General features: G+C 68.7%; 53 protein-coding genes (1 of these 53 only partly in view). 27 read left to right on the forward strand and 26 right to left on the reverse strand.

Annotated features, from left to right (window positions below; translation table 11 throughout):
* Positions 1–101 precede the first annotated feature (101 nt).
* On the forward strand, positions 102–1,028 hold the full coding sequence (locus FBZ89_RS12780; protein ID WP_145750340.1) for a cell envelope integrity EipB family protein: 927 nt from the start codon (positions 102–104) through the stop codon (positions 1,026–1,028).
* A gap of 42 nt (positions 1,029–1,070) precedes the next feature.
* Here FBZ89_RS12780 and FBZ89_RS12785 read toward each other — a convergent pair whose 3' ends face one another.
* Positions 1,071–1,562, reverse strand: coding sequence for a type II toxin-antitoxin system VapC family toxin (locus FBZ89_RS12785; RefSeq protein WP_145750341.1), 492 nt, complete (start codon positions 1,560–1,562; stop codon positions 1,071–1,073).
* A complete protein-coding gene (locus FBZ89_RS12790; protein WP_145750342.1) occupies positions 1,562–1,783 on the reverse strand; it encodes a type II toxin-antitoxin system Phd/YefM family antitoxin in 222 nt (73 codons plus the stop codon). Before FBZ89_RS12790 ends, FBZ89_RS12785 begins: the two co-directional genes overlap by 1 nt.
* 132 nt (positions 1,784–1,915) lie before the next feature.
* Here FBZ89_RS12790 and FBZ89_RS12795 point away from each other — a divergent pair, with 132 nt between their 5' ends.
* Both FBZ89_RS12795 and FBZ89_RS12800 read left to right on the forward strand, forming a co-directional pair.
* Positions 1,916–3,283, forward strand: a complete 1,368-nt coding sequence (locus FBZ89_RS12795) for a cation:proton antiporter (protein ID WP_145750343.1) — start codon at positions 1,916–1,918, stop codon at positions 3,281–3,283.
* A 21-nt stretch (positions 3,284–3,304) separates the two neighbouring features.
* Positions 3,305–4,864: a tryptophan halogenase family protein gene (locus tag FBZ89_RS12800; protein ID WP_145750344.1), complete on the forward strand. Its 1,560-nt coding sequence runs from the start codon at positions 3,305–3,307 to the stop codon at positions 4,862–4,864.
* Between the two features lie 16 nt (positions 4,865–4,880).
* Here FBZ89_RS12800 and scpC read toward each other — a convergent pair whose 3' ends face one another.
* A complete protein-coding gene (gene scpC / locus FBZ89_RS12805; RefSeq protein WP_145750345.1) occupies positions 4,881–6,398 on the reverse strand; it encodes a succinyl-CoA:acetate CoA-transferase ScpC in 1,518 nt (505 codons plus the stop codon).
* A gap of 316 nt (positions 6,399–6,714) precedes the next feature.
* Here scpC and FBZ89_RS12810 point away from each other — a divergent pair, with 316 nt between their 5' ends.
* The 4 genes from FBZ89_RS12810 to FBZ89_RS12825 all read left to right on the forward strand — a co-directional run bounded on the left by FBZ89_RS12810 (position 6,715) and on the right by FBZ89_RS12825 (position 9,840).
* Positions 6,715–7,071 carry a hypothetical protein gene (locus FBZ89_RS12810; protein WP_145750346.1) on the forward strand — a complete coding sequence of 119 codons (357 nt, stop codon included), beginning with the start codon at positions 6,715–6,717 and terminating at the stop codon, positions 7,069–7,071.
* Positions 7,072–7,291: 220 nt separating this feature from the next.
* The gene (locus tag FBZ89_RS12815) at positions 7,292–7,480 is read left to right on the forward strand and encodes a DUF1656 domain-containing protein (RefSeq protein WP_145750347.1); all 189 of its coding nucleotides are present in this window, start codon (positions 7,292–7,294) and stop codon (positions 7,478–7,480) included.
* 11 nt (positions 7,481–7,491) lie between these two features.
* Positions 7,492–8,412, forward strand: a complete 921-nt coding sequence (locus FBZ89_RS12820; RefSeq protein ID WP_145750348.1) for an efflux RND transporter periplasmic adaptor subunit — start codon at positions 7,492–7,494, stop codon at positions 8,410–8,412.
* A gap of 3 nt (positions 8,413–8,415) precedes the next feature.
* Positions 8,416–9,840 (forward strand): efflux transporter outer membrane subunit, encoded by a 1,425-nt coding sequence (locus FBZ89_RS12825; protein WP_145750349.1) that lies wholly within the window; start codon positions 8,416–8,418, stop codon positions 9,838–9,840.
* Here FBZ89_RS12825 and FBZ89_RS12830 read toward each other — a convergent pair.
* Positions 9,837–10,733, reverse strand: a complete 897-nt coding sequence (locus tag FBZ89_RS12830; protein WP_145750350.1) for a LysR family transcriptional regulator — start codon at positions 10,731–10,733, stop codon at positions 9,837–9,839. The two genes, FBZ89_RS12825 and FBZ89_RS12830, sit on opposite strands and share 4 nt — an antisense overlap.
* Positions 10,734–10,742: 9 nt before the next feature.
* A complete protein-coding gene (locus FBZ89_RS12835; RefSeq protein ID WP_186457330.1) occupies positions 10,743–11,651 on the reverse strand; it encodes a LysR substrate-binding domain-containing protein in 909 nt (302 codons plus the stop codon).
* Between the two features lie 149 nt (positions 11,652–11,800).
* Between FBZ89_RS12835 and FBZ89_RS12840 the strand changes: the two genes are divergently transcribed.
* The 3 genes from FBZ89_RS12840 to FBZ89_RS12850 all read left to right on the forward strand — a co-directional run bounded on the left by FBZ89_RS12840 (position 11,801) and on the right by FBZ89_RS12850 (position 15,951).
* Positions 11,801–13,774 (forward strand): FUSC family protein, encoded by a 1,974-nt coding sequence (locus FBZ89_RS12840; protein ID WP_186457331.1) that lies wholly within the window; start codon positions 11,801–11,803, stop codon positions 13,772–13,774.
* Positions 13,775–14,055: 281 nt separating this feature from the next.
* A complete protein-coding gene (locus tag FBZ89_RS12845) occupies positions 14,056–14,439 on the forward strand; it encodes a response regulator (RefSeq protein ID WP_145750353.1) in 384 nt (127 codons plus the stop codon).
* 63 nt (positions 14,440–14,502) lie between these two features.
* A complete protein-coding gene (locus tag FBZ89_RS12850; protein ID WP_145750354.1) occupies positions 14,503–15,951 on the forward strand; it encodes a PleD family two-component system response regulator in 1,449 nt (482 codons plus the stop codon).
* A gap of 130 nt (positions 15,952–16,081) precedes the next feature.
* Here FBZ89_RS12850 and FBZ89_RS12855 read toward each other — a convergent pair whose 3' ends face one another.
* Together FBZ89_RS12855 and rpmG are read right to left on the reverse strand one after the other, a co-directional pair.
* Positions 16,082–16,855 (reverse strand): glycosyltransferase family 25 protein, encoded by a 774-nt coding sequence (locus FBZ89_RS12855; protein WP_186457332.1) that lies wholly within the window; start codon positions 16,853–16,855, stop codon positions 16,082–16,084.
* Between the two features lie 183 nt (positions 16,856–17,038).
* A complete protein-coding gene (rpmG, locus tag FBZ89_RS12860) occupies positions 17,039–17,206 on the reverse strand; it encodes a 50S ribosomal protein L33 (protein WP_044562980.1) in 168 nt (55 codons plus the stop codon).
* A gap of 323 nt (positions 17,207–17,529) precedes the next feature.
* Between rpmG and FBZ89_RS12865 the strand changes: the two genes are divergently transcribed.
* Complete coding sequence (locus FBZ89_RS12865) at positions 17,530–17,721, forward strand: RebB family R body protein (protein ID WP_145750356.1); 192 nt, start codon at positions 17,530–17,532, stop codon at positions 17,719–17,721.
* A gap of 4 nt (positions 17,722–17,725) precedes the next feature.
* On the opposite strand, the gene FBZ89_RS12870 is transcribed toward FBZ89_RS12865, so the two are convergent.
* The 7 genes from FBZ89_RS12870 to FBZ89_RS12900 all read right to left on the reverse strand — a co-directional run bounded on the left by FBZ89_RS12870 (position 17,726) and on the right by FBZ89_RS12900 (position 27,563).
* On the reverse strand, positions 17,726–19,330 hold the full coding sequence (locus tag FBZ89_RS12870) for a S41 family peptidase (protein ID WP_145750357.1): 1,605 nt from the start codon (positions 19,328–19,330) through the stop codon (positions 17,726–17,728).
* A 25-nt stretch (positions 19,331–19,355) separates the two neighbouring features.
* On the reverse strand, positions 19,356–19,739 hold the full coding sequence (locus FBZ89_RS12875; protein ID WP_246172160.1) for a DUF983 domain-containing protein: 384 nt from the start codon (positions 19,737–19,739) through the stop codon (positions 19,356–19,358).
* Positions 19,740–19,956: 217 nt separating this feature from the next.
* The gene (locus FBZ89_RS12880; RefSeq protein WP_145750359.1) at positions 19,957–20,361 is read right to left on the reverse strand and encodes a VOC family protein; all 405 of its coding nucleotides are present in this window, start codon (positions 20,359–20,361) and stop codon (positions 19,957–19,959) included.
* A gap of 4 nt (positions 20,362–20,365) precedes the next feature.
* Positions 20,366–22,729, reverse strand: coding sequence for a ribonuclease R (rnr, locus tag FBZ89_RS12885; RefSeq protein ID WP_246172161.1), 2,364 nt, complete (start codon positions 22,727–22,729; stop codon positions 20,366–20,368).
* A gap of 61 nt (positions 22,730–22,790) precedes the next feature.
* Positions 22,791–25,496, reverse strand: coding sequence for a type I DNA topoisomerase (topA, locus tag FBZ89_RS12890; protein WP_145750360.1), 2,706 nt, complete (start codon positions 25,494–25,496; stop codon positions 22,791–22,793).
* Positions 25,497–25,566: 70 nt separating this feature from the next.
* Entirely contained in the window at positions 25,567–26,685 is a 1,119-nt protein-coding gene (gene dprA, locus FBZ89_RS12895) for a DNA-processing protein DprA (protein WP_246172162.1), read from the reverse strand.
* On the reverse strand, positions 26,682–27,563 hold the full coding sequence (locus tag FBZ89_RS12900; RefSeq protein ID WP_186457333.1) for a hypothetical protein: 882 nt from the start codon (positions 27,561–27,563) through the stop codon (positions 26,682–26,684). The genes dprA and FBZ89_RS12900 overlap by 4 nt, the downstream gene beginning before the upstream one ends.
* 221 nt (positions 27,564–27,784) lie before the next feature.
* On the opposite strand from FBZ89_RS12900, the gene FBZ89_RS12905 reads away from it, so the two are divergent.
* Complete coding sequence (locus FBZ89_RS12905; protein WP_145750362.1) at positions 27,785–28,258, forward strand: MarR family winged helix-turn-helix transcriptional regulator; 474 nt, start codon at positions 27,785–27,787, stop codon at positions 28,256–28,258.
* A complete protein-coding gene (locus FBZ89_RS12910) occupies positions 28,255–29,508 on the forward strand; it encodes an MFS transporter (RefSeq protein ID WP_145750363.1) in 1,254 nt (417 codons plus the stop codon). Before FBZ89_RS12905 ends, FBZ89_RS12910 begins: the two co-directional genes overlap by 4 nt.
* On the opposite strand, the gene FBZ89_RS31195 is transcribed toward FBZ89_RS12910, so the two are convergent.
* Positions 29,492–30,871 carry a sensor histidine kinase gene (locus FBZ89_RS31195; protein WP_211115210.1) on the reverse strand — a complete coding sequence of 460 codons (1,380 nt, stop codon included), beginning with the start codon at positions 30,869–30,871 and terminating at the stop codon, positions 29,492–29,494. The two genes, FBZ89_RS12910 and FBZ89_RS31195, sit on opposite strands and share 17 nt — an antisense overlap.
* Complete coding sequence (locus tag FBZ89_RS12920) at positions 30,861–32,294, reverse strand: sigma-54-dependent transcriptional regulator (protein ID WP_145750364.1); 1,434 nt, start codon at positions 32,292–32,294, stop codon at positions 30,861–30,863. Before FBZ89_RS12920 ends, FBZ89_RS31195 begins: the two co-directional genes overlap by 11 nt.
* 147 nt (positions 32,295–32,441) lie before the next feature.
* Between FBZ89_RS12920 and FBZ89_RS12925 the strand changes: the two genes are divergently transcribed.
* From FBZ89_RS12925 to FBZ89_RS12950, 6 genes are all read left to right on the forward strand, one after another.
* Positions 32,442–32,915, forward strand: coding sequence for an OsmC family protein (locus FBZ89_RS12925; RefSeq protein WP_145750365.1), 474 nt, complete (start codon positions 32,442–32,444; stop codon positions 32,913–32,915).
* 152 nt (positions 32,916–33,067) lie between these two features.
* Positions 33,068–34,024 (forward strand): ferritin-like domain-containing protein, encoded by a 957-nt coding sequence (locus FBZ89_RS12930; RefSeq protein ID WP_145750366.1) that lies wholly within the window; start codon positions 33,068–33,070, stop codon positions 34,022–34,024.
* 49 nt (positions 34,025–34,073) lie between these two features.
* Positions 34,074–36,176: a LodA/GoxA family CTQ-dependent oxidase gene (locus tag FBZ89_RS12935; protein ID WP_186457334.1), complete on the forward strand. Its 2,103-nt coding sequence runs from the start codon at positions 34,074–34,076 to the stop codon at positions 36,174–36,176.
* A 16-nt stretch (positions 36,177–36,192) separates the two neighbouring features.
* Positions 36,193–37,368 carry an FAD-dependent monooxygenase gene (locus FBZ89_RS12940; protein WP_186457335.1) on the forward strand — a complete coding sequence of 392 codons (1,176 nt, stop codon included), beginning with the start codon at positions 36,193–36,195 and terminating at the stop codon, positions 37,366–37,368.
* A 17-nt stretch (positions 37,369–37,385) separates the two neighbouring features.
* Entirely contained in the window at positions 37,386–37,955 is a 570-nt protein-coding gene (locus FBZ89_RS12945; RefSeq protein ID WP_145750368.1) for a hypothetical protein, read from the forward strand.
* Positions 37,956–38,035: 80 nt separating this feature from the next.
* A complete protein-coding gene (locus FBZ89_RS12950; protein WP_186457336.1) occupies positions 38,036–38,728 on the forward strand; it encodes a helix-turn-helix transcriptional regulator in 693 nt (230 codons plus the stop codon).
* A 13-nt stretch (positions 38,729–38,741) separates the two neighbouring features.
* Here FBZ89_RS12950 and FBZ89_RS12955 read toward each other — a convergent pair whose 3' ends face one another.
* Positions 38,742–39,140, reverse strand: coding sequence for a hypothetical protein (locus tag FBZ89_RS12955; RefSeq protein WP_145750370.1), 399 nt, complete (start codon positions 39,138–39,140; stop codon positions 38,742–38,744).
* 150 nt (positions 39,141–39,290) lie between these two features.
* Between FBZ89_RS12955 and FBZ89_RS12960 the strand changes: the two genes are divergently transcribed.
* The 4 genes from FBZ89_RS12960 (at position 39,291) to prfB (ending at position 43,690) form a co-directional block, all read left to right on the forward strand.
* The gene (locus FBZ89_RS12960; RefSeq protein WP_145750371.1) at positions 39,291–39,809 is read left to right on the forward strand and encodes an EVE domain-containing protein; all 519 of its coding nucleotides are present in this window, start codon (positions 39,291–39,293) and stop codon (positions 39,807–39,809) included.
* 115 nt (positions 39,810–39,924) lie between these two features.
* On the forward strand, positions 39,925–40,578 hold the full coding sequence (locus tag FBZ89_RS12965) for an OmpW/AlkL family protein (RefSeq protein ID WP_145750372.1): 654 nt from the start codon (positions 39,925–39,927) through the stop codon (positions 40,576–40,578).
* A gap of 300 nt (positions 40,579–40,878) precedes the next feature.
* Positions 40,879–42,375 (forward strand): methyl-accepting chemotaxis protein, encoded by a 1,497-nt coding sequence (locus FBZ89_RS12970; protein ID WP_246172163.1) that lies wholly within the window; start codon positions 40,879–40,881, stop codon positions 42,373–42,375.
* Between the two features lie 192 nt (positions 42,376–42,567).
* Positions 42,568–43,690 (forward strand): peptide chain release factor 2 gene (gene prfB / locus FBZ89_RS12975; protein ID WP_145750373.1). Its coding sequence is split into 2 segments (ribosomal slippage): positions 42,568–42,636 and positions 42,638–43,690, totalling 1,122 coding nucleotides; the frame shifts between segments, so codons are not numbered across the junction.
* A 133-nt stretch (positions 43,691–43,823) separates the two neighbouring features.
* Here the strand turns inward: prfB and FBZ89_RS12980 are convergent.
* Both FBZ89_RS12980 and FBZ89_RS12985 read right to left on the reverse strand, forming a co-directional pair.
* Entirely contained in the window at positions 43,824–44,426 is a 603-nt protein-coding gene (locus FBZ89_RS12980) for a class I SAM-dependent methyltransferase (RefSeq protein WP_145750374.1), read from the reverse strand.
* A 129-nt stretch (positions 44,427–44,555) separates the two neighbouring features.
* Positions 44,556–45,098 carry a GNAT family N-acetyltransferase gene (locus FBZ89_RS12985; protein WP_211115211.1) on the reverse strand — a complete coding sequence of 181 codons (543 nt, stop codon included), beginning with the start codon at positions 45,096–45,098 and terminating at the stop codon, positions 44,556–44,558.
* Between the two features lie 202 nt (positions 45,099–45,300).
* Between FBZ89_RS12985 and FBZ89_RS12990 the strand changes: the two genes are divergently transcribed.
* The gene (locus FBZ89_RS12990; protein WP_145750376.1) at positions 45,301–45,849 is read left to right on the forward strand and encodes a hypothetical protein; all 549 of its coding nucleotides are present in this window, start codon (positions 45,301–45,303) and stop codon (positions 45,847–45,849) included.
* Positions 45,850–46,105: 256 nt separating this feature from the next.
* Here the strand turns inward: FBZ89_RS12990 and FBZ89_RS12995 are convergent, their stop codons facing one another.
* Positions 46,106–47,938 (reverse strand): DUF885 domain-containing protein, encoded by a 1,833-nt coding sequence (locus tag FBZ89_RS12995; RefSeq protein WP_246172164.1) that lies wholly within the window; start codon positions 47,936–47,938, stop codon positions 46,106–46,108.
* A 171-nt stretch (positions 47,939–48,109) separates the two neighbouring features.
* On the reverse strand, positions 48,110–48,901 hold the full coding sequence (locus FBZ89_RS13000) for a ferritin-like domain-containing protein (protein ID WP_246172169.1): 792 nt from the start codon (positions 48,899–48,901) through the stop codon (positions 48,110–48,112).
* 267 nt (positions 48,902–49,168) lie between these two features.
* Here FBZ89_RS13000 and FBZ89_RS13005 point away from each other — a divergent pair, with 267 nt between their 5' ends.
* Positions 49,169–51,223 carry a TonB-dependent receptor plug domain-containing protein gene (locus FBZ89_RS13005; RefSeq protein WP_145750379.1) on the forward strand — a complete coding sequence of 685 codons (2,055 nt, stop codon included), beginning with the start codon at positions 49,169–49,171 and terminating at the stop codon, positions 51,221–51,223.
* 35 nt (positions 51,224–51,258) lie between these two features.
* On the opposite strand, the gene FBZ89_RS13010 is transcribed toward FBZ89_RS13005, so the two are convergent.
* Together FBZ89_RS13010 and FBZ89_RS13015 are read right to left on the reverse strand one after the other, a co-directional pair.
* On the reverse strand, positions 51,259–51,465 hold the full coding sequence (locus FBZ89_RS13010) for a hypothetical protein (protein WP_145750380.1): 207 nt from the start codon (positions 51,463–51,465) through the stop codon (positions 51,259–51,261).
* Positions 51,466–51,652: 187 nt separating this feature from the next.
* Positions 51,653–52,222 carry a flavin reductase family protein gene (locus FBZ89_RS13015; protein WP_145750381.1) on the reverse strand — a complete coding sequence of 190 codons (570 nt, stop codon included), beginning with the start codon at positions 52,220–52,222 and terminating at the stop codon, positions 51,653–51,655.
* Positions 52,223–52,373: 151 nt separating this feature from the next.
* Here FBZ89_RS13015 and FBZ89_RS13020 point away from each other — a divergent pair, with 151 nt between their 5' ends.
* Positions 52,374–53,291: a DMT family transporter gene (locus tag FBZ89_RS13020; protein WP_145750382.1), complete on the forward strand. Its 918-nt coding sequence runs from the start codon at positions 52,374–52,376 to the stop codon at positions 53,289–53,291.
* Here the strand turns inward: FBZ89_RS13020 and FBZ89_RS13025 are convergent.
* The 3 genes from FBZ89_RS13025 to FBZ89_RS13035 all read right to left on the reverse strand — a co-directional run bounded on the left by FBZ89_RS13025 (position 53,288) and on the right by FBZ89_RS13035 (position 55,801).
* Entirely contained in the window at positions 53,288–54,133 is an 846-nt protein-coding gene (locus FBZ89_RS13025) for a class I SAM-dependent methyltransferase (protein ID WP_145750383.1), read from the reverse strand. The genes FBZ89_RS13020 and FBZ89_RS13025 overlap by 4 nt on opposite strands.
* A gap of 88 nt (positions 54,134–54,221) precedes the next feature.
* Entirely contained in the window at positions 54,222–55,040 is an 819-nt protein-coding gene (locus FBZ89_RS13030) for a class I SAM-dependent methyltransferase (RefSeq protein WP_246172170.1), read from the reverse strand.
* Between the two features lie 251 nt (positions 55,041–55,291).
* Positions 55,292–55,801 carry a nuclear transport factor 2 family protein gene (locus FBZ89_RS13035; protein WP_088873562.1) on the reverse strand — a complete coding sequence of 170 codons (510 nt, stop codon included), beginning with the start codon at positions 55,799–55,801 and terminating at the stop codon, positions 55,292–55,294.
* A 270-nt stretch (positions 55,802–56,071) separates the two neighbouring features.
* Between FBZ89_RS13035 and FBZ89_RS13040 the strand changes: the two genes are divergently transcribed.
* A protein-coding gene (locus FBZ89_RS13040) for a DUF885 domain-containing protein (RefSeq protein ID WP_145750385.1) crosses the window boundary here: on the forward strand, positions 56,072–56,213 show its beginning. Its footprint extends 1,613 nt past the window's final position; only the first 142 of its 1,755 coding nucleotides appear in the window; it begins with the start codon at positions 56,072–56,074; its stop codon lies off the right edge, out of view.

Genomic DNA, 56,213 nt, shown 5'->3' on the forward strand with positions numbered 1-56,213 from the left:
GGCGCCCTGTGACGACAAGAAGCTTGGCGTCGGCCCCCGGGACACGGCATGCTGGGGGTTCGGGCCTGGCCCGGGTTGAGGTAGCGAGAGTGACGATAAGAATGCGCGCACGTCTGGTGAGCATGGGTTTGGCGTCCCTGGCCGTTCTGGCCCTGCCGGTGGCAATGGCCGTCGGCGCCACGCCCCCGTCGTCGGCGGCCCCCGCGGCGCCGCCCGCCGCTTCGCCCGCCGCCCCGCCCACGGTCGCCCCAACCTCCAACGGCGGCCCCATGGCCGGCACGGTCATGGCGGTGGGGGCGCAGATGTCTCCCCACCGCGCCGCCTATCGCCTGACGCTGGCCTCTTCGCGTGAGGGCAGCCGCGTCACCGGCGTGGTCGGCGCCATGAACTTCGCCTGGAACGACGTCTGCCGCGGCTGGACCACGGAACAGCGCTTCCAGATCCGCTTCCTCTATTCCGAGGCGGACGACCAGGAGATGACCACCAGCTACACGACGTGGGAGGCCAAGGACGGCAGCGTCTACCGCTTCAACGTCCGCAAGCAGGTCACCGGCCAGCCGGATGAGGAGATGAAGGGGGTGGCGACCCTGAACGGCGAGGATGGCGGCGTCGCCCATTTCGAGAAGCCCAAGCCGCAGGATGTCGAGCTGGCCCCCGGCACCGTCTTCCCCACCGCCCACACCCTGCTGCTCATCAACCAGGCCCGCCACGGCGACACGCCGGTCTACGTCCGCCCCGTGTTCGACGGGTCGGAGGCGGAGGAGGCGGGCCCCGTCTCGGCCGTTATCGGCAAGGCCAAGCCCCTGGCCAAGGACGCCATCGTCGTGGCCGCCCTGCACAAGGACAAGGCCTGGCCCGTGCACCTGGCCTTCTTCGCCAACGACGACCAGCAGGCGCTGCCCGACTACGACACCGCGATGATGCTGATGGACAACGGCATCGTGCAGTCCATGCTGATCGATTACGGCGACTTCAAGGTGCGGGCCGAACTGGTGGCGCTGGAACCCCTGCCCAAGCCCGCCTGCTGAGGCGCAGTGGCGTATTGGCAGTGGCGTATCGGCCGTGGCGTATCAAAAGCGCAGGAACAAGCTTTTCAGCCATACGGGGCTGGTCTTGGCCGCCTGGCGCCAGTCGGCGATGTCCTCCTGCGCCTCGCCGGCGGCGTAGCCCCAGGGGTTGAACACCTTTAGCCGGCCGGTGCGGTAGGCGGCGACGTTGGGCGTGACCACCGTCAGGCCGTGCACCAGGGCGGTGGCGGCCAGCAGGGCGTCGCGGTTGTTGGGCAGGGCGACGCCGACGCGCCGCAAGGCCACGGCCGCGTCCACGGGCAGGATGCGCCCCTCGAACGCCACCATCACCCGGTCGTCCAGCCAGGCGCGCAGCGCCGCGCCGGCGGCCTTGTCCGTCCGCTCCGCCTTGGCGACCGACTCCGCCAGCTCCATCAGGCTGAGGGCCGATAGGAACAGCTGCTGGCGGGGGACATCGGCGGCCCAGGCGCGCACGCCGGCGTCCGCCTTCGCCCCGCGCAGCTCCAGGATGACCGGGGTGTCCAGCAGGAACATCAGGCGATGTCCAGGCGGGTGGGGGCCAGGGGTACGTCCTCCGGCATGGCCAGCAGATCGACAATGCTCTGCCCGTCGCCGGTAAGCCGCAGGAAAGTCTCGAAATTCATCAGCACGTGGGTGGGGGTGCCGCGGTCGGTGATGAACACCGGCTCGCTCAATGCCGCGCGCTTGGCGCCGCCCACGTCCTGGTTGAAATCCCGGCTGCTCATTGTGGCCATGTTGCTACATTTCCCATGCCCAGAATGTTGCTACATTCCTACGTTTTTTATCCTTTGACAACGCCCGAAAGCCCGCCCTAACCCTGGTATCGGTAACAGGCACAAAAGCTAAGAACAGGGTGGAATCGCGTCATGGCTTCGGATCTTTTTTCCGCCGGCACGGTGCAAAACATCGTCGACACGGCGACCCACATGCTGTCGCCGCACGGCCCCAACGGGACCCTGACGCCGACGGATTTCAGCGTCCATTTCTTCCTGCAGATCACCGCCATCATCCTGGCCTGCCGCGTCGTCGGCTGGCTGGGGCAGAAGCTGCTGGCCCAACCGCAGGTGGTGGGTGAGATGATCGCCGGCGTGGTGCTGGGGCCGTCCCTGCTGGGCCTGCTGTTCCCAGGCTTCGCCGCCGAGCTGTTCCCCAAGGAAACCAAGAGCGTGCTGTATGTCGGCGCCCAGTTCGGCGTCGGCCTCTACATGTTCCTGGTGGGCACGACCTTCCGGGGCGACCATTTCCGCACCAACGGCAAGAGCGCCTTCGCCGTCTCCTTCTCCGGCATCGCGGCCCCCTTCCTGATCGCCGTGCTGATCACGCCCATGTTGCTCAAGGTGCCCGGCCTGTTCGCCGACGGTCTGCCGCAGGGCCAGGCCACCCTGTTCATGGGCGCCTGCATCGCCCTGACCGCCTTCCCCATGCTGGCCCGCATCATCAATGAGCGCGGCCTCAGCAACTCCGCCCTGGGCACCCTGTCCCTGACGGCCGGCGCCTTCGACGACGCCGCCTCCTGGTGCGTGCTGGCCATCGTGCTGGCCATCTTCGGTGCCGGCCCCGGCGTCGCCGTGCTGGCCATCGGCGGCGGCCTCAGCTTCGCCCTGCTGGTCATCCTGTTCGGCCGCCGCCTGCTGGCGCCCCTGGGCCGCGCGGTGGAAGCGCGGGGGGAGATGACGCACACCGTGCTGGCCATCACCCTGATGGTGTTCTGCCTGTCCGCCTTCGTCATGGACGCGGTGGGCATCCACGCCATCTTCGGCGGCTTCATCATCGGCACCGCCATGCCCCGCGGCAAGTTCGTGGAGGAGCTGAAGAAGAAGGTGGAGCCGCTGACCGTGGTCCTGCTGCTGCCCATGTTCTTCACCTACTCCGGCCTCAACACCCGCATGGACATGGTGAATTCCGCCTCGCTGCTGCTGATTGCCTTCGGCGTGCTGGTGGCCTCCATCGCCGCCAAGGGTGTGGCCTGCTACGCCGCCGCCCGGCTGTGCGGCGAGGACAACCGCACGGCGCTGGGCATCGGCGCCCTGATGAACTCGCGCGGGCTGATGGAACTGATCATCATCAACATCGGCCTGCAAAAGGGCATCATCGGCCCCACGCTGTTCTCTATGTTGGTGCTGATGGCCATCGTCACGACTATGATGGCGTCCCCGCTGTTCGAACTGGTCTACGGCCGCAAGGCCCGGCTGAGTGGCGAGCTGGGGGCCGTGCCGGAGCAAGCCCTGAGCTGAGTGGACGACCGAGCAGAGTTGATGACAGTCGAGCGAACCATCCTGATCGTCGGTGGCGGCACGGCCGGTTGGCTGGCCGCCGCCTACCTCGCCCGGTACCTGGGCGTGCGGGAAGGCGGGGCGATCGGCATCACCCTGCTGGAGGCGCCGGACATCGGCATCGTCGGGGTGGGGGAGGGGACCTTCCCCACCATCCGCGGCACCCTGAGGTTCCTGGGCCTGAACGAGGCCCAGTTCATGCGTGACACCTCCGCCACCTTCAAGCAGGGCATCCGCTTCGCCCGCTGGGTGGACGGGGGCGAGGGCGACAGCTTTTTTCATCCCTTCGAGGCGCCCTTCCCCACCGATGGTGCCGGCCTGGTGCCCTACTGGCTGCTGCAGGACGGCGACCGCCGCCCGCCCTTCGCCCAGGCCATGACCTTCCAGCAACAAGTGACCGATGCCCGGCGGGCGCCCAAGCGCGGGCCCGAGGGTGATTTCGAGGCGCCGCTGAACTACGCCTATCACTTCGACGCGGCCAAGGCCGCCCAGGCCCTGGCCGCCCGCGCGCGGGAGCTGGGCGTCCGGCACCTGCGGGGCACGGTGACGGATGTGGCGCTGGCGGCCGACGGCGCCATCGCCCACCTGGTCACGCGGGAATACGGGGCGATCGCCGCCGACTTCTATGTGGATTGCAGCGGCTTCCGGGCCGAGCTGATCGGCCGCGCCCTGGGCGTGGCGCAGAAATCGGTGAAGCCCATCCTGTTCACCGACCGCGCGCTGTCCTGCAAGGTGCCCTACGGGGCGGCGGACGGACCCTTGGAAAGCTGCACCCTGGCCACGGCGCACGCGGCGGGCTGGACCTGGGAGATCGGGCTGGAGGGCGCGCGCGGCGTGGGCTGCGTCTATTCCAGCGACCACATGTCGGACGACGAGGCCGAAGGGGTTCTGCGCGCCTATGTCGCCCCCCACCTGGGGCCTGGTGTCGAGCCGCCGGCCCCGCGCAAGACCGCCTTCGACGCCGGCTATCGCGAGACGCCTTGGGTCAAGAACTGCGTCGCCATCGGCCTGGCGGGCGGGTTCCTGGAGCCCTTGGAGTCCACCAGCGTGGTGCTGATCGAGGTGGCGGTGGGCATGCTGGCGGAGCTGTTCCCCCATGACGGCAACTGGGCCGCGCCGGCCGCCCGCTTCAACGAGCTGATGACCCGGCGCTTCGAGAACATCGTCAATTTCCTGAAGCTGCATTACTGCCTGAGCCGGCGGGAAGAGCCGTTCTGGCGCGACAACCGCGACCCCGCCACCATCCCGGCGGCCTTGCGCGACCTGCTGGCGCAGTGGCGCACCCGGCCACCCAGCCGCTTCGACTTCGCGCTGGATCTGGAGGCCTTCGCCTTCTTCAACTACCAGTACATCCTGTACGGCATGGGGTTCGCGACCGACCTGTCGGCGGCCCGCGCCGCCTTTCCCCAGGCGGAGGCGGCGCAGAAGACCTTCGCCCGCATCCGGGCCTATGGCGACCACGCCACCCGGGACTTGCCCGCCCACCGGGCGCTGATCCGGCGCATGAACCAGATCAGCGCGCTCGGCAAGGTCGGTACCTGAGGCCCGGCGCCGGACTTTACGCCGACAGGGCCTCCGGCGCGGCTTCCGCCAGCATGCTGCCGGTCTCGCGCGCGCGGATGTGCCAGCTGAACGCCTCTTCCAAAACGTGCGGGGTCTGGCCGCCCCGGGCCACGGCCCGGCGCACATAGTCGGCCATCTGCCCGTGATAGCTGGGGTGCAGGCAGTTCTCCATGATCGCCCGCGCCCGCTCCCGCGGGGCCAGGCCGCGCAGGTCGGCCAGGCCGCGCTCGGTGACGATCACGTCCACGTCATGCTCGGTATGATCGACATGGGTGACCATGGGCACGATGCTGGAGATGCGGCCGTCCTTGGCCAGCGACTTGGTGACGAAGACCGACAGCTGGGCATTGCGGGCGAAATCGCCCGAGCCGCCGATGCCGTTCATCATGTGCGTGCCGTTGACGTGGGTGGAGTTCACGTTGCCGTAGATGTCGCACTCGATGGCGGTGTTGATGGCGATCAGGCCCAGGCGGCGCACCACCTCGGGATGGTTGCTGACCTCCTGCGGGCGCAGGACGATGCGGTCGCGGTAGCCAGCGATGGCGGGCATGACGCGTGCCATGACCGGCGCCGTCAGCACGATGCTGGAGGCCGACGCGAAGGCCAGCTTACCCGCGTCGAACAGGTCGAAGGCGCTGTCCTGCAAGACCTCGCTGTACAGCTCCAGGTCGGTGAAGGGGCTGTCCTTCAGGCCGGCCAGCACGGCGTTGGCGATGGCGCCGATGCCGGCCTGCAACGGCGGCAGGTGCCGGGGCAGGCGGCCGGCCAGCACCTCCTGCTCCAGGAAGGTGATCAGGTGGCGCGAGATGGCGGCGGTGTCGGCATCGGCCGGCTGCAGGGTGGTGGCGCTGTCCGGCTGGTTGGTCACCACGATGGCGGCGATCTTGGCCGGGTCCACCGGGATGGCCGGCGTGCCCACGCGGTCCGACGCCTTGGTCAGTTCGATGGGCTCGCGCGCCGGGCGGCGCTTGGGGATGTAGATGTCGTGCAGGCCCTCCAGGTCCGCCGGCTGGGCCAGGTTGATCTCCACGATCACCTTGTCGGCCAGGATGGCGAAGCTGGCGGAATTGCCCACGCTGGTGGTGGGGACGATGGCGCCCGTCTCGGTGATGGCGGTGGCCTCGATGATGGCGCAGTCGAGATGCCCCAGCGCGCCGGACCGCAACTGTTCCACCATTTCCGACAGGTGCTGGTCGATGAACATGACCTCACCCCGGTTGATGGCCGCGCGCAGGCGGGCGTCGGCCTGGAAGGGCAGGCGGCGCTTCAGCATGCCGGCGTCGGCCAGCATGCCGTCCAGGTCATTGCCCAGCGAGGCGCCGGTCAGCAGGTTGATGTGCAGGGGGGCGGTTCGGCCGCGATTGATCAGGGCCAGGGGAACGGCCTTGGCATCGCCGGCGCGGGTGAAGCCGCTCATGCCCACCGTCATGCCGTCCTGGATCAGGGCCGCCGCCTGTTCCGCGCTCATGACGCGGTCGTGCAAGCTGCTCAGACGAATTCGCTCTCTAACCATGTTCTTGTCCGTTGTTCGTCACCGGCCGCCTGGGTGGCCAAGGACCCTTGGTCATTGCGGTCCCTGCGGCGTGCGGGCACCGAATATTTGGGGCCCTGCGCCACCGCCCCTCCAATAGTTTCTCAAGGGCGCGACGATCACGGATTCTGATCGTGGGCCTGGGTCCGGCCATATTTAATAGATATCGAAGATGCCATTTCGATATATTAGACGCACCGCAGCAGCCGGGCGCATAGTTCATCTCACCAACGACCGCGCCGACTGAAGGCGCTGTACCTGACAGGACGCGGCCCGGTTGATTGATGGAGATGCTTGAATGTTCGCCCCGCTGAAGAATTCGTCCCGCAAGGTTGCCGTTGCCGCCGCCGCCCTGTCCTTCCTGGCGCTGTCCGCGCCGCTGAGCGCGAACGCCGCGGGCACCGAGGTGGTGGTGACCCCGGCGGTCAGCCAGGCCTGCCAGGCCATGGGCCTGCACCCGGCCAATTCCGACTTCGCCGCCTGCGTCAACGTGCTGACCCATGTGAAGGGCGCGCATGCCCAGGTGTCGGCCCAGGTCGGCCGCGAGCAGCAGGCCTGCGCCGCTGCCGGCGCCACCCCCGGCTCCGCCGATTTCAACGCCTGTGTCGACAATCTTGACGCGGCGCTGACGGCGCAGGCCCTGTCGGCCAACTGACAGGGTCTCTGCGGGGCGGGGAGGGCCACATGGTCCAGGGGCGGTTGATCCGGTTCCGCCCCCCTCCGCCCCCTTCGTGACGGTGCCCGCCGGCCCCCCTCCCATCGGGTCGCCGGGCACCTCACGCTCAAGGAAAGGACGCGGCAAGGGGAGCACCCGGGCCGCGTCCTTTTCTTTTCCACGCTTTCTTTCCCATACTGGCAAAGAGGTTCTGTCCGTCATGGCCGAATTGGATGTCGCCGGCATCTTCATGGCCCCCATTGTCGGCTATGTCGCCGTCGCCCTGGTGCTTTTCCTGCTGCTGCGTGGTCTGCTGGCCCATCTGGGCTTCTGGCGCGCCGTCTGGCACCCCGCCCTGGTCGAGGCGGCCCTGTTCTCGATTCTCCTGTCCGGTCTGGTGCTGCTGTGAACGCCCGCCTCATGACCCTGGCGCGCGCCGTGGGGCGCGGGGCCGCCACCCTGGCCATGGTGGCGCTGGCCATCCTGCTGATCGGCGCCCTGTGGCAGCGCTACATGCTGGCGCCCTGGACGCGCGACGGCCGCGTGCGGGCGGAGGTGGTGGACGTGGCGCCGGAGGTGGCCGGCACCATCGTCGACATCCCCGTGCACGACAACCAGCTGGTTCATAAGGGCGACGTGCTGTTCGTCATCGATCCCGTGCGGTTCCGCATCGCCCAGGACCAGGCCCGCGCCGCCGTTGCCGCTGCGCGCGACGACCGGGCCCTGAAGCTCAGCGACGCGCAGCGCCGCCAGGGCCTGGCCGGCGTGGTGTCCGAGGCGGAGCAGGACCGTTTCCGCAGCACCGCCAGCGTGGCCACGGCCCAGCTGGACGCGGCGCAGGCGGCGCTTGACCTGGCCACCCTGAACCTGGAGCGTTCCGTCGTGCGGGCGCCGGTCAACGGCTACGTCACCAACCTGCGCCTGCGGGTGGGCGACTACGCCACGGTGGGCCAGCCCCGGGTGGCGGTCATCGACACCGACAGTTTCTGGGTGTCGGGGTATTTCGAGGAAACCAAGCTGGCGCGCATCCACGAGGGCGACGCAGCCCGCATGAAGCTCATGGGCTATGCCGCCCCCCTGGCCGGCCATGTCGAGACCATCGCGCGGGGCATCAACGACCGCAACAGCGCGCCCAACGCCTATGGCCTGCAGGACGTGAACCCGGTCTTCACCTGGGTGCGGCTGGCGCAGCGCATCCCCGTGCGCATCGGCATCGACACCGTGCCGCCCGGGGTGGTTCTCGCCGCCGGCATGACCTGCACCGTGTCGGTGGGGAATGAGGCGGCCCGCCCGGAAGGCGTCGTGGGCCGGGTGCTGGCCCGCCTGGAATCGAGGATCTGAGCCATGATCCGCCGTAAGGCCCTGGCCGCCCTGGTGCTGGGCGGCATGGTGTCCGCCTGTACCGTGGTCGGCCCCGACTATAAGCCCATTCCCCTGGATGGCCTGCCCCAAGGCTGGACGGAACACCTGCCGCCCGCGGCCGGCTTGGATGCCATGCGTGCCTGGTGGGACAGTTTCCAGGACCCCACCCTCAGCCGCCTGGTGCGGGCGGCCATCGCGGATAATGAGGACCTGAAGATCGCGCGCCAGCGCCTGGTGCAGGCCCGCGCCGCCCGTGTCATCGCCAAGTCCGCCGACCTGCCGGACGTGCGGCTGGGTATCGACCCGGCCCTGCAACGATCCAGCGAAAACGTGGATTGGCCGCCGGGCATCGGCAGCTATCACACCTGGCAGGCGGAGCTGGACGCGACGTGGGAGATCGACGTCTTCGGCGGCACCCGCCGGGCGGTGGAGGCGGCCGACGCCGACATCGCCGCGACGGAGGAGGGGCGGCGCGCCATCCTGGTCAGCCTGCTGGCGGAGGTGGCGACGGACTACGCCCGCCTGCGTGCCGCCCAGCTGCGCCTGACCATCGCCCGCGACAACATCGCGGTCGCGGCCAAGGCCCTGGACCTGGCGCAGCGCGCCTATCAGCGCGGCCTGGGCACCGTGCTGGACGTGGCGCAGGCCAGGACCCAGTTGGAGACGGTGCAGGCCGCGACCCCGCCGCTGGAGGCGGCGGTGGCGCGCATGAGCCACGCCATCGCCGTGCTGCTGGGCCGCTATCCGGGGGAGCTGGAGGCGGAATTGAGCCAGCCGGCGCCCCTGCTGTCCGTGCCGGACAGCCTGCCGGTGTCCCTGCCGTCCGAGGTGGTGGCCAACCGGCCGGACATCCGCCAGGCCGACCGGCGCTATGCGGCGGCCAACGCCCGCATCGGCGTCGCCACCGCCGCCAGCCTGCCCCACTTCGCCATTCCGCTGACCCTGCTGCCCCAGGCGGCGGACCTGGGCAAGCTGTTCAGCCTGGCCAGCCTGACCTATTCCCTGGGCGCCCAGGTGACGGGCCCCATCTACAACGGTGGCCGCGACGACGCCCGCATCACCCTGGCCAAGGCGGAGGCCGAGGCCGCGCGCATCAATTACGAGCGCACGGTGAAGGAGGCGCTGCGCGACGTGGAGGATGCGCTGGTGAACTACCAGACGGAAACCCGGCGGCAGCAGACGCTGGTTGCCGCCCGCAGCGACGCGGCCCAGGCCCTGGACCACGCCACCCGCCTCTACGGCGCCGGCCTGACCGACTTCCTGAAGGTGCTGGATGGCGAGCGCCAGGCCTATCAGGCGGAAGACCGGGAGGCGGAAAGCCGCCTGGCCCGGGTGGAGCACGTCATCACGCTCTACAAGGCGTTGGGCGGCGGCTGGCAGGGTGTGGACCTGGATGCCGGCGATTAGGCCTCCGCCGCCGCGCCGGCCAGGCTGACGAAGGCCCGCACCGCCGGCGCCGGATCCTGGGGACGGTGGGCCAAGGCCAGGGTGTATTGGATGTCGGCATCGGCCAGGGGGCGGTAGACCACGCCCTCCACGGTCAGCCAGGCGATGGACCCGGGCAGGAGCGATAGGCCCAGGCCGGCGGCCACCAGCCGGACGGTCAGCGATATCTGCGGCACCGACTGCACCACCTGCGGGGTAAAGCCGTGGCGGCCGCACAGGTCGTCGATCAGGCTGCGCAGCTCCGCCGCCCCGGCACGATGGTGCAGCACCATGGGCTCTGCCGCCAACGCCGCCACCGGGATGGCGTCCAGCGCCGCCAGCGGATGGCCGGCCGGCAGCGCCGCCACCAGGCCATCCGGCCGCAGGGGCAGCACCGTCACCCCGGGCGGCAGGCTGAGCGGCGGCAGGCGGACGAAACCGACGTCCAGGGTGCCGGCGGCGATGGCGGCCAGCTGCGGCCCCACCGCCATTTCCACCAGGTGCAACTCCACCGCCGGATGGCTGCGCCGGAAATCACGCAGCACCGCCGGCATCAGGGCGCCGACACCGGCGGAGCCGACGAAGCCCACCTCCAGCTTGCCGACTTCGCCCCGGCCGGCCAGGCGGCCGATGGCTTCCGTCCGTGCCGCCTGCTCCAGGGTCTTGCGCGCCTCCGTCAGCACCAGGGCGCCGGCGTCGGTCAGGCTGATGCGGCCCCGCGCGCGGTTCAGCAGGGGCGTGCCGACCTGCCGTTCCAGGGATTGGATTTGCTGGGTCAGCGCCGGCTGCACGATGTGCAGCCGCTCGGCGGCCCGGCCGAAGTGCAGTTCTTCCGCCAGCAGGACGAAGGATCGCAAGAGTTTCAGTTCCAGCATGGCCGTGCCTCAGGGCGTGGGAGTGGTGCGGACGGCGGCGGCGCGGCGCGCCTGGGTGACCAGCGCCCGCACCGCGGCCGTCCCCTCATTGGCGCGGTAGACCAGCATGATGGGGGCCGTGTCATAGCCGCCTTTCAGGTCCAGCAACCGCACCCCTTCCAGGCGCATGTTGCGCATGCTGTCGGGCGCCAGCGCCACGCCCAGGCCCGCCTCCACCAGGTTCAGCAGGGGTGGGAAGGCCGGCACCTCCTGCACGATGCGGGGGCTGAACCCCGCCTCGCGGCAGGCGGCGATGATGATGTCATAGATGTTGGGGCCGGCCGTGCGCGGGATGATCAGGAAATCCTCATCCGCCAGATCCGCCAGGTCCAGGGCGGCGGCCCCGGCCAGGCGGTGGCCCATGGGCAGGGCGGCCAGCAGCCTTTCCTCGACCACGGCATAGGTGGCCAGGCCCGGTATTTCCGCCGTTCGGCCCCGCACCAGGGCCACGTCCAGGGCGCCGTCGCGCACGGCGTCGGTCAGCTGGCCGAAATCGTTCAGCTCCAGCGTCAGCTGTACCCCCGGATGCTGGGCACGATAGTCGCGGATCAGCCGGGCGATCCAGGGATGGGCCGTGACCGACATGCTGAGGCCCATACGCAGGCGGCCCTTGTCGCCCCGCGCCACCTGCCGGGCGTTGGCCAGCGCTTGGTCGATGTGCGCCAGGATGGCCTTCGCGTCTTCCAGGAAGGTCGCGCCGACGGCCGTCAGCTCCACGCCGCGCGACAGGCGATGGAACAGCGGGCTGCCGATCTCCCTTTCCAGCTGCTGGATCTGCTGGCTGAGCGGTGGCTGGCGGATGCCCAGCTTTTCCGCGGCCCGGGTGAAGTGCAGTTCCTCGGCGACGGCGGTGAAATAGCGCAGGTGGCGGATGTCCAAGGCGGCGCGTCCTGTCGGTTTTGGATATCGAAAAGCATCCAGCCATATATTGGACCGTAGGCGGGGGTATGGAGCATCATCCAAATCGATGAACTGGCCGGCGTTCCACTCATGGGATGGCCGGCACCCGACCTTTGGCGTTTCCATCCGTGCCGCTCACCTTCCCCATCCGGTATGCCACCACCCTGGTTCCCAGATGGGGGGTTCCCAGCTGGGGGGTTCCCAGCCGGGGGGCGTTGGGCCATGCCGTGCGCACGGTGGTGGCGGCCCTGCTGGCCCTCTATCTCGCCTATGCCCTGCAGCTGGAAAGCCCGCAGACGGCGGCGGTGACGGTGCTGATCGTCAGCCATCCCATGAGCGGCGCCGTCATCGCCAAGAGCGTGTGGCGCATCGCCGGCACCCTGGTGGGGGCGGCGGCGGCCTTGGCCCTGATGGCGGGCTTCGGTCAGTCGCCGGAAGCCTTCCTGCTGCTCTACAGCCTATGGCTGGCGGGTTGCGTGGCGCTGGCCACCCGCCTGCGCCGCTTCCGGTCCTACGCTGCCGTGCTGGCGGGCTACACCCTGGCCCTGGTGGCGCTGGGGGCGGTGGACGACCCCTTGCGCACCTTCGACATCGCGGCCGCCCGCGTCGCCGCCATCGTCGTGGGGGTGCTTGCCAAGATGACGGTGTCGGGCATCGTCTGGCCGGTGACGGCGGCCCAGCGGCTGGACAGCCGGGTGGGTCGGGTCACCGCCGCCGTGACCGATGCGCAGGCCCGGGACCTGACCCATGACCTGACCGGTGCCGGCGCGCCCGGCCCGTACCGGGACCTGTTGGCGGAGCTGCAGGGACTGGACGACCTGGCGACCTACGCCGCCGTCGAGTCGGTCGCTTTCCGCCGCCAGGCCGACGGCGCCCGGATCGCGGCGGCCGCCCTGTTCGGGCTGCTGGCCCGGGTGGACGCCGCCCGGCGGGCGCTGGCCGTGCTGCCGGCCGCCGGGCCGCTGCTGGCTTGCCTGACGCCGCTGGGCGCGGGCGACGGGCCGGCCTTTCGCGCCGCCGCCGCCGCCGCCCGCCGCCGCCTGCGCGCCGCGTTGCGCCTGGCCCGCCGGGCGGCCGATCCGGCGTCCATCGCGGCGGCGCACCAACTGGGGGAGGTGCTGGACCTCATGGTTCAGGTGGCGGTGGCGCGCGATCCCACACGACGCCTGTCCTTCACCCTGCCGGAGCCGGCGGACGGCCCCCTGGGCAGCGCCGTCATCGCCGCCCTGCGCACCCTGATCTCGGTCGGTCTGGCGGCGGGCTTTTGGGTCGCCACCGAATGGCCGGCCGGCACCATCATGGTCAGCTGGACCAGCGTCTTCGGTGCCCTGCTGGCCAGCCGCGCCAACCCCGAACAGGTCAGCGTCCAGATCTTCCGCGCCGCCCTCTGGGCCGGGCTGTTGGCCCTGCCCGTCACCTTCCTGGCGCTGCCGGCCCTGTCGGAGTTCTGGGGCCTGTCCCTGGTGCTGGCGCCGGTCATCCTGGTGGCCGCCTTGATGTCCCAGCGGCCTGGGCGCGGTGACTTCGGCGCCTTCATGCCCCTGCTGTTCCTGACCCTGGTCGCGCCCACCAATCCCATGACCTACGACCTCCAGGGCTTCCTCAACACCTTCGCCGCCATCGTGCTGGCCGCCCTGTGGATATTGCTGACCTACCGGTTGATCCTGCCGGTGGACGGGCGGGGGGAGGTGCGGCGCCTGCTGGGCAGCTTCACCGCCAGCGTGCGGACGCTGGCCGGCGGCGCGGCGTCCCCGCCGGATGTCGCGGCGTGGGAATATCGCCACCATCACCGGCTGGCGCGGCTGGCGGCATGGGGCGGGCGGGGGGACGACCGTGCCCTGGCCACGGCGCGCGCGCGCATGGACGTGGGTCGCGCCCTGATCGCCATGCGCGCCCTGCTGCCCGCCCTGGCGCCCCAGGATCGCCGCCGGGGCGACGCGGTCATGCGGGCGCTGGGGCGGTTGGTGGAGGAGCCGGCGCGCCTGTCCTCCTTCGCGCGGCGCGCCGGACGGCGGCTGGAGGTCGCGGCCGCCGACGCGGCCGGTCCCCGGCGCCACGGCCTGCTGGACCTGGCCGCCTGGTGCCGGCAACTGGCCGGCTAAGACCTGGGGTTGAGGCGCCCCCATCTGGTCAATTCACGGATTCGCCGGCGCTGTGAATGATAGCGCTGCCGATTCTCCCTGGTTTAACCAAATTTCCGGATTACCTGTTGGAGAGGCAGGGGCGCCACGGGGGTACCCACAACGCCTAGAACAGGGGAATGGCGCCGCCATGGCGACGCGACATCGAACAGCGGGAGCGTAACCCGCGAGTGCGCCGGATGACGGTTGTACCCGTCCGGCTTGTCCCTTAGTGTAGCCGCCACATCGCCACGGACCGCCTCATGGCCACGGTTGCCGCCAAAAAAAAATGTGTCCTCATCGTCGAGGACAACGAGCTGAACATGAAGCTCTTCAACGACCTGCTGGAGGCGCACGGCTATCGCACGGTGCAGACCCGCGATGGCGGCATGGCCGTGGAACTGGCGCGGACACACCGTCCGGATCTTATACTTATGGACATACAGCTTCCGGAGCTTTCCGGTCTGGACGTGACGCGCTGGTTGAAGGAGGATCAGGAGCTTGGGTCGATCCCCGTCATCGCCGTCACGGCCTTCGCCATGAAGGGTGACGAGGAGCGTATCCGGGAGGGCGGTTGTGATGACTACATCGCCAAACCCATCTCGGTTGCCACTTTCATCCGGACAGTTCGGCGCTTTCTGGATTAGGGTGCGCAATAGTACCTTGGAATAAGCCGCGTCTTCCCCTGACGCGGCGGAATAAGTGGTGTCATGTCGGCTCGCGTCCTGGTCGTTGATGATGTCCTGCCCAACGTCAAGCTGCTTGCGGCGAAGCTGACGCGCGAGTACTTCGACGTCATCACCGCCAGCAGCGGGCCCGAGGCGCTGGAGAAGATCAAGGCGCAGGCGCCCGACATCGTCCTGCTGGACGTCATGATGCCCGGCATGGACGGCTTCGAGGTGTGCGAGCGCATCCGCAGCGACCCCGCCATCATGCACATCCCCGTCGTCATGGTGACGGCCCTGTCCGACATCGCCGACCGGGTGCGGGGACTGGAGGCCGGCGCCGACGACTTCCTGACCAAGCCGGTGAACGACGTGGCGCTGTTCGCCCGCGTGCGCTCCCTCGTCCGTCTCAAGATGATGATGGACGAATGGCGCCTGCGCGAGAGCACCTCGGGCCAGCTGGGCATGCTGGTCTCCACCGACAGCATGCACAACCAGTCGGCGGAGGGCGCCAACGTCCTGGTGGTGGAGGACAGCTCCATCGACCTGGACAAGATCACCGAGACGCTGGGCCGCGACCGGGGCCGCGTGGTGGCCGCCGACACCTGCGCCACCGGGCTGGAGCGGGCGCTGGCCGGCGACTTCGACTTCATCGTCATCAGCCTGACGCTGATGCGCGAGGATGGCCTGCGCCTGTGTTCCCAGCTGCGCTCGCAGGAGAAGACGCGCCAGGTGCCCGTGCTGCTGGTGGCCGACGAGACCGACATCGACCGCGTGGCCAAGGGCCTGGAGCTGGGCGCCAACGATTACCTGATCAAGCCCATCGACCGGAATGAGCTGATGGCCCGTGCCCGGACCCAGATCCGGCGCAAGCGCTACCAGGACCGGCTGCGCGCCAATTATGAGCAGAGCCTGTCGCTGGCCCTGACCGACAGCCTGACCGGCCTGTTCAACCGCCGCTACCTCAGCGCGCACTTGCCGCGCCTGCTGGACCGGGGCGGGGACAACCACAAGCCGGTGGCGGCCCTGCTGTTCGACATCGACCATTTCAAGGTGGTGAACGACACCTATGGCCACGGCGTGGGTGACGAGGTGCTGAAGGAGGTGGCGCTGCGCGCCAGCCGCAACCTGCGGAACTTCGACCTGGTGGCCCGGCTGGGTGGCGAGGAATTCGTCGTGGTCATGCCCGACACGGACCTGGCCGCCGGCGTGCTGGTGGCCGAACGCCTGCGCCGCCGCATCGGCGAGACGCCGTTCAACGTCACCACCGAGGGCGGGGAAATCACGGTCACCATTTCCGTTGGCGTGGCCGTGGCCGCCGGCGCCCAGGGGCCGGACGGCCGCATGGAGACGGGCGACAGCCTGCTGCGCCGGGCCGACATGGCCCTTTATGAGGCCAAGCGCGCCGGCCGCAACCGCGTCGTGACGGACAGCAGCCTGGACGCCGCGCCGCTGGGCCATGCGGACACGCCGGACATCAGCCTGCTACGCTGATTTTCCCTCAAGCGCCGGGCGCCGCCATCCGGCGGCTTGGCTATCCTCGCATTCCAGTCCGCTTCGCTTCGCGGAATGCTGCGGAGGCCGGCAGTCGCCGGCCTTGATCGCTTCGGGTTATCGGGGAGGTTCAGCCCCGGTACAGGCGCTTGCGCACGCTGTCCGACAGGCGTTGCCAGCGGCGGGCCAGCTGGATGGCCAGGGGCTGGCCCTCGTGCCGGCCGGCGGGTCGGGCGCCGATGCGCGAGTCCATGTCGGTGCGCTGACGCACGGGGATGGGGCGCACCAGGTAGGGGGCGATGCCGTTGTCCCAATAGCGGTCCATGGTCTGGTCCACCGGCATGAAGATGCGCCGGCCGTAGTCCAGCATGCGCCGGGCCCCGTCCAGGCGGATGAGATAGGCGCCGAAGCCTAGGACGTGGGTGCCCAGGCGCACCAGCTCGCCATCGCGCAGGGTCTTGACCGTGCGGCCCCGGAACTTCGCCGTCTTGGGCTCACGCACGCGGGGGCGCAGGGATTCCAGCCGCACCACCTGCCATTCCGGCGCCGGGTCGGCCAGCAGATCCTCCACAATGCGGGGCAGGGCCGGGCTCAGCTCCACATCGTCCTCCAGGATCAGGGCGGCGGGAATGCTTTCCCGCGCCATGCGCTCATAGAGGCGGTAGTGGCTCAGATAGCAGCCGATCTCCGTGTCCAGCATCTCCACGCCATAGACGCGCAGCGCCCGGGCGCGGTCATAAACGGTGCGATCAGCCTCGCTGAGGGCGCGGCCGTTCACCGCCGGGACGAACTCCACCGCGAGCCCCAGGCGCGCGCACTGCCCGGTCATATGGGCGCGCCGCACCGCGTCATGCTCAAGGTTGATGACGAAGATGGGGCAGGAGGGGGCAGGCACGGGGGCCATGGGGGCGCGCATCCCAAGGTTCTGGGCGCCCAGGGAAGGCCGGACGCCAGGCATGCCAATAGGAAAGGGCCGCTCCAGGAGCGGCCCTTCGCCTGACCAGTGTCCATCGGTTCCAGTCCTGTGCCATCCGCCAAGGGCGGGGCACTAGCCCGGAACGGCGCGCCCGATACGGGCGCGCGGGACTTACTTGATCTTGGCTTCCTTGAAGATCACGTGCTTGCGAGCCACCGGATCGTACTTCCGGAACTCCAGCTTCTCGGTCGTCTTGCGCGGGTTCTTCTTCTTCACGTAGAAGAAGCCGGTTTCAGCGGAGCTGATCAGACGGATCAGCACGGTATTCTGCTTGGCCATGACCTTTAATCCCACCTACGACAACCCCGTTCGGTCGCCAACTCGGCGGGTCGGGGGCGGTCAAAAACAATTCCGTACCGTGGCCCTCTGGGGCACGGCGTCGCGGCACTTTAGTCAGCGGGCCCTGAGAGTCAAGGCCAAAGAGCCATCCGCCCCGGGAACACCGGCTGGGGCAGGGGATGCGCGCCGCGCATGAGGACGCGCCACCTTGGGGGGCTGGTCATTCCCGTTCCGGCAACACTTCCGTCGCTACCTGGGTGCGCCACTCTGCGCCACAATACGCGCATTCCGTGTTATCGCCGCACTTCGGGCAGGAGAACCCCATGACCTTTCCCACCGCCGTGAACAGCCAGATCACTGATTCGGTCACACAAGTTACGACCAAAGTGGTTGGCGAGGCGCCCGCCGTGGCCCTGGGCGCCGCCGAGCAGACCCTGGCCCATTCCACCGCGATCCTTGCAGAGAACGCTGCGGAGGTGCCAGGAACGGCGGGCGAAAGCGCCGGTAGGGAATAAGGCTTCAGGGGCTCGCGCCAGACGCCGCCGGCCGGTCGGCCAGCAGGGTCTGGCCCGCCAGCTGGGCGCGGCGCAACAGGGGCGGGCTGGTCAGCAGGGTTTCCGCCACCGTCAGGTCCACCGGCGCCGGGCGGTTGCGCTCCGCCGGGCAGGCGGCGGGCGTGCCGGGGGGCCGGGGCTGGGCGCGCAGGGGGGCCAGGATGGCGGCGGCGTCGGTCAGGCCGGCGGTGCACAGGGCGGGCGCCAGGCCGTGGTGGTCGAACATGCGGCCGGCCGGCGTCAGGATGCGCGACCAGGTGATGAACAGTTCCCCGCCGTTGGGCAGGGGGGCGACGGTCTGCACCACGCCCTTGCCGAAGCTGGTGGTGCCCACGTCCAGGGCCCGCCCGCTGTCCACCAGGGCGCCCAGCACGATCTCGGCGGCGGAGGCCGTCTGCCCATCGGCCAGCACCACCAGGGGCGCGCCGTCCAGGATGTCGCCCGGGGTCGCGTCGTAGTGCTGCACGCTGTCGGGGTGGCGGCCCACGGTGTTCAGGATGGGGCCGCTGGTGATGAACAGGTCGGCCACGGCCACCGCTTGGTCCACCAGGCCCCCGGTGTTGCCGCGCAGATCCAGGATCCAGCCGGCAAGGGGGCTGTCCTTGCTGTCGGTTTCACGCAGGCGGGCAACGGCGAAGCCCACGGCGTCGGCTGTGCCCGCGTTGAAACGGCTGACGTGCAGCACGCCCACGGCGCCCGCCCGCTCCGCCATCACGGTGGGCAGGATGATGCGCTGGCGGCTGATCAGCACCGTCACCATGCCGCCGGCCCGGGCCACCCGCACCGGCACGCCTGTGCCCTCCGGCCCGCTCAGGCGGTCCATCATGGCTTCCACCGTCATGGCGGGGCCGCCCCCGCCGGCGGCGTCGACCGGCACCCCGCCAACGGCGGTGATGACATCGCCCACCCACAGGCCAGCGGCCGAGGCCGGGCTGCCAGGGGCGACGGCGATGATGCGGAAGCCGCGCGGCGTTTCCTCCAGCGTCACGCCGATGCCGACATAGCCTTCGCGGCGCGATCGCTCCGTCCGCGCCGCCGCCGGCACCGAATAGCGGCTGTAGGGGTCCAGGTCGGCGGTGCCGCCCTCCATCATGGCGCGGAACAGGGTTTCCCGCGTCTGGTCGCCCGGGCTGGCATCGGCGCCTTGCGCCACCGTCCAGTCGGTGGTGAGGGCGGCCAGATGGGCCCAGGACGCCGCGTCGTGGCCGGTCGGAAGGGCGAAGGTGCGCGGCGCCCGCCGGCCCACCGCCAGGGTCACGGCCCCGCCCCCCGGCTGCACCGTCACCGTCAGGTCGGGCACCACCACGCCGGCATGGACCAGGCCGTCCACCACCAGGCGGCGCATGTCCACCGGTTCCAGGTACAGCTCGTCGAGCTTGCTGTAGGCGCTTTGATAGAACTGCTCGGCGGTGACGCTGCCGCGATTCGCGGGACCGCCGGCGCAAGCCGCCAGGGCCAAAGCGCCGGCCAAAGCCGCCACCGTCCGGACCAGGGCGGCGCCCCGGCGGATGCGGTCAGGCCTGACATGGGCGGGCCGGGCACGGCGTGCCCGGCATGTGGCCTGGGCCACGGCGCCTCCCGATATTGTTTGCCCTTCAGCCGCGGATGCCCATGGCCCACTGCACGCCGATCACGGCCCCCTTGAACAGGGGCAGCAAGGCCAGCGACAGGCCTATGGTCAACGGACCCCACAGGGCTGCGTGGACCCATAGGGCGGGGTGGAAATTCTGTTCGACCGCCAAGGCGGCGCCGACCACGATATGGCCGACGACGAAGATGGTAAAGTAGGGCGGCGCGTCGTCGGCGCGGAATTTGCCCAATTCCAGGCCGCAGTTGGTGCAGACCGGCGCCACCTTGGTATAGCCGGTGAACAGGGTGTGGGCACCGCAGTTGGGGCAGCAGCGGCGGATGCCGCGCATCATGGCCGTGCCGGCCATGCCCTTGGGCGGTGCGATGATTTCCTCATGCGTGTCCGTCATGGTCTCCTCCATCAGGGCGACTCGGGCCTCGTGGCCTACTCCCCGGGTGGGGGAGCGTTCATCGGAGGGAACGGGGTCGGTCGTCATGGCCTAGATGATGGGTACAGCCCGAGCCATGGTCCAGACGCGTTTCCCAAAGTGCAGCCCTGCTATCTACACTTGTTGTGATTTGCGCGAATTGTGAGCCGGGGAACTGGTTGGGGCGCCGCCGCGCGGCTTATCCGTTGAGCTGCAGCAGATCCCAGCGGGTGCCGTAGAGGTCCTGGAACACCACTACGGTGCCATAGGCTTCAACCCGGGGTTCCTCGCAGAAGGTGACGCCGGCGGCCTTCATGCGATGATAGTCGCGCCAGAAATCGTCGGTGCGCAGGAACAGGAAGACGCGGCCGCCGGCTTGGTTGCCGATGACGGCCTCCTGCTCCGGCCCCACCGCCTTGGCCAGCAGCAGACGGGTTTCGCCAGAGTTTGGGGGCGAGCCGGGCGGCGCCATCACCACCCAGCGCTTGCCCCCGCCCAGGTCCGTATCCTCCACGGCATCGAAGCCAAGGATGTCGCGGTACCAGGCCTTGGCCTCGTCATAGTCGCGCACGACCAGGCTGATGCCGCCGATGAATTGAGGCATTCACTTAATCCTTGAGCGACGGCCGCTTGTTGCGCGCCTTGGTGGCGGTCTTCTTGGTCAGCCGGGCGCGCCCGCCCTTGCCATCCGGTCCCTTGCGGGCGGACTGGCCGCCGGCCAGCCAGGGCGCGTCGTCGGTGTCCTCGCCCAGCAGGGCGAAGACCATGCTGCCGGAAATGCGGTCGGCCTCTACCAGGCGGACCTTGACGATCGTGCCCAGGCGGTAGGTGCGGCCCCAGCGGCGGCCCACCAGCTGGTGGTTGGCCTCGTCATGGTCGTAGAAGTCATCCGGCAGGGTGGAGATGGGCACCAGCCCATCGGCGCCCGTCTCGTCCAGGGTGACGAACAGGCCGAAGCGGGTGATGCCGCCGATGCGGCCGGTGAAGGTGCCGCCCACCCTGTCCGACAGGTAGGCCGCGACATAGCGGTCCAGGGCGTCGCGCTCCGCCGTGGCGGCGCGGCGCTCGGTGACGGAGATGTGCTCCCCCACCTGCACCAGGCGGCCCGCTTCCTCCTCATCCAGCCCGCCCGGCCCCAGGCCGTAGGCCTTCACCAGGGCGCGGTGCACCACCAGGTCGGCGTACCGCCGGATGGGGGAGGTGAAGTGGGCGTAGCGCGGCAGCGCCAGGCCGAAGTGGCCGATGTTTTCCGGCTGGTACAGCGCCTGGGATTGGCTGCGCAGGATGACGGTGTTCACCAGATTGGCTTCCGGCGTGTCCGCCGCCTTGGCCAGGATGCGGGTGAACAGGATGGGCTTCAGCACCTGGCCCTTGGCCAGGGTATAGCCCAGGGAGCCCAGGAACTGGCGCAGCGCCTCCAGCTTGTCGCGCGCGGGCTCGGCGTGCACGCGGTACATGCAGGGACTGTGCTTGGCTTCCAGGGCCTCCGCCGCCGCCACGTTGGCGGCGATCATGAATTCCTCCACCAGGCGGTGGCTGTCCAGGCGGGGGCGCACGCCGATGCTCTGGATGGTGCCGGCCTCGTCCAGCTTCACCACCCGCTCCGGCAGGTCCAGCTCCAGCGTGCCACGGGCGTCGCGGGCCTTCTGCAGCACGGTGAAGGCGCCGTAGAGCGGATTGATCACCCGCTCCATCAACGGGCCGGTCAGGTAGTCCGGTTCGCCGTCGCGCGCCTTCTGCACCCGGGTGTAGGTCAGGCGCGCGACGGAGCGCATGAGGCCACGCACGAAGCGGTGGCGCTTCAGGCGGCCTTGCCCGTCGATCCACATGTGGACCGCCAGGCAGGCGCGGTTGACCTCCGGCTTCAGGGAGCACAGCTCGTTCGACAGCGCCTCGGGCAGCATGGGCACGACGCGGTCGGGGAAATAGACGCTGTTGCCCCGGTCGAAGGCGTTGCGGTCCAGCGCCATGCCGGGCCGGACGTAAAAGCTGACATCGGCGATGGCCACCAGCAGATGCCAGCCGCCGGGATTGTTGGGGTCGGTGTCGGGCTCCGCGAACACGGCGTCGTCGAAGTCGCGCGCGTCTTCGCCATCGATGGTGACCAGGGGGAAATCGCGCAGGTCGGTGCGCCCCTCCACCGTCGGCTCGGGCGCGGCCTCCGCCTCCTCGATCGCCGCCTTGGCGAATTGGGTGGGGATGGCGTGCTGGGCGATGGCGATCAGGCTGACGGCGCGCGGCTCGTCGATGCTGCCCAGCCGCTCCACCACCCGCACCTGCTTCAGGCCCAGGCGGGAGGACGGCAGCAATTCGGCCACCACCAGCTCGCCCGGCTGCGCCCCTTCCGCGTTGGCGTCGGCCACGGCGAATTCCGCCTTGGCGCGGCGGTCCACCGGCTTCAGCCGGCCGCCGTCGCGGGCCCGCTCATAGATCCCGACGATGCGCGTGGCCGTGCCGCCGTCCAGCTTGCGCATGGTGCGGCCTTCGTAGACATCCTCTTCGCCCTGCGGCCCATTGTCACGTAACTGGGGCTGGCGCGACAGGCGGGCCAGCACGCGGTCCCCCACCGCCAGGGCGGGGTGGCCGCGCTTCTCGGCGGCCATGTAGATGCGGGGCGGCGGCGTCTCATGCGCCCAGCTGGTGGGCCGGGCCAGCACCTCGCCATCCGGCGTCACCTCGGCCACCACCAGCACGGCGACCTCGGGCAGGGCGGCGGGCACGGCGACGCGGCGGCCCTCGCCCTTCTCGATGCTGCCCTCGCCCTCCAGCTCCTTCAGCAGCTCTTTCAGGACGATGCGGCCGTCGCCGGTGATGTTGAAGGCGCGCGCGATCTCCCGCTTGCCCACGGGCACGGGGCTGGACTGGATATAGTCCATGATTTCTTCCCGGGTGGGGAAGGGGGCGTCGGCCGCACGGCGGGCCGGCACCGGCCTGGGCAAAGCCCGCCGGGGGCCCTCCGGACGCTTCGGCATGGAAACTTTCCTTACACTGGACGGCGTGACACTGGGGACGGCGGGACACTGGACGGCGGGCTCAGTCGCCCGCCGCCGCCTTTTTGGTCGTCGTCTTGGTCGCGGGCTTCTTCGCCGCTGCCGTGGCCTTCTTCGGCGCGGCGGCCTTCTTTTCCGCCGGAGCCTTGGCTGCGGCCTTGGCCCCCGCAGCTTTGGACGGCGCCTTCTTGGCCGCCGCCTTCTTCGGCTTCTCCTCGCCGTCCGTCGCCGTAGCCGTCGGTTTCTTGCCGCTGTCCTTGGCCGCCTTGGCCGCCAGCAGCTCCACCGCCTGCTCCAGGGTGATGGTGTCGGCGTTGATGGCCTTGGGGATGCTGGCGAACAGCTTCAGGTGCTTGACGTAGGGGCCGAAGCGGCCGCTGCCCAGGGTGATGGGCTTGCCGTCCTTGGGATGGTTGCCCAGCTCGCGGCCCGCCACCGTCTTGCGCGCGGCCACGCCGGCCAGCAGCACCACGGCCCGGTTCAGGCCGATGGTCAGCACGTCGTCATCCGGCGTCAGGTTCTTGTAGGCGTCGCCATGCTTGAGATAGGGGCCGAAGCGGCCGATGCCGGCCGTGATCTCCTGTCCCGTCTCGGGATGCGGGCCCAGGCTGCGCGGCAGGGCCAGCAGGCGCAGCGCGATGTCCAAATCCACGTCCTGCGGGTTCATGGCCTTGGGCAGGGACACGCGCTTGGGCTTGGGCTCATCCGGCGCGCCCGTCTGGACATAGACACCGTAGGGCCCGCGCTTCATGGTCACGGGGTAGCCCGTGTCCGGATCGTTGCCCAGCTCGCGGTCGGCGTTGCCTTCCTCCCCGCCCTCGATGCTCAGGGGGCGGGTGTATTTGCAGCCCGGATAGTTGGAACAGCCGATGAAGGCGCCGTTCTTGCCCAGCTTCAGCGACAGCCGGCCGTCGCCGCAGACGGGGCAGACGCGCGGGTCGCGCCCGCCCTCGGCCGGCGTGGGGAAGAAGTGCGGGCCCAGCGCCTCGTCCAAGGCGTCCAGCACCTGGGTGATGGTCAGATCCTTGGTCCCCTCCACCGCGGCGGAGAAGGCTTGCCAGAACTCGCGCAGCACCGTCTTCCAGTCGATGCGGCCGCCGGAGATGTCGTCCAGCTTGGTTTCCAGGTCGGCGGTGAAGCCGTACTCGACATACCGGTTGAAGAAGTTCTCCAGGAAGGTCGTGACCAGGCGGCCCCGGTCCTCCGGCTCGAACCGGCGCTTTTCCAGGCGGACGTAGTTCCGGTCCTGCAACACCTGCAGGATGCTGGCGTAGGTGGACGGCCGGCCGATACCCAGCTCCTCCATCTTCTTCACCAGGCTGGCCTCGGTGTAGCGCGGCGGCGGCTGGGTGAAGTGCTGGTCGGACTTGACCTCGCCCTTGGCCAAGTCGTCGCCATCCTTCATGGCCGGCAGCCGGGTGTCCTTGTCCTCGTCATCGCCGGCGTCGTCGCGGTCTTCCTGATAGACCTTCAGGAAGCCGTCGAAGGTGACGATGGAGCCGGTGGCGCGGAACTGCGCCTCGGATTTCGGCGAGGTGATGTCGACCGACACCTGGTCCAGCTCGGCGCTGGCCATTTGGCAGGCGATGGTGCGCTTCCACACCAGCTCGTACAGGCGCTGCTCATCCTTGTCCAGGAAGCGGCCCATCTGGTCCGGCCGGCGGAACATGTCGGTGGGGCGGATGGCCTCGTGCGCTTCCTGCGCGTTCTTGGCGCTGGACTTGTACACGCGCGGGGCGTTGGGCAGGTACTCGTTGCCGAAGGCGGAGGAGATCAGGCGGCGGGCGCCGTCGATGGCCTCGTTCGACAGCTGCACGCCGTCGGTACGCATATAGGTGATCAGGCCCACCGTCTCACCGCCGATGTCCACGCCCTCATACAGTTTCTGGGCGATGCGCATGGTTTTGGTGGCGCCGAAGCCCAGCTTGCGGCTGGCCTCCTGCTGCAGGATCGAGGTGGTGAAGGGCGGGAAGGGGTTGCGGCGCACCTGGCGCCGTTCCACCGACCGCACCATGAAGGACAGCGGGCGGATGGTGGCCAGCGCCGCGTCGGCGTCGCCCTTGTTGCCCAGGGTGAACTTGTCCAGCTTCTTGCCATTCAGGCCCACCAGGCGGGCGGTGAAGGGCGAGCCCGCCGGCGTGCGGAACGCCGCCTCGATGGTCCAGTATTCCTGCGGGCGGAAGGCCTCGATCTCCGACTCACGCTCGCAGATCAGGCGCAGGGCCACGGACTGCACGCGGCCGGCGGAGCGCGAGCCGGGCAGCTTGCGCCACAGCACCGGCGACAGGGTGAAGCCCACCAGATAGTCCAGGGCGCGGCGCGCCAGATAGGCGTCGACCAGTTCCTGGTGCACCTCACGCGGATGGGCGATGGCGTCCAGCACGGCGCTCTTGGTGATCTCGTTGAAGGTGACGCGCTTCACGTCCACCTTGCCGGTGATGCGCTTCTCATCCAGCAGCTGCTTGACGTGCCAGGCGATGGCCTCCCCCTCGCGATCCGGGTCGGTGGCGAGGTAGATGCGCGAGGCGCCCTTGGCGGCGCGGGTGATCTCGTCGATATGGCGTTTGGAGCGGTCGCCCAGCTCCCACTCCATCGAGAAGTCCTCTTCCGGCTTCACCGAGCCGTCGCGGGCCGGCAGGTCGCGCACATGGCCGTAGCTGGCGAGAACGGTGAAATCATCGCCCAGGTACTTGTTGATGGTCTTCGCCTTGGCCGGCGATTCGACGATGAGGACGTTGCTGCCCGACAAGGGGACCCCGCACTGCAATAGGTGGCGATGTTTTCCGAAAACCTTGATCCCGGGACGGCGCTGTCCAGCTTCACGCCAGGCTCACGCGGCCGCCGGGGTGGCGATGCAGACGGCCCGCCAGCTCCAGTTCCAGCAGGATGGTCAGCACCACCGCCGCAGACAATTGGCAGTCCCGGACAATTTCGTCAATGTGTACCGGGGTCGGGCTTAAGCACAGGGTGACCCGGGCACGGGCCGCCTCCACCTCCTTTTCCCCCGGATCGGCGGGGGGCGGAACGGGCCCGCCGCCCGAATGCTGGGCATTGAGCGTGGCCAAACCCTGGGGCCCCAGATAGGCCAGGATGTCGTCCGCCGTCTCCACCAAGACCGCGCCGTCCTTCAGCAGGCGGTTGCAGCCCTGGGCGCGCGGGTCCAGCGGCGACCCCGGCACGGCGAACAGGTCGCGGCCCTGTTCCAGGGCCAGCCGGGCGGTGATCAGCGATCCGGACTTCAGCGCCGCCTCCACCACCAGCACGCCGCGCGACAGGCCGGAGATCAGGCGGTTGCGCCGGGGGAAATGGCGGGCCTGCGGCTCCGTCCCCGGCGGCGATTCGGCGACCAAGGCGCCCTGGTCGGCGATGCGCCGGTGCAGATCCGCGTTTTCCGGCGGGTAGATGACGTCCACGCCGCCGGCCAGCGCCGCGACGGTGCAGCGGTGCAGGGCGGCCTCATGCGCCGCCGTGTCAATGCCGCGCGCCAGGCCGGAAACGACGGTGACGCCGGCCTCCGCCAGGTCGCGGGAAATCATGGCGGCCAGCTTGCGCCCGGTGAGGGAGGCGTTGCGGGCGCCCACCACGGCGACGGCCGGGCGGCTGAGGCGGGCGGGGTCGCCCAGCACGGTGATGACGGGCGGCGCGTCCTCGATGGCGGCCAACTGGGCGGGGTAGTCGGGCTCACACCAGCACAGCAGACGGGCGCCCATGCGGTCCAGGGCCGCCAGCTCCCGTTCGGCGGCGGCGCGCGGCGCGATGCTCAGCGGCCGGTCGCGCCCGCCGCGCCGGGCCAGGTCGGGCAGCGCCTCCAGGGCCGCGGCCGGGCTGCCGAAGCGCTCCATCAGCCTATGAAAGGTGACGGGGCCCACCGACTCCGTGCGCGTGAGGCGCAGCCAATCCAGGCGCTCGACGGGGGAAAGGACGCGCGCGCTTCTCAATTGGGCTGTTCCGGGATCTTGAAGCCCAGATAGGTGCCGGCGCTGATGCCCAGCACGCCCAGGCTGTAGGGGTCCAGGTCCGGCATCTTGCGGTGGACCACCGTCTCGATCAGGAACAGCACGCCGATGACCACCGTCCACACCGCCGTCTGGAAGCGGTGCAGGCTGATGCCGTTGGCGTCGGTCAGGATGTCATGGACGAAGTCGCGGGACGCCAGCTGCCGGGCCAGGGTGTCGCGGGTGGCGGTCAAGGGGGGCAGGTCGGCCGGCGGCGTGGCCGGGTCCGCCATCCGCGCCAGCACGCCCTGATAGGCAGCCAGGATGGGGTTGGTCTTGTTCTGCTCCACCATGGCGGCGCCCATGGCGGTGCCGGTGCCCAGGCCCATCAGGCACAGCGCCTGACCGGTCAGGGTGTCCAGCTCCCCCGTCACCAGGAACAGGTAGAGATATCCCGCCAGGACGATGACGAACCACCAGGCCATCTGGCTCTGCGCCAGGCTGAAGGCGCGGCGCAGCGGCTTGCCCGTGGCGCTGGTGACGCCGGCGAAGGTGGAGGGCGTGTTGTCGCGCAGCATGTCGGTGGACATGGCGAGGTACAGCAGGGCGGCGGTGACCGCCACCAGCACCAGCACGCTGCCCACCGCCAGGGTCTTCTGGCTTTGCGGCAGGGATTTCCAGGCCAGCGCCAGGCTGGCCTCCCCGACGGTGGCTGTGGGGGTGGCGGTCGTGAGGGTAACGCCACTGGCGGGGGGCATGCCTGGGGGCGATGCGGTGGTGACGGGTGTCCCGGTGACCGTCGCCGGCGGCGCCGTCTGCGCGTCCGCCGGAACCGCCATCATGTGGAACCCGGCACCCAGCAGCGCCAGCAACGCGGTCACCAGAAAGATCCTGCGCACCATGCCCCTCCCCAACTGCAAGGCCCCGCCTCAGAGCGGTAAATCTATCGCGCCACACCTATTGAGGGAACGACCAAACAGCGCGGCGCAGTAAAGTGGTGGCGGGTATAGGTCCCCGCCAGCCGCCAAGACGCCGCCGATATATGAAGGAACACTTTGTAGCTTACCTTCGTATCTGCTAAACCCAAGACATGAACGATCCCATGGACAAGCCCGATGCGGGCGACCCTGACACCCCGGCCGTCATGGCGACGGCGGTGGAACTGCGCGTGGTCATGGGCCAGCTGCGGCGCAAGTTGCGCGAGCAGGCCAACGTCGGCGACCTGACGCCCTCGCAAATCGCCGTGCTGCGCCGGCTGGACGGCGGGCCGGCCACGGTGACAGCCCTGGCCAAGGCGGAGGGGGTGCGCCCCCAATCCTTGGGCGCCACCGTCGCGGCGTTGGAGGCGGCGGGCCTGGTGGCCGGCAGCCCCGACCCGGATGACGGCCGCCAGACCTTGTGGGACCTGACCCCGGCCTGCCGCGAGCGGGTGCGGGCAGGCCGTGCCCTGCATGAGGATTGGCTGTTCCGTGCCATGCGCGCCCGCCTGACGGCGACGGAGCGGGCGGAACTGGGCCGCGCCGTCGACCTTCTGAAGCGCCTGGTGGTGGATACCCGTGACGGGGGCGCGTCGTGACCGCGTCCGCCCCCACCGGCACCTTCCGGTCCCTGGCCAATCGCAATTTCCGCCTGTGGTTTCTGGGCGCCATCGTGTCCAACGTCGGCACCTGGATGCAGCGCACGGCGCAGGATTGGCTGGTGCTGACGGAACTGGCGCACGTCAACGGCGCCTCCGCGGTCGGCATCGTCATGGGCCTGCAGTTCGGCCCCCTGGCCCTGATGCTGCCCTTCAGCGGCTTCGCCGCCGATTATTTCGACCGGCGGCGCCTGGTGTTCTGCACCCAGCTCGCCTCCGGCCTGCTGGCGCTGGGCCTGGGCCTCCTGACCGTGTTGGGCTTGGTGCAGCTGTGGCACGTCTATGTTTTCGCCTTCCTGTTGGGCTGCGTCGCGGCCTTCGACGCCCCCGCCCGGCAGACCTTCATCGGCGAGCTGGTGGGGGAGGCGGACCTGGCCAACGCCGTGGCGCTCAACTCCACCTCCTTCAACGCCGCGCGCATGATCGGGCCGGCGGTGGCCGGCGTGCTGATCGCGGCGGTGGGCACGGGCTGGGTGTTCCTGATCAACGCCGCCTCCTTCGTCGCCGTCATCGGTTCCCTCTGCCTGTTGCGGGTGGCGGATTTCCACCCCCGCACGCGGGCGGTGCGCAGCCGGGGCAGCTTCATCGGCGGCTTCCACTACGTCTGGGGCCGCCCGGATTTGCGGGCCGTGCTGCTGATGCTGTTCCTCATCGGCACCTTCGGCCTGAACTTCCCCATCTTCATCTCCACCATGGCGGTGCACGCCTTCCAGGCGGGGGCGGGGGAATATGGGGTGCTCAGCTCCACCATGGCTATCGGCTCCGTCGCCGGCGCCCTGCTGGCGGCCAAGCGCGCCACGCCCACCCTGCCCCTGCTGGTGGGCGCCGCGCTGCTGTTCGGCGCGGGATGCGCCCTGGCGGCGGTCATGCCCACCACCTGGGCGTTCGGCATCCTGTTGGTCGTCATCGGCGTGGCGGCGCAGACCTTCACCACCTCCACCAACAGCCTGGTGCAGCTGTCGACCGACAGCGCCATGCGCGGCCGGGTGGTGGCGTTGCTGCTGGCCATCGCCGTGGGCGGCACGCCCCTGGGCGCCCCTATCGTCGGCTGGGTGGCCGACGTGGCCGGGCCCCGCTGGTCCCTGGGCTTGGGCGCCGCCTCGGGCGTGGTCGCGGCGCTGGTGGGTATGCGTTATTTGCTCAAGCACACCGGGTGGCGGCTTTGGGGCGAGATCAAAACCTCAGCGTGAACACCGTGCCGCCGCCCTCCACCGGCGACGCGGCGATGCTGCCGCCGTGGGCCAGCATGATCTGGCGGGCCAGCGGCAGGCCGATGCCGCTGCCCTCGCGCTTGGTGGTGTAGAAGGGCACGAAGATCTTGTCGGCTACGTCGGGCGGGATGCCGGGGCCGTTGTCGCGCACCAGCAGGTTCAGATGGCCGGTCACGTCCAGGTGGCCCGCCAGGGTGATGGCCGGGGCGCGGGTTGCCGTGCCGCCGGCCTTCCACTCGTCAAGCGCCTCCACCGCGTTCTTCACCAGGTTGATCAGCACCTGGTCGATCAGGTCGGGGTCGGCGCTGATCTCCAGCGAGGGCGGCAGCACCACCACCTCCAGCGCCACGCCATGCTCCGCCATTGCCGGGCCCATCAGCCGTTCCACCCGGCCGAACAGCTCACGCACCTTCAGCCGCTCCACCTTCGGCCGGGGCATCTGGGTGAAGCGGCGGTAGCGCTCGACGAAGCGCAGCAGGCCGCCGGCGCGGCGGGTGACGGTGTCCATGGCCTCACCCGCGTCGGCGGCGTCCAGCAGCACGGCGGGGGGCAGGCCGGGGATGGTCTCCAACTGGGTGCGCAGGTCGGCCAGCAGCGACTGCGCCGTGCCCGCCAGGGACGAGACGGGTGTCAGCGAGTTCATCATCTCATGCGTTAGCACCCGCACCAGGTCGGACCAGGCCTTGACCTCCGTCGCCTCCAGCTCCCCGCCGATGTTCTGCAGGCTGATCAGCAGGCGGGGCCCGTCCGCCAGGGTCAATTGGGTGGCGCGCACCGTCAGGTGCAGGGGCGTGATGCCGCCCGCCACCTTCAGCAGGGCGCTTTGCCCCGGTTCCAGCACGCGCAGCGCCGAATCCAGGGTGCCGCCGTCCACCAGGCGGCGGTTCAGGTCGTCATGGCCGATCAGGCGGCGGGCCACGTTGTTCAGCAGGTTGACGCGGCCGTCGGGATGCACCTCGGCCAGGGCCACGGGCACATGCTCCACCAGCACGTTCAGGTAATCGGCCTTGCGCTCGGTATCGGCGCGGGCGTCGCGGAACTTGTCGAACACCCCGGCGAAGGCCTGCCCCAGTTCCTGGAAGCTGGGACCCATGGCGCGATAGCTGAAGCTCTGGGTGAAGTCGGAATGGCTGAGCGCGTTCAGAAAGCGCGCCAGCTCGCGGTTGGTGGTGTTCACCACCCGCACCACCCCGCCGATCTGGAAGGCGATCAGGAACAGCGCCAGCGCCTCGGTGGCGTGGTAGTCGGTGGCCTGCAGCAGCAGGCCCAGGGCCACGCAGCTGAGGCACAGCAGGGTCACCCGCAGGGTCAGCGCCGTGCTGAACGACGACTTAAAGACCATGCTTCTCCATCCGGCGGTAGAGGGAGGTGCGGGTGATGCCCAGCTCATTGGCGGCGTGGCTGATGTTGCCCTGGTGCTTGTCCAGCGCCCGGCGGATCACCTGCGCCTCCACCGTTTCCAAATCCAAGGTACCCAACGTCAACGCATTGGGAGCAAGGCCGCCATTGCCCGCCAGAGCTGGGGGTGGCGGCGCTGCCGGCCGGGGGGCGCCGCCGGGGGCGGAGGGCAGGGAGAAATCCTCCGCCTCCAGCACGTCGCCGGCGCCCAGGATCATGGCGCGCTCCACCGCGTGGCGCAGGGCGCGGACGTTGCCGGGCCAGTGATAGGCCTTCAGCCGCGCCAGCGCGTCGTCGGACAGGCGGCGCGGCGGGATGGCGTATTTGCGGGCGTACAGTCCCATGAAATGCGCGACCAGGGCCGGGATGTCGTCCGCCCGGTCGCGCAAGGGGGGCAGGCGCAGCTCCACCGTGTTGATGCGGTACAGCAGGTCCTGGCGGAAGGTGTCCGGGCTTTCCAGCTGTTCCACCGGCATGTTGGTGGCGGAGATCAGGCGCACGTCGATGGGGATGGGCCGGTTGCCGCCCACGGGGATGACCACGCGCTGCTCCAGCACCGACAGCAGCTTGCTCTGCTGGTACAGCGGCAGGTTGCCGATCTCATCCAGGAACAGGGTGCCGCCGTTGGCTGCCACCAGCCGGCCGACGCGGTCCTCCTTGGCGTCGGTGAAGGCGCCCTTCTTGTGGCCGAACAGCTCGCTCTCGAACAGGTTCTCGGCGATGGCGCCCAGGTCCACGGCCACGAACACCTGGTCCGCGCGGCGGGACCGGCGGTGGATCTCGCGCGCGATGACCTCCTTGCCGGTGCCGTTCTCACCCAGGATCAGGACGTTGGCGTCGGTGGGGGCGGCGCGGTCCACCAGGGTCAGCACCCGGGCCATGGCCGGGCTGCTGCCGATGAGCGTTTGCCCCGGCTGGTCCAGGGCGGCCGCCAGTTCCTTGTTGCGGGCGCCCAGCTGCGCCGCCTCGCGCCGGGAGGCGGTCAGGGTCATGGCGCTCATCAGCGTCGCCACCAGCCGCTCGTTCGACCAGGGCTTCAGCACGAAGTCGCAGGCGCCCTGCTTCATCGCCTCCACCGCCGTGCCCACGTCGCCATAGGCGGTCATGAGGATGACGGACAGGGTGGGGTCGATCTCCAGCACCCGTTTCAGCCACTGGAAGCCTTCGCGCCCCGTGTTGGCGCCGATGGCGAAGTTCATGTCCAGCAGGACGGCGTCGAACACCTCATCCTTCAACAGCTGGGGAATGCGGTCCGGCTGGCTCTCGGTATGGACCAGGATGCCTTCCCGCTTCAGCAGCAGGCGGGCGGCCACCAGGATGTCCTGGTCGTCGTCCACCATCAGGATACGGCCGCTTTTCTGTGTCATCGGTGCGAAGTCCCCCACAATACTGTCCGAAATCGTACACCGCCCAGGGTCAGAGCGCATGTCCGTTCTGCGGTGGTTCCCCCTGGCGCCCCTGCAATGGCTCCCCTCCAATGCCGGCAACGACCATCACCCGAAGGGAGCGACATCATGGCTGGCAAGCAACACACCTACCGCGTCACCGTCACCTGGACCGGGAACAAGGGGCAGGGTACGGCCAACTATCGCGCCTACACCCGCGACCATGAGATCCGGGCGGCGGGCAAGCCGGTCATCCCCGGCTCCTCCGACCCCGCCTTCCTGGGCGACGCCACCCGCTACAATCCGGAGGAGATGCTGGTCGCCTCCCTCTCCACCTGCCACAAGCTGTGGTACCTGCACCTGGCCGCCGAGGCCGGGCTGGTCGTCACCGCCTACCAGGACCAGGCGGAGGGCACGATGGTGGAGACGGCGGACGGCAATGGGCACTTCACCCGCGTGACCCTGCGCCCCACGGTGACCATCACCGCCGGGGGGGACCCGGCGCTGGCCCAGTCGCTCCACGGCAAGGCGCACCATTTCTGTTTCATCGCCAACTCCGTCAATTTCCCGGTGGTGACCGAGGGAACGGTGGTGATGGAATAGAGGGCCCACACGGTAACGGTTTTGTAATGGGCCATGTCACAACTTGTGACATGTGAATTGTGTACTATGGCGTGTATGTGACTTATCCTCTGCGACCATGAGGGTGCTTATCCACAAAGAAGCGTCCTTGCATGATGAGGAGGCCGCGCGCCATGCGCCTAAAGGATGATGAGTGGACCATCGCCCATCTGCACCAGCATTTGCAGGCAGCGGTGGATTTGGAATTCTGGACCATCCCCTATTACATGTCGGCGCTGTATTCGGTCGTCGATCGGACGACACAGGCCGTTCAACTGGTGCAAAGCGTGGTGAACCAGGAGATGTTGCACGTCCAGTTGGCGTGCAACATCGCTAATGCCTACGGCCTGTCGCCGCGCTTCGCCGCCCCCGTCTACCGGGGCCATGGCATTCCACACCTGGACTTCGCCCTGGACAAGCCGGATCCCCGGCCGGAGTTCGCGCCCTATAGCGCGGAGATCGGCCCGCTGGATATCCCGCGCATCAACGGCATGTGCCTGATCGAATATCCGGAGTGGGACACGGGCGGTAAAGCGATCCTGCGCGACACCATCACCGAATACGGCAGCATCGGCGAGTTCTACGACGCCTTGCAGTATGGGGCGGGCCTGCTGCGCCGTCACATCCAGGGCGGCGTGCGTCAGGTCGACCACTTCTCCGCCTTCTACAACAACATGCCGTCCCTGACCGTCACCGACAGCGATGGTGACGGCTACAACCAGGTGGTGCTGCTGATCAACACCATCCGGGAGCAGGGGGAGGGGACGAGCGGCGCCAGCGCGGCGCTGCCGGCGGCCTATCAGAACACCGCCGACGACAGCGACCCCAGCTGGCCCCATTTCCAGAAGTTCCAGACCATCCGGCAGACGGTGGAGAAGCCGCTGACCTATCCGGTGACGCTGGCGGTGGATTACAGCGACCACCAGCGGGCCTTGGCCGCCACCCTGGTGGAGACGTTCGGCCGCTTCCGCACGGCGCTGGAGCAGTTGTTCGCCGGGGGCAATCCCGGCGGCTTTGTCCCGCTGATGATCTCGGTCGGCGCCTGCATCCAGAACTGCTGGAAGAACGGCGTCACGCCGCGCTTCGGCTGACGCCCAACGCCGCATCCCCGTCACTTCCGGACAATTGAGGTTGTGCCCCATGTCGACCCGGACCGTTTTCCGCGTTCACCCGACCATCAATTTCGCCCGCTTCGGCACCAGCCAGGATTTCTACTATTCGCCGGAGACCAGCGCCGGCCTGCCCCTGGACGGCACCGACACCACCGGCGGCTTGCCCTTGCAGGCGGCCACGGACGGGACGGAGTCCTTCGTGCGCAGCGGCGACCTGCGCGACGCCGACGGCAACCTGAAGCGCCAGGCCGCGCGCTTCCGCCTCTACGCATACGATCTGGCGGGGCCGGACGCCTATCCCAACGGTGGCGGGGTGGAGATCCTGCCCGGCACCACGCTGGCCGATGGCCGCACCGTGGCGCAGGTAGTCTGGACCGTGCACTTGGCCAACAAGAAGGCCAACAACTATTGCGTTGTCAGCTCCGAAGGCTTGAAAGCCTTCGACGGCCAGGTGCCGCAGCTGCGCAATCCCCAGGTCTACGGCACACCCGACAGCGAGACGCGGCTGAAGTCCCTGGTGATCGATCCCGGCCCGCGCGCCCTGGTGGCCGGCGGCACGCCCAGCGCGGTGGTGAATTTCGATGCCACTACCCCGGCCAGCTATTCCGATGGCAAGGGCGGCATCGCCGAGAACGCGGACTATCCCAAGAGCTTCCCGTCCGGCCTGCTGTATGAGCCCATGGGCGCCATCGACACCCTGGGCGAATTGCGCACCGACGCGCAGGGGCGCCTGCTGGTGCTGTCGGCCTTCGGCCGCACCGCCGGTAAGTATGACGAATACAGCCAAGTCGTCCAGATGACCGGCGACACCAACAACCCCAGCTGGTTCGATGATGCCGCCGACGGCCCGGTGTCGGCCACGCTGGTGTTCACCGACGGCACGGTGGCGGAGGCGTTCGGCGGCTGGGTCGTCTGCTGCGATCCGTCCTACGCCCCGCAGATCCGCAACGTCGTCTCCGTCTGGGATGACGTGTTCGACGCCTGGGTGCGCACCTTGGACCTGATGCCGTCGCTTTACGCCAACGGTGTCTACAACGGTGACTACGTGCCAAATTTCGAGACGGACATCCACCCGGTGTTCCGCGCCGCCGCTTTGCAGCGCTGGACCGTGAACCTGCCGCCTATCGCCCAGCGGGCGCACGCGGCGGTGGACGCCATCGCCGCCGCCGACGACCCCGACCAGACCATCATGGCGGGTCTGACCTTCATCCGTAACCCCAACTTGGCGGGGGAGACGTCGGTGGGCGTGCCGCTGATGCCCCTGTCGCTGGGCGACGCGGGCAAGGCCTTCCTGACGGTCACGCCCACCCAGTACTTCTTCCTGGAACAGTGGAGCAAGCATCGCTTCAACACCGCCGCAGCGCCCGCCTTGGGCCCTGGCGAGCTGTTGGACCAGGCCTCGCTCAGCAACTGCCTGGGCGGGCGCTATGTACCGGGGATCGAGGTCAGCTACACCATCCGCCAGAAGGACATTTACCAGCAGGACTGGGCCAGCACCGGCGCCGGACCTTTCCGCATCAAGCATAAGCCGCTGGATTACAGCCAGGCCGTCGCGACCAATCCCTTCCTGAAGGGCGGGTGGATACCGCTGCACCACCAGGATGATGGGTTGGAGCCGGGCGACCTTTGCAAGTTCATGGCCATTCCCTGGCAGACCGACTACAACTCCTGCTCCATCCACCAGACCAGCATCAACGGCACCAATACCGCCACCGGCAGCCCTACCACGCTCTACTGGTCGTGGCCGGCGCAGCGGCCGGACGCCGTCTATGTGGCGGATGAGGTGGTGGCCAAGGTGCTGCCGCCGCAGAAATGGTCCATCCGCGGTCAGGGTAGCTTCGCTCTCAATCCCCGGACGGCCAGCACCTTCCAGGACCCGTTGGACGCTGTGCGGCAGTGGGACCAGATCGGCATCGTGCTGCAGGGCACGGTGATCGACGGCAACGATGTGTCGCCGGATCATTATTTGGAGGTCGCCAGCCAGTTGCAGGACGCAGGCGATCCGGATGAGCCGGTGCTGGCCTGGCCGTTCAATGCCAACCCGGCCAAGGCGGTTCTGGACGGTCCCCTGGGCGGGACTGCCGGTGGGGCCAGACGGCCGCCGGCCGGCCGGCGGCGGCGCGGCCGCTGACAGCAGGGTGCCGCCGGTGCGGACGCGGTACGACGCCGTCATCCTGGGGGGCGGGCCCGCTGGCCTGGCCACGGCCCTGTCCCTCAAGAACCACTGCCCGGACATCGCCGTTCTGGTCGCGGAGGCGGGCGTGGCGGGGCGGCAGCGCATCGGCGAAAGCGCGCCGCCCGACCTGTTGCTGCCCCTGGGGCAACTGGGGCTGACGGCGCGCTTCCGGGCCGATGGCCATGCGCCGTGTCCGGGCAGTGCGTCCCTGTGGGGTGGCGACCGGGTTGGCCATAACGACTTCCTCTACAACCCCATGGGGCCCGCGTGGCGGCTGGACCGCCGCCGGTTTGACGCCATGCTGGTGGCTGCGGCGGAAACCGCCGGCGTGACGGTGGTTTTCGACGCCGCGTTCCGGCGGGTGGAGGTCATGCCGGATTTAGGCCATCGGTTGATGCTGGACGTGGCGGGCACCACCAGGGCCGTGGAAACCCGCCAGGTGGTGGACGCGACGGGGCCGGAGGCGCGCTTCGCCCGCGCGCTGGGTGTGGAACGCCGGGTGGATGACACCCTGTACGCCCTGGCCGCCTTTCTGCCCCTGCCCGGAATTCTGACCTGGCAAACCCTGCTGGAGGCGACGCCCGACGGCTGGTGGTACGCGGCCCGTCTGCCCGATGAGCAGGTGGTGGTCATGATGGTGACCGACCAGGCGGGTCTCCGCCGGTTGCGCGATGACGGGACACTGCCGTCCTGGCGGCGCGGATTGGCGGCCACCGCCCTGATCGGGCCGCGGCTGGCGGCGGCCGGGGTGGATCCGGGTGCCGGTGACGCGGAACCGGCGCTGCTGCCCATCCAGTCCAGCCTGCTGGCGCGGGTGGATGGGCCGGGCTGGCTGGCCGTGGGGGACGCCGCCGCCAGCTATGACCCGGTGGCGGCGCAAGGGGTCTACAAGGCGCTGGTGGATGGCGTCGCCGCTGGCCGGGATGTGGCCCGGGGCTGTGGCGCCGCCCTGCCGCCGCCGCCCCGGCCCCGGGCGGCGCTGGTGGCGGAACGCTATGCCGACTATTGCCTGAACCGCGCCTACCTCTACGGCCTGGAAACCCGATGGCCCGACGCCTTGTTCTGGCGGGAGCGGCAGCGGCGCGCCGCCCTGGCGCGGCCGGGCGCCTCTTCGGATGGCGCACCAACCCGCGTCATGACCGATTGATGATAAGGAGAGGCCTCATGTCTTTGTTGTTCAGAAGCCCGCGCCGCCTGCTGGCCGGCGCGCTGATCGCGATGGGATTGGCGCCGGTGGCCCGGGCGGACGGATCCACGCCCGATTACAGCGCCTACACCACGACCGTCCTGATCCCCTTCATCCCGTCCATCACCCAAATGGTCACCAACCCCGATGGGACCAAGCAGCTGGAGAAGTTCGTCAACGCGCCGTCCTTTCACGTGAGGATCGGGACCAAGGCGGACGCCAAGGTCCACACGATGGACATGGACACGGGCTCCACCGGCGTGATGCTGCCGATTGGCGAAATCGTCGGCTATACGCGCGACCAAGTCGTGAGGATGGAGAAGGGGTGGGAATTCCTGTCCAGCGACAACCTTCTGTCGATCGGTTACTGTGAGGGTATGGTCGCAAAGGTCTTCTTTGGATTTTCAGATACGAATCGCCACTGTTGGTTGAATGTCGGCGCGGATCAGGACGCGGCCAGCTTTGCCGCGCTGGCCACCCGTAACATCCCGTTCGGCAGCGCCCAGGAAACGACCCTGATTGTCATCAATAGCTCCAATCCGTTCTGACGCCAGCCGCTGGCATTGAGGGCGGGCGGGGGCCGGGCTACCATGCCGGGCCTCCGATCCATCGCGCCGGTTTCTATCCCTTGTCCCGCTCCGCCCGCCTGCTCGACCTTATCCAAGCGTTGCGCCGTCATCGCCGGCCGGTGACGGCCGCCGACCTGGCGGGGGAACTGGGCGTGTCCATCCGCACCGTCTATCGCGACATCGCCACCCTGGCGGCCCAGGGCGTGCCGGTGGAGGGGGAGGCCGGCCTGGGCTATGTCCTGCGCCCCGGCTTCATGCTGCCGCCCCTGATGTTCGGGGATGACGAGATCGAGGCCCTGGTGCTGGGCCTGCGCTGGGTGGCGCAGCGGGGCGACGGGCCCCTGGGCCTGGCGGCGCAGAACGCCACCGCCAAGATCATGGCCGTGCTGCCCGCCGACCTGAAGGCCCTGGCCGAGGATAGCGGCCTGGTGCCGGTGTCGCTGAAGCCCAGCGTGACGGAGCCGCGCGACCTGACGGAAATCCGCCGCGCCATCCGGATGGAGCGCAAGCTGCGCATCGCCTACACCGACGGCCAGGGGCGGGCCAGCGACCGCACCATCTGGCCCTTCGCCCTGGCCTTCATGGAACGCATCCGCATGGTGGCCGCGTGGTGCGAGACGCGGCAGGCCTTCCGCCATTTCCGCACCGACCGCATCGTCGAGGTGACGGTGGAGGCCGACCGCTATCCCCGCCGCCGCCACGCCCTGCTGGCGGACTGGAAGGCGGAGATGGACGCGGCGGAGGAGACGTAGGCCGCGGGGTCCCTTACAGGGCGGGCTTGGCGCTGTCGTAGGTCAGCAGCACGTCGGTATGGCCATCAGCCAGGCGGTGGAACAATGTGCCGGTCACGGCGACCCGGCGACCCAGCGGGGGCTTGACGCCGGTGGGCAGTTTCAGCTGAAGGGCGTCGATGGACTCCACGTCCTCATCCGTTTCCGCCGTGCCCCCCGCCACGCAGATCATCTGCGGCAAGGTCAGCACGTAATAGTCCTCATTGGTGACGCCCTTGGCGCCGCTGCGGGTGCCGTGCTGCAGGGCGATCTCCCCCGTCAGGGTCACGGGCTCCGGCTGATAGGGCTGGCAGTCATGGGCCCGGGCGGGGCCCCAGACGGGGATGGCGGCGCCGGCGGCCACGCCGGCCAGCAATAGGATCCGGAAAAGCATGCTGCCCCCCTAGGCGCGTATCGAGCGGGTGCGCGAAAGGCAGGGACCCTACCGCCTGCCGAATGGTTTGGCGAGGGTGGCGATGCTGCTGACAGGATCTGTCAGGGGGCGACGCTACGATGCAGATCTATCCGTCGATGGAGCGCCGCCATGACCCCCGAAATCGCCCCCGCTTCCCGCCACCTGCCGCCTGCCATGCCCCTGGCCACTGGCATGCCGGGCTGGGTGTGGGTGGCGTCCGTCGGTGCCATTGGCCAGGGCCGGGCGGCGGGGGATGTGCGCCTGCCGGTGCGCCATGAGGGCGTGCTGCGCCGGGTGGCGGCGGGGGATCGCGTGGCCTGCTTCGCCCCCGACGCCCTGGGCGGATCCTGTTTCCTGGCGGTGGGTCATGTCCTGCCCGGGGGACGATATGTCGAGCATGACGCCGCGGGGCGGGAGTGGGCCTGCCTGCCGGTGGCCTATCTGCCGTCGCGGCCGGTGCCGCTGGCCGCCGTGCTGGACGGGGCGCTGGCGGCCATGGGCTGGGGCCTTAGCCTGCCGGTGGGCCTTATGCGCCTGGACGGGGACAGCTTGGATGCCATCGTGTCCGCTGTGGGCGGCCATGATCCTGATCAAACTGGCATGGCCTTTCCGCCGGTCCGTATTGCGTCCCTGGAAGATGCTGATTGATACAGGTCAGGGATAGGCGGCCCGATCTCCAATAAAAATCCCCTCATTGAAAAACAAGTGCGGCGCCAAGGCGGTGGAACATTCGCCGGCCGCATTGTTCAAGGAGGGGTAAGTGATGAAGTTTTTGTCCGTCACGGTGGCCGCCGCTGCGCTCATGGCCGGGATTTACGGTATGGCCCCGGCGGCTCATGCCTCCGACGCTGGTGATTTTCTGATCCGCGGTCGCGCCCTTGTGGTGGCGCCGGATGTTGGCAGCTCCCTGTCGCTGGGCGGCGCCGGCATTCCCGGCCACACCGACATCAGCACGGCCATCGTGCCGGAAGTGGACTTCAGCTACTTCTTCACCGACAGCATCGCTGCGGAACTGATCGCCGGTACCACGCCCCACAATGTGAAGGCGTCGGGCACGCCGCTGGGCAAGGTGGACCTGGGCAATGTCTGGCTGCTGCCGCCGACGCTGACCTTCCAGTACCACTTCATGCCGCATGAAAAGATCAGCCCCTATATTGGCGTCGGTGTGAACTACACGCTGTTCTACGGTGTCGACAAGGGCGACGCCCTGGGCCTGAAGTACGACAACACCTTCGGCTACGCCTTCCAGGCCGGCGTCGATTACAAGCTGGACGACCACTGGTCCCTGAACCTGGACCTGAAGAAGCTGATGCTCAACACCACGGCCACGGTGAACGCCGGCCTGGGCACGCCCATCAAGGCGGACGTTGACATCAATCCCTGGCTGGTCGGCTTCGGCGTGGGTTACCGCTTCTGAAACGTGAAGCGTCCTATCAGTTGTTGAAGGACCGGGCCGTCCCACCAGGTGTGGGGCGGCCCAGCCGTTTTTGACGCGGATCGTTAGCAATAAAGCCAGTTCAACTGTAAAGTGGCCCAATCCTTCAGGTTAGTAATGAACGGCAAGTGAATGACATCTTAAGTCGTTGCTTTCAAAGCGTTAACCAGAATATTTGTAGTCTGCGCCTTTAAGGAAACCTTAAGGATACCGCCCCAAATCTTTGCATGTCCGGCCGGGAAGACTCGGCTACACGCAATAATGAGAAGATCGGGGTCGATCATGATGAACGGGTTGTTTTCACAGGGTGCGGGCTCTGAGCTGAAGTCCATTCTGGAAGCCGTCAACCGCTCCCAGGCCATCATTGAGTTTAAACTCGACGGCACCATCCTGACGGCCAACGAGAACTTCCAGAAGACCATGGGCTACACCCTGGCGGAGATCCAGGGCCGGCATCACAGCATGTTCGTGGACGCGACCCACAGGAACAGTGACGAGTATCGGAATTTCTGGGCCAGCCTGGCCCGCGGTGAATTTCAGACCGCCGAGTACAAGCGCCTGGCCAAGGGCGGCCGGGAGGTGTGGCTGCAGGCGACCTACACCCCGGTGTTCGGCGTTACCGGCAAGCCGGTCAAGGTCATCAAGCTGGCGACCGACATCACCGCCCGCCAGCTGCGCAACGATGATCTGAACGGCCAACTGAACGCCATCCACAAGAGCCAGGCCGTCATCGAGTTCAAGATGGACGGCACCATCCTGACGGCCAACGAGAATTTCCTGAACGCCCTGGGCTACAGCTTGGCGGAGATCCAGGGCCATCACCACAGCATGTTCGTGGACCCGGCCTGCAGGGCCAGTGACGAGTACCGGCGCTTCTGGGCGGCGCTGGGGCGCGGCGAGTTCCAGTCGGCCGAATACAAGCGCCTGGGCAAGGGCGGCCGGCCCGTGTGGATCCAGGCGACCTACAACCCCATCTTCGACATCAGCGGCAAGCCCTACAAGGTGGTGAAAGTCGCCACCGACATCACCGAGCAGGTGGAGGCGCGCGACCGTCGCGCCGCCACGCAGAAGGTGATCTCCCAGGACCTGAACGGCCTGGCCGGTGCCATGACCGTGACCGACGAGCAGGTCAACCATGCCTCCAACGCCGCCTTGATCGCCTCGGGCAATGTGCAGGCCATCGCCGGTGGCGCCACCGAGTTGGTGGCCTCGATCGAGGAGATCAGCCGCCAGATGGCGGAAGCCTCCAAGATTTCCGAGGACGCCGTGCATCAGACGGACCGGACCAACGCCTCCGTCTCCGGCCTGTTGAGCGCCGCCCAGCGCATCGGCGAGGTGGTGAAGCTGATCAGCGACATCGCCAGCCAAACCAACCTGCTGGCCCTGAACGCCACCATCGAGGCGGCGCGGGCGGGTGAGGCGGGCAAGGGCTTCGCCGTCGTCGCTTCCGAGGTCAAGGCCCTGGCCAACCAGACGGCCAAGGCCACGGGCGAGATCGCCGAACAGATCAGCACGGTGCAGCTGGCCACCACGGAATCGGCCAGCGCCATCCAGGGCATCGGCGGCATCATCAACCGCATCAGCGCCATCTCCGGCGCCATGGCGGCGGCGGTGGAGGAACAGAACGCGGTGGCCCGAGACATCTCGTGCAACATGCAGACCGCCGCCGACGGCGTCTCCAGCATCAGCGAAAGCCTGACCAAGATCGCCGACGCCACCACCGGCGCCAACGCCTTGACCCGCCGGATCAACGAGGCCTCGCTGGCCATGGTCGCCTGACGGCCCCCACCCGTATCGACCCGGACCTTCAAGGGCGTCCCCCCGGGGGGCGTCCTTTCTTGTCCGCGCCGCGGGTGGGGGCGATCCCGCAACGCCCCCCATCGAAATGCAGGGTTCTAATCGGGCGCCCAAGCGGTTATCTAAGCGGTCCGTTACAAGACCATTTCATGACCCGAGACGAGGAGGACCGCGATGCGGGCCGAGATCGAGGCGGTCGTCGAGGCTGTGCGACAGTCCTTGACGCTGCTAAGGAGGCATCTTTGACTGGGAGAATGCCCTCCGCCGCTACGACGAACTGAACGCCCTGTCGGAAGACCCCAAGCTGTGGGACGATTCCGACCGCGCGCAGAAGATCATGCGGGAAAAGACCCAGCTTGAGACCGCCATCGAAGGCTATCGCGCGCTGGAGCGCGACCTGAACGACGGCATCGAGCTGATCGCGATGGGGGAGCTGGAAGGCGACCAGGAGATCATCACCGACGCCGAACAGGGCCTGATCGCCCTGCAGAAGCGCGCGGCGGCCCTGGAGCTGGAAAGCCTGCTGTCGGGCGAGGCCGACGCCAACGACTGCTATCTGGAAGTGAACGCCGGTGCCGGTGGCACCGAGGCCCAGGATTGGGCGCTGATGCTGCTGCGCATGTACAGCCGCTGGGCCGAACAGCATAAGTTCAAGGTGGAACTGCTGGACGAGACCAACGGTGAAGAGGCGGGCATCAAGTCCTCCACCATCCAGATCAAGGGCCACAACGCCTATGGCTGGCTGAAGACGGAATCGGGCGTGCATCGCCTGGTGCGCATCAGCCCCTTCGACAGCCAGGCGCGTCGCCACACCAGTTTCTCCAGCGTCTCCGTCACCCCCGTCATCGATGACAAGATCGTGGTGGAGATCAACGAGAAGGACGTGCGGGTGGACACCTACCGCGCCTCGGGCGCGGGCGGCCAGCACGTGAACAAGACGGACTCGGCCGTGCGCCTGACCCATATGCCCACGGGCATCGTGGTCGCCTGCCAGCAGGAGCGCAGCCAGCACAAGAACCGTTCCAAGGCCTGGGACATGCTGCGCGCCCGCATCTATGAGATGGAGCTGCGCAAGCGTGAGGAGGCCGCCGCCAACCTGGAGGCGCAGAAGACGGAGATCGGCTGGGGCCACCAGATCCGCTCCTACGTCCTGCAGCCCTACCAGATGGTGAAGGACCTGCGCACCGGCGTGGAAACCAGCCAGAGCGGGGCGGTTCTGGATGGCGACATTGATGAGTTCCTGCAGGCCGCCCTGGCCCACCGCATCAAGGGCCAAGGCGATGAGGCGGAGGCGTGAGCCTCCGCCCGCCAAGGACAAGGTTCGATGAGGCGGAGGCGTAAGCCGCCGCCCGCCGGTATTGTTTTGAGTGCGTAATGAAGGGGCCGGCGGAACGATCCGCCGGCCCTTGTCATTTTCAAAGGCGCCCTTTTCAGAATCGCGCGACCAGACGGTGGATGGTCTTCCCCGACGAGGCGCTGGTGGCCTCCTCATCCAACAGCAGGGCTGCGCCAGCCAGTGCGTCAATGGCCAGCGCCTCCCGCACCAGGCGGCTGTCGAAGGCGGCATAGAGGCGCCCGGCGCCGTCGCGCGCATCGGCGCCCCGGGTGACCCGCCAGCTGAGATAAAGGGTGCCGCCCGGTCGTACCAGGCTGGCCAACCGGCGGACGGCGGGCGCGACCAGGCCGGCATCCAGGTGCATGATGACCGTTTCGCACAGTACGTTGGCATAGCCGTGGTCGGGCAGGCCGGCCAGATCCGGCAGAGTGGCGGCGTGGAAGTCCTGCCCGGGGTAGCGGGCCCGCGCCTGCGCCAGCAACCCTTCCGACGCGTCATAGCCCACCGCCGGATAACCGTTCGCCACCAGCCACGCCACCTCCCGCCCGCTGCCGCAACCGATGTCGACCGTAGGCCGGCCGGGCGCGAAGTACCGGCGGATCAACTCGTGCAGGTCCGATGGCGGCGGCTGGCCGTGCCAGTCTTCGGCATACGCCCCGGCTGCGGTGTCGTAGGCGGCAAGTGTCTGCTGATCCATACCATTCTCCCCAGGCATCCATCCATGCAAGCGGCGGACGGGTGCCGCATACGCCCGTTGCCGCGCGTCGTCCAGGGCCATCTTTGTCGCTGGCTGGCGGCCCCCCGGCCGGCCAACCCAGCCGGCGGCTTAAGGACGGCGTTTGCGGTACAGCACGTGGCGGCGCAGGGGGTGGCCCTCGGCCAGGCGGGGATGGTCGAAATCCTCCGCCGGGTCGTGGGCCATGCCCAGTCGTTCCATGACAGCGCGGGACCGGCGGTTGGCTGGCACGGTCAGGGCCACCACCTGCGGCAGGCCGAAACGGGTGAAGGCCGCATCCATCACCGCCCGCGCCGCCTCGGTGGCGTAGCCCCGACCCCATTGCGCGCTGGCCAGCCGCCAGGCGATCTCCACCGCCGGGGTGAAGGCGGCCTCGAACCCCACGGTGCCCAGCCCGATGAAGCCGATGAAGGGCGCCACCCCTGGCACCTCCACCGCCCAATAGCCGAAGCCCTGTCGGGCGAAGTGCGCCTGTATGCGATCGACCAGGGCGTCGCTGCCGGCGCGGTCCAGGGGGGTGAGGAATTCCATCACCCGGGGATCGGCGGCCAGGACGGCGAAGGCGTCGCGGTCGGTCGGCAACCAGGGGCGCAGCAGCAAGCGCGCGGTCTTCAGCGTCGGTATGTCAGGCATGGCATCCATCCTGGGTCGGACCTCCGGGTGGTGGACGGTACAAAATGACGCGGCGGAGTTGGCCCGGGCCACCATTTTACCGACACAAATCGGGTGCAGGCGAAGATGTCTTTCGTCTTATGGTGGAGGGAAAGCCGTGGGTGCCTTAGTACTGATCATAATGTTGGCTGTCGGCCTGACCACAATCGCACGGGCGCAGACGATGTCGCCCGATGATTGGGGGAATATCCCGGTTCCCGCAGATGCCACCGTGCGCCTGGGGCGGGACGCCAGGGGAAATGAGACCAGGGAAATCACCTATGCCGGCGGTGTGGTCGCCCGCCAATGGCGCGATGGCAGCGGTAAGCCGCAGACGGTGATGGAGGATCGCAGCGGCCACGGTGCCGTACTGTGCCTGCGGGAAATCTATGTCGCCTTGCGCGAGGGTCTGGACACCTGCCGCCAGGACGGGGATGAAGCGCTGCGCCGCTTCATGGATGAGGGCTTGCAGCAGATCGACGATTTCGTGGTCGCCAACAGCTTGACGCCCGTAACTAAGGACGCGTTGAAGGCGGCGGAGGAGGCGCGCCTGAAAAAGCAGCGGGACGGCGCGGCCCTCCGGGGTCTGGAGGCCCAGGCCAAGATATGCGCGGGTGGCGACGCCCAACGCATGCTGGGCGGTCTGCGGTCCGCGTCGCTGGATAAGCTGCGGGCGGAATTGGCGGCGGCGCTGTCGGTGCCCCGGCCGCCGGTCTTCAGCCCCTGCCTGTAGGCGGCGAGGGTGAAAAACACGAAGGGGCGGCCCCGGATCGGGATGCCGCCCCCACGCATGCCGTGAACTGCCAAAGCTCTCGTCGGATCGGGTGCCACGTTTGGTTGGGCTGCCCTTTCCCTATTACGCGGCACCGTGCCCTGACCCGGCGCCCGGTGCCATCAGTTTGTGTGATAATATAACGCATACCGGATATGGTTGGGGCGGCTAGCTGCTTGGCATGGCCGTCCCAAATCCGGAATGCCTGAAATCGGTCTCAGGCGGTGCGCTTCACCCAGTCCTGCACCAGCGCCTCCAGCACCGGCAGGTTGACCGAGCCCGAGGTCAGCACGGTGTCGTGGAAGGCGCGGATGTCGAACTTGGTGCCCAGCTTGGCCTTGGCGGCCTCGCGCAGTTCCAGGATCTTGTTCATGCCGATCTTGTAGGCCAGCGCCTGGCCCGGCCAGACGAAGTAGCGCTCGATCTCGGTGATGTTGTCGTGCTCGGGGTTGGCCGTGTTGTCGTTCATGTAGGCGATGGCCTGTTCCCGCGTCCACCGCTTCAGGTGGATGCCGGTGTCCAGCACCAGGCGGGCGGCGCGGAACAGTTCCGAGGCGATGCGGCCGGCGTCGGAATAGGGGTCCTGGTAATAGCCGTATTCCTTGGGGAAGCGCTCGGCATACAGGGCCCAGCCCTCGCCATAGGCGCTGTTCCAGATGAAGCGGCGGAAGGTGGGCAGGTTGGCCATCTCCTGCGCGATGGCGATCTGCATGTGATGGCCGGGAATGCCCTCGTGATACGCCAGGCTCTCCAGCATGGGGATGGGGTTGACCGACATGTCGTATAGGTTGGTGTAGAACACGCCGGGCCGCGACCCGTCCGGCGACGCCGGCTCATAGAAGGCGCTGGCCGTGGCCTTCTCGCGGAAGGGCTCCACCGCCTTGACCACGATGGGGGCCTTGGGCTTGGTCAGGAAGAACCGGTCCAGGTCAGACCGCATCCTGTCGATGATGTCGGTGGCGCGCTTCAGCAGGGTGGCGCGGCCCTCCGGCGTGGCCGGATCGAAGAAGCGCTTGTCGGTGCGCAGGTAATCGAAGAAGGCGCGCAGTTCGCCCTTGAAGCCCACCTTGGCCATGATGCCGCGCATCTCATCCTGCAGCGCCGCCACCTCCTTAAGGCCCTGGGCGTGCACGGCCGCCGGATCCAGGGGCAGGGTGGTCATCAACTGCACTTGCGAACGGTAGAAGCGTTCGCCATCCGGCAGGGCCCAGACGCCGTTGCTGGCGGTGGCCTTGGTCTCCAGCGCCGACACCGTGCTGATCAGCTTCTGGAAGGAGGCCTGGACCTGGCCGGTCAGGGCCTTTTCCGCGGCGGCGATCAGGCGGGCCTGCTCGGCGTCGGCCAGCTTCAGGGCCGTTACCTTCTCCGTGAAGTCGGCCAGCAGGGGGCTGCTTTCCGTGGCGCCGTTCGTGAACGGCTTGCCGGTGATGACGTTGCGTGCCGCCTCCAGGATGGATTTGAAGGCGAAGGCCGGCGGCAGGACGCCCATGTCGGCCTGCTTGCCGATGCGGGTGATGTAGGCGTCCATCAGCGGGGCGATGCCCACCAGGCGGGCCACATAGTCTTCCGCGTCCTGCGCGCTGCCCACGGCGTGGTAGGAGATCAGGAAGCTGGCGATGTCGGTGTGCGGCCCGGTCAGCTGGCTGATCACATAGCTGTGGTTGCGCCAGGGATACTGCGTGATGGTCTGCTGCAGCTCATTCTCGAACAGCTGCTTGCTGATCAGCGCGCCGGGCGACAGCTCCGCCATCTTGAAGCCCTTCAGGGTCTTCAGCCGCTGTTCGGCCAGGTGGAAGTTTTCCAGCAGGTGGGCGTCGTCGGGAATGGTCCACTTGTCGTGCGGGCCCGGCAGGCCCAGCACGGTGCGCTGCTGCGGGTCGCGGGCCAGGTCCTCGTTCCAGCAATCCTCAAAGAAGGCGTTCAGCGCCTTCTCCGTTTCCGACGGTTCCGCCGCCGCGGCGGGCTGGGCAATCAGCTCGGGGATGGCCGTCAGGGCCACCAGGGCGGTACCGGCCATCAGGCCGCGGCGCAGCAGGGAACGGCGGGACATGGTCTCACCGGAGGAGGAAGCGGTCATGGGCGTTCGGGCACCGTGGTAGGGGCTGCGGGGGCAGCACGGAATGGCGGGAGCCGGGCATGCGCCCAGCCGGATGGCGCGGATGGTAGCAAGGGCGATGGGCGCCGCCCAAGATGAGTTTGTTAGCAAATGGTAACGGGAGGGTCAGTCGGGCGGGGAGGCACCAGCCAGGATGGTCTCCAGGGGCGCCAGCGGCTCATACCAGTCGGGCGGGAAGTCGGCCTTGAGGCGGCTGGCGTCATTGAAGGGGCGCTTGATGCCGCCCTTGAAGTAGTGGCGCACCAGGGCGCGCCAGTGTTCCGCCGGATCGTCGCCGGCCGTGGCGGCGATGACGCCGAACCAGCGGCGGCCGGCGGCGACGTGGCCGATCTCCTCATCATGGATGATCTGCAGCACGGCGGCGCTGTCCTCGTCCCCCACCTTCTTCAGGTTGGCGATCATCATGGGCGTCACGTCCAGGCCGCGCGCCTCCAGCACCATGGGCACCAGGGCCAGGCGGGCGGCCAGGTCGTGGGCCGTGACCTCGCTGGCCTGCCACAGCCCGTCGTGCGCTGGCAGGTCGCCGTACGCCGCCCCCAGCGTGGCCAGGCGGGCGGCCAGCAGGGCGTGGTGCTTGGCCTCCTCATCCGCCACCATCACCCAGTCGTCCTTGAAGGCGCGGGGCGCCGGCGTGCCGTCGGGGAAGGTGGTGAACCGGGCGACGATGTCCCAGGCCAGGTCGATGGCGTTCAACTCGATATGAGCCAGCGCGTGCAGCAGGGCCACGCGGCCCGCCACGCTGCCGGCCTTGCGCCGCTTGGGCATGTCGCGGGGCAGCTTCAGCTCCGGCCGCTCGGGCCGCGCCGGCCGGTCCGGCGGCGGGGGGCCGGGCAGGTCGGGCAGCGATCCGGCGTGCCAGGCCGCGGCATAGGTCCGCGTGAGCCGCACCTTTTCCATCGGTGCCGCCGTGGTCAGCACGTGGACGGCTGCCGCCGTCAGGCTGGGCGGCAACGGTTGGTCGGCCGAACCATCCTGGAATGGCTCTAAAGTAGCGACCGGGGTGGTATTGGGGACATGGTAGGGTGCCATGGCGTTTTTGGACGCCATCCGGCGGGGGGAAGTCAAGGGGCCGCGGCCCCCGTCGGGGATTTGACAGGGCCCCGGGCGGCATTTAAGCCGTCGAGCCCCGGATATGGGGGCGGACAATGCGGGGGGTACGTCATCATGAGGCGGGCGGGGATCGCGCTGGCGGCGGCATTGTTACCGGCGGCGGCCTGGGGGGCGGAGGATGCGGACCAGATGCCCACCATCATTGTTACCGGCCGCGTGCCGCCCGACGCCGCCACCGAGCGCATCTACGGCACCCTGCAGCTGGACGGCGCCTGGCTGGACGCGGCACCCGAGCGGCGGCTGGATGAGGCGCTGCGCGGCGTCCCCGGCTTTTCCCTGTTCCGCCGCACCGGCAGCACCAGCGCCCACCCCACCTCGCAAGGCGTCTCCCTGCGCGCCCTGGGCCCCAACGGCGCCGGGCGCACCCTGGTGCTGGTGGACGACATCCCGGTCAACGACCCCTTCGGCGGCTGGGTGTACTGGAGCCGCCTGCCCACCGCCGCCATCGCCAGCGTGGCGGTGACGGAGGGCAGCGGCGCCGGCCCCTGGGGCAACCAGGCACTGGACGGCGTCATCCGCATCACCACCAAGCCGCTGGAAGGGGGCGAGGTTCGCGCCGGCAGCAATGGCCTGGCGGAGGGAACGGCCGGCGTCTCTGCCGGCGGCGTCTCGGTCCTGGCGCACGCCAGCCGCAGCGATGGCAGCTATCTCGTGCGGTCGGACCAGCGCGGCCCCATCGACACCCAGGCCGGCTGGGATGACGCCTGGGTGGATGTGAAGGCGCAAGGCGATGCCGGGCCGCTGGCGCTGGCCGGCACCCTCTCCGCCTTCCATGAGCACCGCGGCAACGGCACGCCCTTGCAGGAGAACGGCACCGACGCGCTGGAGGGCAGCCTGCGCCTGGCGGATGAGGAGGGCCCCCTGGGCCTGTCCCGGCACGGCACGCTGTACCTGCGCCGCTATGTCTTCAAGAACATGTTCTCCTCCGTCAACGCCCCCCGCACGGCAGAAACGCCCGCCCTGGACCAGTACCGCGTGCCGGCCACGGCCGCGGGCGGTTCGCTGTCCACCACGGTGGAGGAGGGCGGCGGGCGCCGCACCGTGCTGGGCGCCGACCTGCGCTGGGCCGAGGGGGCGACGCATGAGCGCTTCCAGCCCCTGGCCGGGGTGTTCCAGCGCGACCGCGACGCCGGCGGCGACCAGCTGGTGGGCGGAGTCTATGCCGAGCAGACCTGGCCCGTGGCGCCTACCGTGGACCTGCACGGCGGCGTGCGCCTGGACGGCTGGACCATGGGCGATGGCCACCGGGTCGAACGCTCTATCCAGACCGGCGCCGTGACCCGGAACGACCAGTACGACGATCGGGGCGGCGCCTTGCCCACGGCGCGGTTGGGCGTTGACTGGCGACCCCTGTCGGATTGGACCTTGCGCGCGGCCGCCTACACCGGCTTTCGCCTGCCCACCATCAACGAGCTGTATCGCCCCTATCGCGTGGGCAACGACATCATCGAGGCCAACGCCCTGCTGAAGCCGGAACGCATGGTGGGCGCGGAGGCGGGGGTGACCTGGGCGCCGGCGCACGGTCCCACGGTCAGCCTGACCGCCTATCACGATGGCGTGACCGACGCCGTGGACAATGTGCTGATCACCACCAAGCCGGGGGTGGTGCCGGGCTTCGGTGTGGCGGTGCCGGCCGGCGGCACCTTCGCCCAGCGCCGCAACCTGGATCGGGTGCGGGCCGAAGGGGCGGAGATGCGGGCGACCTGGACCTTGGACCCCACGCTGGACGCCACCTTGGGCTATCTGTGGAGCCGGTCGACCGTGCTGCGCGCCGACGGTTTCGCGGCCCTGGTGGGCAAGCGCCTGGCGCAAAGCCCGCTGCACACCGGCACGGTGGACCTGACCTGGACGCCGTCGTCCGCCTACACCACGGCGCTGCGGGTGAAGGCCAGCGGCCAGCAATATGAGGATGGACTGAACAGCCGCTCGCTGGCGCCCACGGTCACGGTGGACCTGTCGGGCACGTGGCGGATATCGGGCTATCTGGCGGTTTTCGCCACGGCGGAGAACCTGTTCGACCGCACGGTGGAATCAGGACGCCGCATCGATGGCCTGGTGGCGATCGCCCCGGGACGGATCATTTCCGGCGGGGTGCGCGTGAACTGGTAGGAAAATGGAAGGGCTGACGGGACGCGGAAGTATACTTAGCGCGGGGTGATGGTGCCGGCGGGCTGCTGGTTCACGTAGAACTCGGCCGGGAAGGCGGGTTTGTAGTAGTGGCCTGCCTTGACCAGGGCGCGTTCGTGTTCCGAACGCATATAGCTGATCACCGGCAGGGACCAGGCGATGCTCAACAGCAACACCCACAGGCTCAAAGTGACCAGGCGATCTTTATTGAACACGGCGGTCATAATCCTTACTCCTAGACTTCCAAAACCATCGCCCTTTATTGTGGAAGGATTATGGCGGGAAGCAGCGCGTTGCGGCTCATGACATTATTTTTACGCCCGGGAAGATGAACAGGTTGCTAACGACTGGGCCAGCGCCTCTGAATTTTTTGCACGGACGAATGGTTAAGCCATCACCGGGCTGCAGGCCTCAGCCGCTGACGGGATCGCCGATGGCGTAGAAATGGCCGCCGGCCACGTGGTGCAGGCTGCGCCAGGCGGGGTCGGCCGCCTCGTACATCCAGTGCCCGTCCTTGAAGACGCGGGCGTCGGCCCAGGCGGCCACCACCTCGCCGATGAACAGGTCGTAGGTCTTCTGATTGTGCGGCTCGGGAATGACGCGGCAGGACAGCCAGGCGGCGCAGCCGGCGACCAGGGGCGGGACGTGGCCGTCCATGCGGAACAGCTCCACCCCGTGGCGGGCCAGCTTGTCCGGCATGTCGGCCAGGCTGTCGCCCCCCACGCCACGGGTCAGGCGCACCTGCGCCCGGGTCGGCACCTGCAGGGCGAAGGCGCCGCTGCCTTCCACCAGCGCGCGGGTGGCCGTGGCCTTGTCCAGCACGACGGTGACCTTGGGCGGGCTGAAATCCAGCGGGCAGGCCCAGGCGGCGGCCATGACGTTGTCCGTCCCGCCATGGTGGGACGATACCAGCACGGTGGGGCCGTGGTTCAGCAGGCGATAGGCTTTGGCGAGGTCGACGGGCTGGATGGGGGCGTCCACGGCACGGCCTTCGTTAAGACGGGGAGGGGCCCAGAGGTACCCTCAAAAATGTCACCGGCACAAGAAACGGATTGGCCGGCGGCGGCCCTCGCTCTAACGTTGCCGCCCGCGCCGGCCGTGGCCGGTGCCACGCCGTTCACGGGTTGCCGCCATGTCCCCCATCCTGGGCCTGTACCTGACCGCCGTCCTCATCTGGGGATCGACCTGGTATGTGATCGAGTTCCAGCTGGGGGCCGTGGATCCGGCGGTGTCGGTGGCCTATCGCTTCGGCCTGGCCGCCGTGCTGCTCATGGGCTGGCTGGTGGCGCGGGGGCAGAAGGTGATCCCGCCCCGGCACGCCTGGCGGCAGGTGGCCCTGGTCGGCGCCTTCACCTTCTCCACCAACTACCTGCTGGTCTATCTGGCGACCGAGCGGCTGCCGTCCGGCCTGGTGGCGGTGGCGGGCTCGGCCCTCAGCCTCATGAACGTGCTGAACGCCCGCATCTTCCTGCGCCAACCCGTCCGCCCCCTGGTGCTACTGGGCGGGCTGATCGGCATGACCGGTGTGGTGCTGCTGTTCCTGCCCGAGTTGCAGGTGGATGGCCTGACGGGCAAGGCGGCGGTGGGCCTGGCGCTGGTCATGCTCAGCAACGTCAGCGCGTCCCTGGGCAGCATCTGCGTGCAGCGCGGCGCCAAGCTGGGCGTGCCCCTGCTGCCCGCCACGGCCTGGAGCATGGCCTTCGGCGCCGTCCTGATGGTGGGCGTGGCCCTGGCCCGGGGCGCCGTCTTCAGCTTTCCGGCCAGTCTCAGCTACACCGTGTCCCTGGGCTATCTGGCCCTGTTCGGCTCGGTCATCGCCTTCCTGGCCTACTTCTCCCTGATCGGCCGCATCGGGGCGGACCGCGCCGGCTACGTCGCCGTGATGATCCCCATCCTGGCGCTGGTCATCTCCACCGTCTTCGAGGGGTATCACTGGTCGCCCGCGGCTTTCATCGGCTTGGCGCTGGCGGTGGCCGGCAACCTTCTGGTGCTGGGGCCCAGGACATGGCGCAAGCAGGATGCGGCGCCCGCCCCCGCGCCCGCCCGCTAACCTTTGAATTCCACCCGCGCCAGGCCGGGCAGCTTGTGGCGCAGGGCGGGGGTCAGGCGGAACAGCGTGTCCATCAGGCGGGGCAGGCCGCGCGGCATGCGGTAGTCCAGCGTCTCCACCGCTGCCACTTGGGGCGACCAGCCGCGCAGAGTGTCGGCCACGGCGTCGGTGTCGATGCCCCAGGGCATGGGCGGGATGCGATAATGCGGCGTGCGGTGCAGGCCGCGCAGGGTCAGGCGCGACAGCCAGGCGGGCACGGTGTCGAACACCAGCCGCCCGCCGGGGAAGCGCCGCGCCAGGGTGGCCACCAACCGGCGCACGTCGGCCTCGGGCAGATACATGAACAGGCCCTGGGCCACGATGTGCACGGGGCCGCCGTCCGTCACGGCGTCCATCCAGGCCGGGTCGCGCGCGTCGGCCGCCAGGTGGCGCACACGCGGACCGGGCGGCAGGAAATGGTCGCGCAGGGCGATGCCCTCCGGCAAATCCACCGTCAGCCAGCTCAGGCGGCCATTGTCGATGCGGTGGCGCTGCGTCTCCAGCCCTTCCCCCAGCGAGACGACGGTCCCCTCCGGATGGCGGTCCAGCCATCGGCGCAGGATGGCATCGATGGCGGCGGCGCGCATGGCGTGCGAGCCGTCCGCCCGGCCGAAGTGGCGCTCATAATCATAGGCCAGGGCCTGGTAGATGCGCACCGCCTCCGGGTCGTGGAAACGGGCGTTGGGCCGCATGGCCTCCGCCGCGCGGTTGTGCAGGGTCCACAGCATGGTCTCCGGCACGCCGGTCAGGCCCGGATGGGTCAGGCCGGGGGGCGGTGAGGACTGCGGGCTGTCAGGGCTCATGAAACGGGGTTTTCGGCTATGGTGTGCAGCCAGTCGGCCAAGTCATCGCAGGGATGGGTCCGCAGGCGATACAGGCGGGCGCGAGCGATCAGCGGGGCTTTTCCGCGACGAACACCAATGACCATGGCCCGATGATCGCGTGCTGGGGATCGTGAAGATGATACATGGCCGGACGGAAGCCGATTTCGGCCAATTTGATGAACATCTGCAAACCGGGGATCGTCCAGACCAGCACGCCTTCGTCGGGCCGAACCGGGTCACCGTGGAATATTTTCTCTTTCAGGTACGTGACATGTCCGCCCGCCGCGAACGCCCGTACGTCGTCGAGTGGTTCGCCCACATGATAAGGTAAAGTGAAGATGTGCCTCCCGCCCGGTTTCAGCACTCGGAAAACCTCTCGGTGAGCGGCATAGGGATCGGGAATATGCTCAAAGACGTCGCTGGACATGACAATGTCGAAGGCGCCGGATGGCAGGGATAAATGCTGGAGATCCTCATGGCGCACGGCGCCGATATGGGGGCCGCTGGGAATGTCCGGGCCGAAATATTCCGAGCAGACATAACCGGGAAGGCGGCTCAGAAGGTCATGCACGGCGCGCCGGGACTCGGTATTATAAACGGTGAAGAGCTCGGGCAAATCAAGGGGCCCGCTTTCGCTTTGCCCTGTCAGGGCGCGAAAGACCTTCATCATCTGGCGCTGGCGGCAGAATGAGCCGCACGCCGTACAGAACCCCGACTCCCGCTGATCATCCACACGGAAACCGACAATATCCCCACGCGTCCCGCATACATTGCATATTGCGTTCAGGCGCCCGTCGTTCGTTTCATGATACCCGCTGTCGCGTGGCGAAAAAGGGAAAACCTGCTGGCTCGCCAGGCTGGCGCGCGGGATCTCCATATTCGGCATCTTCACTCACAGTTCCCATTGCGGAAAAGCTGCTGGGCGCGGGCGCTTCTTCCTGTAGCCAGCGGCGTCTGAAGCCGCCCGCCCAACAAATATGCTACGGCAAGGCCGGAAGAGTGAAAAGACGGATGGTTGAGATAGGCCTCATCGCCACCATTACGAGGGGGGCATTCCCGATCTTAACGCGAATGTTCAGCTACATGCCTGAAACGCCCGGCAGCCCCCCCCGCGCCGCCGGCGTCAAGGGCGCGGCTTCAGAACACGCCCTTGCCGTCGGGGTCGCTGGCCGGCACCGGCTGGCTGACCGACCAGTGCTCCACCACCTTGTCGTCCAGCACACGGAAGATATCGACCACCGCCGTGCCTTGGGCGTCCGGGCCGGGGATGGCGTGCACATGCAGCACGACCAGGTTTCCCTGGGCGATGCTGCGAACGACCTCCACCTTCGCGTCGGGATGATGTTGGAAGAACGTGGCGTAGGCGTCCTGCAGGGCGCGGCGCCCATCGGCCAGTCCGGGAGTATGCTCCCGGCAGTCAAGGGCGACGTAGCGGTCGGCGGCGGACAGGTCATGCCTGTTGAAGAAGGCGTCGTAGAAAGCCAGAACCGTCTGGCGGTTGGCCTCGCCTTCCGCCGCGCTGTCGGGGATACGGGTGCTGGTGGCGCCGGCCGCCTGGTTGGCCGGGGGTGGGGCGGCCTGGGACGACGCCAGGCCGGAACCGGCCAGCGCGACGCCCAGGGCCAGGGCACGGAGTGTCAGGCGCATATCTTCCTCATCGGGGACTGGGCGACGGGGGAAGGCGGGCGGGCAGGGTGATTTCCCCATCACGCGCCCATCCCCGCGTCACCCCTTTACCTGCACGGGCATTGTGGCGACTCTGGGGTGGTGGCGTGGAAGGGTTGGGGCCATGACGCTTATACGGATCGATGCTCCGGTCCCGGGCGCGGCGGCGCGCCATGATGAAATTGTATAAAATATTTGACATATAATATCCTATCGTTGACCCTGCGGGGAAATGACGGGCAGCAGGGGGCGATGATGAACCGTACCGCGGTGGCGCTGGTATTCACTCTGGCGGCGATAGCCCCCGCCGCCTCTTCCGCCTGGGCCGAGCCCGCCATCCCGATGGCCAAGCCCGTCGGCGGCGTGGACGCCGTCATCGCCGACTATGAGGCGC

The organism is Nitrospirillum amazonense (genome assembly GCF_007828045.1).
GTDB lineage: Bacteria > Pseudomonadota > Alphaproteobacteria > Azospirillales > Azospirillaceae > Nitrospirillum > Nitrospirillum amazonense_C.

Bases quoted from the DNA above. Each gene is read 5' to 3' on its own strand.
- FBZ89_RS12780 (WP_145750340.1), top strand. From the start codon at position 102: ATGCGCGCACGTCTGGTGAGCATGGGTTTGGCGTCCCTGGCCGTTCTG.
- FBZ89_RS12785 (WP_145750341.1), bottom strand. From the start codon at position 1,562: ATGTTCCTGCTGGACACCCCGGTCATCCTGGAGCTGCGCGGGGCGAAG.
- FBZ89_RS12790 (WP_145750342.1), bottom strand. From the start codon at position 1,783: ATGGCCACAATGAGCAGCCGGGATTTCAACCAGGACGTGGGCGGCGCC.
- FBZ89_RS12795 (WP_145750343.1), top strand. From the start codon at position 1,916: ATGGCTTCGGATCTTTTTTCCGCCGGCACGGTGCAAAACATCGTCGAC.
- FBZ89_RS12800 (WP_145750344.1), top strand. From the start codon at position 3,305: ATGACAGTCGAGCGAACCATCCTGATCGTCGGTGGCGGCACGGCCGGT.
- scpC (WP_145750345.1), bottom strand. From the start codon at position 6,398: ATGGTTAGAGAGCGAATTCGTCTGAGCAGCTTGCACGACCGCGTCATG.
- FBZ89_RS12810 (WP_145750346.1), top strand. From the start codon at position 6,715: ATGTTCGCCCCGCTGAAGAATTCGTCCCGCAAGGTTGCCGTTGCCGCC.
- FBZ89_RS12815 (WP_145750347.1), top strand. From the start codon at position 7,292: ATGGCCGAATTGGATGTCGCCGGCATCTTCATGGCCCCCATTGTCGGC.
- FBZ89_RS12820 (WP_145750348.1), top strand. From the start codon at position 7,492: ATGACCCTGGCGCGCGCCGTGGGGCGCGGGGCCGCCACCCTGGCCATG.
- FBZ89_RS12825 (WP_145750349.1), top strand. From the start codon at position 8,416: ATGATCCGCCGTAAGGCCCTGGCCGCCCTGGTGCTGGGCGGCATGGTG.
- FBZ89_RS12830 (WP_145750350.1), bottom strand. From the start codon at position 10,733: ATGCTGGAACTGAAACTCTTGCGATCCTTCGTCCTGCTGGCGGAAGAA.
- FBZ89_RS12845 (WP_145750353.1), top strand. From the start codon at position 14,056: ATGGCCACGGTTGCCGCCAAAAAAAAATGTGTCCTCATCGTCGAGGAC.
- FBZ89_RS12850 (WP_145750354.1), top strand. From the start codon at position 14,503: ATGTCGGCTCGCGTCCTGGTCGTTGATGATGTCCTGCCCAACGTCAAG.
- FBZ89_RS12855 (WP_186457332.1), bottom strand. From the start codon at position 16,855: ATGGCCCCCGTGCCTGCCCCCTCCTGCCCCATCTTCGTCATCAACCTT.
- rpmG (WP_044562980.1), bottom strand. From the start codon at position 17,206: ATGGCCAAGCAGAATACCGTGCTGATCCGTCTGATCAGCTCCGCTGAA.
- FBZ89_RS12865 (WP_145750356.1), top strand. From the start codon at position 17,530: ATGACCTTTCCCACCGCCGTGAACAGCCAGATCACTGATTCGGTCACA.
- FBZ89_RS12875 (WP_246172160.1), bottom strand. From the start codon at position 19,739: ATGACGGACACGCATGAGGAAATCATCGCACCGCCCAAGGGCATGGCC.
- FBZ89_RS12880 (WP_145750359.1), bottom strand. From the start codon at position 20,361: ATGCCTCAATTCATCGGCGGCATCAGCCTGGTCGTGCGCGACTATGAC.
- rnr (WP_246172161.1), bottom strand. From the start codon at position 22,729: ATGCCGAAGCGTCCGGAGGGCCCCCGGCGGGCTTTGCCCAGGCCGGTG.
- FBZ89_RS12905 (WP_145750362.1), top strand. From the start codon at position 27,785: ATGGACAAGCCCGATGCGGGCGACCCTGACACCCCGGCCGTCATGGCG.
- FBZ89_RS31195 (WP_211115210.1), bottom strand. From the start codon at position 30,871: ATGGTCTTTAAGTCGTCGTTCAGCACGGCGCTGACCCTGCGGGTGACC.
- FBZ89_RS12920 (WP_145750364.1), bottom strand. From the start codon at position 32,294: ATGACACAGAAAAGCGGCCGTATCCTGATGGTGGACGACGACCAGGAC.
- FBZ89_RS12925 (WP_145750365.1), top strand. From the start codon at position 32,442: ATGGCTGGCAAGCAACACACCTACCGCGTCACCGTCACCTGGACCGGG.
- FBZ89_RS12930 (WP_145750366.1), top strand. From the start codon at position 33,068: ATGCGCCTAAAGGATGATGAGTGGACCATCGCCCATCTGCACCAGCAT.
- FBZ89_RS12935 (WP_186457334.1), top strand. From the start codon at position 34,074: ATGTCGACCCGGACCGTTTTCCGCGTTCACCCGACCATCAATTTCGCC.
- FBZ89_RS12945 (WP_145750368.1), top strand. From the start codon at position 37,386: ATGTCTTTGTTGTTCAGAAGCCCGCGCCGCCTGCTGGCCGGCGCGCTG.
- FBZ89_RS12955 (WP_145750370.1), bottom strand. From the start codon at position 39,140: ATGCTTTTCCGGATCCTATTGCTGGCCGGCGTGGCCGCCGGCGCCGCC.
- FBZ89_RS12960 (WP_145750371.1), top strand. From the start codon at position 39,291: ATGACCCCCGAAATCGCCCCCGCTTCCCGCCACCTGCCGCCTGCCATG.
- FBZ89_RS12965 (WP_145750372.1), top strand. From the start codon at position 39,925: ATGAAGTTTTTGTCCGTCACGGTGGCCGCCGCTGCGCTCATGGCCGGG.
- FBZ89_RS12970 (WP_246172163.1), top strand. From the start codon at position 40,879: ATGATGAACGGGTTGTTTTCACAGGGTGCGGGCTCTGAGCTGAAGTCC.
- FBZ89_RS12980 (WP_145750374.1), bottom strand. From the start codon at position 44,426: ATGGATCAGCAGACACTTGCCGCCTACGACACCGCAGCCGGGGCGTAT.
- FBZ89_RS12985 (WP_211115211.1), bottom strand. From the start codon at position 45,098: ATGCCTGACATACCGACGCTGAAGACCGCGCGCTTGCTGCTGCGCCCC.
- FBZ89_RS12990 (WP_145750376.1), top strand. From the start codon at position 45,301: ATGTCGCCCGATGATTGGGGGAATATCCCGGTTCCCGCAGATGCCACC.
- FBZ89_RS12995 (WP_246172164.1), bottom strand. From the start codon at position 47,938: ATGTCCCGCCGTTCCCTGCTGCGCCGCGGCCTGATGGCCGGTACCGCC.
- FBZ89_RS13000 (WP_246172169.1), bottom strand. From the start codon at position 48,901: ATGGAAAAGGTGCGGCTCACGCGGACCTATGCCGCGGCCTGGCACGCC.
- FBZ89_RS13005 (WP_145750379.1), top strand. From the start codon at position 49,169: ATGAGGCGGGCGGGGATCGCGCTGGCGGCGGCATTGTTACCGGCGGCG.
- FBZ89_RS13010 (WP_145750380.1), bottom strand. From the start codon at position 51,465: ATGACCGCCGTGTTCAATAAAGATCGCCTGGTCACTTTGAGCCTGTGG.
- FBZ89_RS13020 (WP_145750382.1), top strand. From the start codon at position 52,374: ATGTCCCCCATCCTGGGCCTGTACCTGACCGCCGTCCTCATCTGGGGA.
- FBZ89_RS13025 (WP_145750383.1), bottom strand. From the start codon at position 54,133: ATGAGCCCTGACAGCCCGCAGTCCTCACCGCCCCCCGGCCTGACCCAT.
- FBZ89_RS13030 (WP_246172170.1), bottom strand. From the start codon at position 55,040: ATGCCGAATATGGAGATCCCGCGCGCCAGCCTGGCGAGCCAGCAGGTT.
- FBZ89_RS13035 (WP_088873562.1), bottom strand. From the start codon at position 55,801: ATGCGCCTGACACTCCGTGCCCTGGCCCTGGGCGTCGCGCTGGCCGGT.